The sequence below is a fragment of the Streptomyces sp. NPDC088817 genome (assembly GCF_044750345.1).
Lineage (GTDB): Bacteria > Actinomycetota > Actinomycetes > Streptomycetales > Streptomycetaceae > Streptomyces.
The window spans coordinates 341,019-397,942 of sequence record NZ_JBIVJN010000003.1 but is presented as its reverse complement, the minus strand read 5'-3'; the positions used below and the strand labels follow the sequence as shown (position 1 = coordinate 397,942).

The following is a 56,924-nucleotide window of genomic DNA, read 5'->3' as shown; positions in this document are numbered from 1 at the left end:
CGACCGGACGCCTCGACTTCTTGTCGGCCCTGGAGCACCTCGTTTTCGATCCCGTGGCCAAGGGACGGGTCAAGGAGCGCACGGAGCTGCACCGGATCCTGGAAAACGAGTGCTGGATCTTCGGTGAGGAGTATGGGCTGCACGTCAGCGACCGCAGTTTGAATGAGGTGCTGAGACAGCACTGTCGTCTTCTCGATCGGGACACACCTGCACCGGCTCCCGTTCTGAGGGAGGACGGGAGTCGGGGGATCGTCGACCTGATGCTGTCCCGTGCTGCCCGGCAGCGGAAAGTGGAGCGTCACCACCTCGTGATCGAACTCAAGAGGTCGAATGTCACACTCGGCATGTCCGAGTTCACGCAGATCAACAGCTATGCACAAGCGGTCATGAACGACGACAGGTTCCGGGACCCCAAGGTGACCTGGGACTTCTGGCTTGTGGGCAATGCCATGGACGACGGTCTTCGCCAACTCGCCCACCAGCAGGACCGGATGCCTGGATGTGCTGTCAACCAGCCCACGTACCGGATCTGGGTACGAACCTGGGGCGAGATCATCGAGGACGCCCAGGAGCGGCTCCGCTTCTACAGCGAGCAGCTTGAGTATCAGTCGTCGACCGAGCACGCCATGGACTATCTGATCAGGGAACACACTGACGCGGTTATGGATCTGGTGGGCGACGGTACCGTGCCCGCGGCCAGGGAGGGGGACAGCGGAACGATCGGAGCTGCCGCCACTTCGTGAGGCCCCATCCCTACGGCGGTGAAGGGCAACGGCGGAAGGGCATAGGTAGGGAGCAACGGCGTCAGAAACTGGAGGTGAGCCTCACCGACTCCTGACGAGTGGGCCGCATCCGCGGCCCCGAGGAAGGCAGCGGCAAGAGCAAGTACGCAAGTCGAGCCTCGTAAGTCGTCTACGTGAAGAACGGCCGATAGGCCGCTTCCTGGTTGGGCTTCTTCTCGGCTTCACGTACTTGCTCTTCGTCGCTGCACAGGCTTACGGCTTCGCCGCTGGACGCAATCGCGTACTTGCGTAAGTCGTCTTGCTCGTTCAACGGCTCCTTCGGGGAGCCGCTGCCTTTGCCTGGTGGGCTTCGAGGCCTCGGGCTTTCGTAGTCCCCCAGTGGCCTGCGTGCTGGTCGGCCACAGGCCGCCAGTGTCCAGAGATCCTGACGTACTTACGTAAGTAGAAGGAGGAGCGAGGCTTGCCGAGCGGAGCGAGGTAGCTGGTGGTGGTGACACTTCCTGTAAGGGGGCTGCATCACCACCACCACGGATCAGGCGGGCTCGGAGCGCCTCCGGGTCCAGCGCCCGTCGACGTACTCCAGGGCATCCCTGAGCTTGGGGCGAATGGTCTCCACGCTCTTGCCGACCGTCGGGGCGTACCGCTGGGCGAGCGGCCTGTAGTTCGTCTCCTCCGGCTGCTCCTCGATGATCCGCGCTGCGAGCACTTCGTCCCAGGGCTTCGCCTTCGGCATGTCGACGGCCTTGATCTGGGGCCTCGCCCGCTCCCAGACAGGGACCTCGCTGGTCGCGCTGGCCCGGTGCACGGTGACGTCGAGGTTGAGGTCTTCCCGGGCGCGATTCATCTTGACTTCGATGCGCCGCCCGCGCTTGCCGGAGTTCCTCAAGGTGATGATGCCGCGAGCGCCGGCCGCGATCGCCCGTCCGCCGATGGGCGAGGATGCGACGCTCATTCCCTCCGCCGTTCCCTTCGGGGTGTGTGTCACCACCAGCACGGGGATGCCCATGTCCGTGATCGGGCGCAAGCTGTGCCCGAACCGTTGCGCTGTCACCGGGGATGAGATGTCCTCACCCGGTGCGAGCGCGCCGAGCATGTTGTCCAGGACGAACAGGCCCGGCCTGATGTCCGCGAGGTCTTCGTAGATGCCCTTCCAGTAGCCGGAGTCCCCCGCGTCCCGGACGGGGAAGATGGTCACAGAGTCGTCCGGTACGGCACCGTCCAGCCGCTCCTTCAATTCCTCCGCCGCGCCATCGTCGGTCAGGCCGTAGACGATGTGGTCGATTCTTCGATGTACCGGCAGGCCGAGGAACGTCGGCTCGCCGTTGAGCAGGGCTATGCCCATGCCCGCGCTGAGCAGTGTCTTGCCCGCCTTGGGCTCGCCCGCCAGCAATGTTGTCCGGGTGGTGAGGAGGTCGCCGATCAGGAACGCGTCCTCGTACGGGACCCGCTCGATCTCGTGGAGCTGCCGCCCCTTATCCTTGATGGCTCCCACCGTGCGTGGCCGTCCTTCCTTTGAGCGGAGCGGCACAGGTGTGCGCCGCTGTCTCCCGCCGGGTGGCGGGATCATGTGACCTCCATTCGGTCGGGTACGGGTGAGAGGACCGCAGGTCAGGCCGAGGCCGGGCACTCCCGGTCGAGCCAGCGGTCGACCTCGGACATGCGGAAGCGCAGGCTGCCGCCGACCTTCCGGGACGGGAGGCCGAGTATCCGGTGGTTGTTGTAGATCCAGGCGGGCTTCTTGCCCAGGTACTCAGCCAGTTCGTCAACGGTCATCAGGCGGTTGTGATGCAAAGGCGGATCTCCTTCGGTTCGGCGTACCGGCATCATCCTGAGCAATGTGTCTGGTTCTGTCAAAGCCGGATGTGTCACATCTAGACTTGACTCGGGTTGAATGGGCTCGTACATTCATCGCATGGAGATCACACGTAGCCCTGACGGTCCGCCGTCGCGTGCGGGCATCGAGATTCACCGGCGTATCGGCTCATGGAAGGTGACGATGTGGCGCCCAGCCGACTCCGTGGGCGGTGGGCCGCAGGAGATTCGGATCGAGCCGCACGAAGACGGCGACCCGCAGGAGATCGCCCGCGGCCTGTCCAGCACGGTGCTCCGGCAGATCGACACCAGATCGTTCGTAGAGATGCTCGACGCAGCTCCGACCGGTATTGACCAGGTCGTGGAGGAGGAAGCAGGACTCCTGCGTGGGTGGCTCGCCGACGCGCCCAGAGGGGTCACCGATAGGTACCTGGCCATGCTCTCGGCGGTCTATGTGCGGGTCGTCGAGATCGGCGAGCGGGCCCCGATCCAGGCGCTTGAGGAGATTACGAACATCAAGCAGGCCACGCTCAAGGGGCACCTGCGCGCTGCACGGAAGCGCGGCTTCCTGACCAAGGTCGAGGGCAAGGCGGGCGGACAGCTGACGGAGAAGGCCGACGAGGTGCTCAGGGGGATGAAGAGTGGCGCAGGTACTGAAGAAGTGTGATTGCCAGAACAAGACCCGGTGCGCGCACCTGTGGACAGTTCGGTACCGCGAGCCCGGTGGGCGGACGGGGCGTCAGCGGGAGAAGTCGTTCCCCACGAAACGGGAGGCCGAGAGCTTCGGCGTCAAGGCGGAGAACGACAAGCGGGCCGGGGTCTACATCGACCACCAGCTCGGGCAGATCTCCATGCGCAAGTGGGCGGAAGAGTGGCTCGCGCAGCACCAGGTGAACGAGTCGACCCGACGGAACTACCGGGGCTTCATCTCGAACCACCTGGTTCCCGCGCTCGGTGCCCGCACCCTCGCCAGCGTCACCATCCCGGATGTGAAGAAGCTTCAGACGGCCATGGTGAACGGCGGATTGGCGGCATCGACAGTCAACGACCGCATGAACATCCTGCGCGCCATGATGGCGACGGCCGTCAAGGAACGGCGCATATACGAGAGCCCGTGCGACGGGGTGCCGCCGATCAAGACGGCAGGCGCCGCCGTCGACCCGGACGAGATACCGACGCTCGGGGAGGTGTACGCCATCGCCGCCGCCATGTCCGATCAGTACCGGCTCACGGTGTGGCTCCAGGCGGGTGCTGGGCTGCGTATTAGCGAGGCTCTCGGGCTGACCTCCGACTGCCAGCGAGACGGCTTCCTGCGGCTGCGCCGGCAGATCAGCGCCAAGGCGAATCAGGGTGACTGCGTGACCCGCTTCGTGCCGCTCAAGCACCGTACGGCGGACGAGTACCGGGATGTGCCCACGCCGACGTTCCTTGACCAGGAGATCGGCAACCACCTGAAGCGCTGGGGCACGGTCGAGGTCGACGGCGTAGAGGCGCTGTTCGCACCGCGTGAGCGGGGCAAGGGGAAGATGCCCACTGCGTCGACGTACGGCTACCACTGGCGGAAGGCGTGCGCGGCGGCGGGCGTGGTCACCCCGGACATGAAGCCGAAGTGCACCCCTCACTCGCTGCGCCACTTCTTCGCCTCGACGGCGCTCGCGAACGGCGTTCCGATCCACGAAGTGAGCCGCTGGCTCGGTCACCGGAACATCAAGACGACCGTCGACACGTACGGGCACCTGGTGCCGGAGGCGTGGGACCGGTGCCGGGACGTGATGCAGCAGGCGCTTCGGCCGTCGCCGGTACGCGCCGTCGCTGTGGCGGCGTGACGTGCTGACCCGACGACACGGTGCTGACTTGGTGCTGACCCTGCACCCCTCGAAGGGGCGGAAACCCTTGGGAACACTGGGAAGGAAGGAGTTCCATGAACGTTCCGCTTCAATGTCTAGCCGGTGACTAACACCACTTCGCTGATCTGGCAAACGTGCAGGTCAAACGGGGTTCGACTCTTCGGGGTCGGGCCCCTAGATTTTTACGGTGCTGGATGGGTGCTGGATTTTCTGACCTCTCGTCACCTGACATCACCCCTGCTCATCCCTACCGTGCTGGATTCGTGCTGGATGGGATGAGAGCGCCCGTGCTGGTATGTGTACTGGCCAGAGCCTGGCCTGCGGCCGTGAAGTGCCTCATGGCCCGCGTCCGTCTTCGTTCATGCGGCGGGGGTGATGGCGCTCCGTCTTGCGAGTGGCAAAGGTTTCGGCCGGGCGTCTGTCGGCCCTGGTGCTTGTGTCGGCCTGTTCCGGTGGCGCTCACTCCCGGGCGACTGCCACCCACGGGGCGACGTCGCATCCGGCGGAATCAACAACGGAGGCTGACGCGACCCCCTCTCCGGTGCAGACCCCGACGAGCCCGGCCCGCCTTCCAGATCCGGTCCAGTCTGCGCTCCCTGTCGGGTCGAAGACGGGGTACACGGGGTCGGGTCACGGTGCGGGCGGTGTCACGCTTCCCGCGTCAGCGGGGAAAGCCTCATCCATCACGGTGATGTGGACATGCGCCGGCCCCGACAAGTTCAACATCATCGCCGCCGGAAAGACCCTCGCCGGTTCCCAGCGCGGTGACGGGAGCGGCGTGTTCACCGCCGAGATACCGCACGTCAATATGCACGAACTGGAATGGAAGTTCTCGGCGGCCAATTCGGTGATCTGGCGGATGGTCGTCGCCCAACCGCCCGGGAAGTAGCCTCGATCCTTCGCGGCGGTCCGCCGACGGAGTCGGTGGAGCGCCTCCCCGGCTCGCCGAAGCCCGCCGCCTGCTGGCCCACATCGGCGAGCACGGCGGCGGCATCAACACACCAGCGATCTCGCGTCCTTGCCGTCGGAGGAGGGGCTGGCACTGGCGATCGCCAACCGGCTCCGCCGCGCCGCGGGGCCTCGGCCCACCGAGTGATCAACACCGACGCTGTGCCTTTACTGCTCCCGGAGACGGGGGTGGGGCGGATTCGTGGCGGATTCGGCTGAGCGCCCACCGTTCTGGCAGACCGGACACAGCTCGTGCCAGCCCCCGTCGGTGACGACCGTCCCCATCCCCGGCACACTTCGCAGTCCGAGGCCCGCGCCGGGTCGGCGCTGGGGACGGTGCTGGGCGCGCGGTCGGCTCCGTGAGCCATCGGAGGCACTTCCATGGATGTGCACGCGGGGAACCCGGTGGGTTCCTCATCCACGTATTCCTCGCTTCCTCGACCGAGCGGGTCCTGGAGTGGCCGCTGGCCAAGGACGGACGGCGGCACGTGTACAGTGCCATCGACCTGGCGGGCCTCCCGGTGAGCCACTCGACCCGGCGCCAGGGCCGCCCGTACACGCTTGTCCTGACCAAGACCGATGCACTGTTCACCCGCGAGCGGCAGGCTCGGCGCACTGCTGGCACGGTCCTGATCTGGCTGAAGGCGACCTGGGCGTAGGCCGGAAGACATAGGCGGGGAGGGCACGGGCACGCCAGCGTCTGCCGGCGGATCCGCCATGAACACCGGCCCTTTGACCGCCAAGACTGCGACGCCCCGGTCCGCGACATGCTCGCCGTGCCCGGCGCGGGAACTGCACACCCCTCCGGGCACGGTCTTCCGCAGCCGTCTCGCCGACGGCCTGTCGCGCGCGGCCCGCTGGGGACGACCTCGTGTGTTCAGCTGTGGCTGTGCTTATGTCGCGTGCCCACCGAACATCGTCACACCGTCGTGACCTGCACGCCTACAAGATCATCCCAACTTTGAAATCGCCCTTCGGGTGAGGACCTCTTGGCCGGAGACCGCTGTCGCCGCGCACATACCGTCGCCGGGTCGCCGAGCTGCTCATCAGCCTCGACACGGCCTCACGTTTCCAGGCCGGAGTACGAGCGGGGGAGCTGGGGCTGACCCGCAGGTGATCACCGCCACGCGCGACGCACGGAATGCCAACCTCAGACGTCCTTGATTTGCACGCGGTCGCCGCACAGTTTCGACCAGTCGTCGCGGTCCGAGGTCAGCACCAGTACGGGCGCTGGGACGCGAAGCGCCATCGCGGCCACGAGAGCATCGATGGCGTATTTGTGGCCGTGCAGGCCACCGGCCTCGCTCAGCAGATGCACCGCGGTGAGGCTGTCCGCGTGGGTGACGTCTTGGACCTGAAGGCGGGAGAGCACCCAGTGCAGACGGGCGGTATCCGTCTTTCCATAGACGGCTTCCACCACTGTCAGGGCGGACACGAGGACGGGCACGCCTACGCGCCGAGCGGCCTCGATCCGGGTGATCATCTGGCGGTCGTTGCGCAGGAGCAGCGACAGCGCCTGGGAGTCCAGAACCAGGGACCTGGCTGCGGGTGCCTTCATGCGACGCTGTCGCCTGACGCGTACGGCGCCGGAGCGTCACCGAACAGTTCGCGCTGCGCGGCCTGGACCTCGGCCTCGCTCAACGGTTCGTGCTCGCCTTCGTAGGCGGCCACGATCTCGGCGAGACCGTCCATCGCGAGTTGATGCCGGACCGCCGCGGTCACGTAGGCGGACACGCCGCGCTTGCCGGTGCGCGTGCGCAGAGCACCGAGGAGTTCCGAAGGCATCGAGACGGAGATGTTCTCCGTGCCGCCGGGGCGGGGTGATTTCATGAGGACAAGTCTAGTACACGAACTATTACAGCGTGTGGGTTGCTGTGAAGACTGCGTCCGAAGCGGACTGAGGCGTTGGGCGGGAGGCTGCCGTCGGCAGCGGCGGCCCGGGCGCGGGATCCGTACTCCTGCGCGTGGCGTTCGAGGCGGGCGATGGAACAGTTGGAGGGACGGTTCGGTGCGTTTTGAGGGCGGTGGTCGACTCAAGCCACGCGCGGGCGTTGATGTGTAGTCTCGGCGCCCCAGGGTCTTCTCGTACCATGTCGCGGCTCCCGTGCTGGACGGGTGCTGGGTGGCGACACGTTTTCGCAGGTCACAGCCTTGTGGGCGAGTTCCGCTTCAACGTTTGGTCGCCGCCATGGCGTACTTCGCCGCGCGCTGGCAAACGCACGGTCAGCGGGGTCGGTCCGGTTTCGGGTCGGCCCCGTTGGCGCACCCGGTGCTGGTTGGACGCCCGCCTGTTCATCCGTTCGAGCTGATCAGCCCTCGTCTCTGCGCGGCTGGAGCAGCCGACCTATACGTTTTTTGTTATGGTTGGTCGCTATGAGATCGAACTAGAGACTGAAGTGCGGCAGTGGCTGGAGTCGCTGGCAGCAGAGGACTATCTGCGTGTGATGAAGCTGGCTGACGTTCTGGCGGACAATGCGGAGGCGTCTTGGCGAACCGCCTGCGCGCCACCTGGGTGGCAAGCTGCGTGAGCTGCGGTTTCGCTCCGCCGTGATCAGCGGCGGATCACGTACTGGCTGGCACCGGGCCGCCGGGTCGTCTTGCTGACCGTATTCCGCAAGACGCGCATGCAGGAGACCGCAGAGGTGTGGCGGGCACGGCGGGCGCAGGAGGAATGCGAGGCCAGGCACCAGCCTGCTGAAGATCATGAGGTCTACGACAGGGCCGTCAAGGAGGAGGAGTTGTGAAGCACGCCACCTGGAAGACCCGTCGGGTCAAGGAGCTCTCCGGGGGGAGCGACGATCTCGGCTCGGAGGCGCAGAAGGTTTACGACGAGACCGGCCTGGCGATCGAGATCGGCCGTTCCGTTTACCGTCGACGTACCGAGCGAGGCTGGTCGCAGGCGGAGCTGGCGCGACGGGCGGGCATGTCACAGCCCGCCATCGCCCGGCTGGAGACCAGCCTCACCCTGCCGTCCACCCGCACGCTGCTCAGGGTCGCGGCCGCTTTGGGGCAGCCGCTCCACATCAGCATCGGTGACGCGGCCTGAACCGGTCGTCGGGCCGTCAGGTCGGGTCCAGGGATATGTCGGCCCAGATCGTCTTGCCCTGGGGAGTCTGGCGGGTTCCCCAGTCCTGGGTCAGTCGGGCTACGAGCATCAGTCCGCGACCGCCCTCGTCGTAGTCGCGGGCGCGGCGCGGGTGTGGGGAGGAGCTGCCGGCGTCGGAGACCTCGCAGATGAGGTTGCGGTCGTGGATGAGGCGCAGCTGGACGGGGGGCCGGCCGTAGCGAATGGCGTTGGTGACGAGTTCGCTGACGACCAGCTCCGAGGTGAAGACGGCCTCCAGCCCCAACCTGCCGTCGAAGAGCGAGGCGTACGACCTGTTCGACGCCATCACCAGCACCTTCCGCTTCGTGACGGACGACGGTGTCCAGGTCACGGTGGGCGGCGACGGAGGTGTCGCCGCCTGACCGGCGCCCACGACGGGACGAGGGAAGGGCGGCCGGGTGCTCCACCCGGCCGCCCTTCGCGGCCCACGGGCAGGAACCGCTGTTCCATGCCCGTGGGGGAAGGAGGTGCACCCGGTGTGGGGGGATCAGGGGCGCACCTCAGGTTTCACAGATCCGTTTCCGGGAGCGGCACCTGCACCGCCCGCAGGGTTCCGTCGCCCAGATGCAGGAGCCCGCGGCCCGGCTGCGGCGCCTGGCGCACGGGCCACCCGCTACGAGTACGGCGAGGACTGGTCCAAGGTTGTCAACCCGGCCGGAGCCTCCTCCTACCGGGTCTTCACCGACGCGCTCGGCCGCACCTCCCGGGTGGACACTTCAACCCCGCGGCTTTCGACAGGTTCACGTCGATGCGGTACACGTACGACGCGCACGGCCAGCTCGTGAAGGCGACCAACTAGGGATTGGCCTAGCGCACGCCGTCCCAGAGCAGGCGTTCCCGCCCGCGCGGGTCGTCCTCGCACGTGGGGGCTTCGGCGAAGACCATCGTCGTGCGGGTGGTCGTGTCGTAGGCGGGCCAGCCCGGGTTGCCTGTCTTGGCGAAGGCTAGCCAGGCCTCGTGCATCGCGTCCGCGAGGGGCTGGGGTGGGTGCGGGCCCGTCAGTGGGGTGTACGAGGGGTCGTCGAGGCGGTGGAAGACGAAGGGGAGTTCCAGGGCGTGGCAGGCGCCCAGGTGGCCTTCGAACTGGGGGGAGCGCCAGGCGAATTCGTAGACGTGGGAGCCTGGGACGGACTCGGCCAGGCGGAGGGCGGGGACGCGGTAGAACCAGTCCGTCGCCACCGCGGAGAGGAGTTCGCCCGGGGTGGCGGCGGGGCGGGCCGCCCGGTAGACCGGGAGGGACTCGGCCGGGTCGAGGCCGTATGCCGTCGCCGCGGTGTGGAGCGCCGTCTCGGAGATCCTGTCCAGAAGGCCCGTGGGGACCAGGAACAGGCGGTTCTCCTCGCGGTTGCTGCCGATCAGCAGGTCGACGCCGCAGTCGGGACCCGGCAGGGACAGTCCGGCCGTGACCGGTTCGAACGGCATCATGTTGAGCACCGCCTCGCCCCACAGTGCCGGGTCCGGGCGTGCGCTCACCTCGGCGCGGAGTTGCGCCTGGGCGGGGAGGAGGTCGGTCAGGGGGACCCCGGCGAAGGCCTCAACGGTCGGTTCGATGCCGAGCTTCGCGGCCAGCCGGGACGCGATCAGCGCGGCCGAGGCCGGACGCAGGAAGTGGTGGCAGGCGCCGCTCTGCAGGATCGCCCGGTGGAACAGCCCGCGGGCCAGGCCGGTGGACAGCAGGACGCCGATGCCCATCGCGCCCGCCGACTCGCCGAAGACCGTCACCCGGTCGGGGTCGCCGCCGAAGGAGGCGATGTTGGCCCGGATCCAGCGCAGGGCGGCCACCTGGTCCAGCAGCCCGCGGTTGTCCGGGACCCCGGGCAGGTGGAGGAAACCGTCCGAGCCCAGGCGGTAGTTGAGCGTGACGCAGACGACCCCGCCGCGGGCGAACGCGCTGCCGTCGTACCCCGACGCCGAGCCCGAGCCGTTGGAGAACGCCCCGCCGTGCAGCCACACCATCACCGGCAGGCCGGCCCCCGGCTCCGGGGCCGGCGTCCAGATGTTGAGGTTGAGACAGTCCTCGCCGGGGATCTCGTTCTCCGGGATGAGGACGTCGAAGGGCGGCGCATAGGGCGCGTGCGGCGCGGTCGGGCCGTAGGCCGTGGCGTCGCGCACGCCCTGCCAGGGCTCGGGCGGGCAGGGCGCGAGGAAGCGGCGCGGGCCGAAGGGCGGGGCCGCGTACGGGATGCCCAGGAAGGACGCCACGCCGTCCCCGGACGTGCTGCCGCGGACGGCGCCTTGCTCAGTGGTGCGGACCGTCATGCCGTGAGGATCCCCAGCAGGGCCGCGCCGAACTCCTCCGGGCGTTCCAGATGCACCGCGTGCCCGGCGTCGGGGACGGCGACCTCGCGGACCGTGCCGCCGTGCGCCGCGTAGCGGTCCAGGACGTGCCGGGTCTGCGTCACCATCGGCTGGGCGGGTGTCCCGTCCCAGCCGGGCACCGCGCCGATCGCGCCCAGGTGCGCCAGGTCGAACATCGAGGTGTCCGAGACGATCACGTCGTCCTCGCCGCGGATCCACAGCACCGGCGGCTTGGGTTCGGTCAGATGCAGCTCGTCCAGGCGGAAGTGCAGCGGGGAAAGACAGTTGAGGACGCCGCGGGTGCCGGGGGCCACGCCCGGCCAGGACGGGGACGGCACGCTGTCGCCCGGGTAGTGGTCGTCGCCGGTCCGGGTGGTGAGCATGGAGTCGACGTAGGCGTCCTCGTGCTCGGCCTCGGGGCGGAACGGCGGTTTCACGTAGCAGTTCGCCAGGACGGAGCGGGGCGCGACCGGGGAGTCCTCGCCGCGCTCGCCCTTGGCCAGCAGCGCGACGAACTCCGGGTTGGCCGTGCCGCCGCCCGAGCCCGCCCCGTCCTCGGAGTTGAGAGTTCCGTCCACCCCGTGCGTGCCGCCGAAGCCGTACGGGGAGACCGGGTTGACCAGGGTCAGGGAGCGCACCGCGGCCGGATGGTCCTTCAGGTACTGCATGATCACGCCGCCACCCATGGACCAGCCCACCAGGTGCGCCCGGTCGATCCCGAGGGCCGCCAGCAGCGCGGAGAGGTCGTCTGCGTGGTCGCGCAGGCCGCGCGTGGCGTCGATGGGCAGCGGGTCGGTGCCGCCGAAGCCGCGCAGGTCCGGCGCGATGGGGCGGTAGCGCTCCGGCAGCAGGGCCATGGTGCGGTGCCAGAAGGCGGAGGAGGAGACGTTGCCGTGGACGAAGACGACCGGTTCGCCCTCGTCCCGGAGGTCGCTGATCCGGACGGCGAGGCGGTCGGTGGGTACCCGGCGGGTGCGGATGCTGCTGGTCATCGTCATCTGTTCCTTCGGTCCTTTACGCGAGCCACGTGGCGATCCGGTCGGCGGCCGAGCTGTTCCAGCCCAGCTCCAGGTGGTTGGCCCCGGCGATGGTGGCGGTGCCGCCGACCGTGGGGACGCCCGTGGTGTCGAGCGCGCTGGCGGTGAAGACGACACCGTCGCTCGGCCCGCGGTTCTCGTTGAAGATGCCGACGACGGTGGGGGATCCGCCGGCCAGCAGGTAGGTGGTGACGGAGGCGGGCACCCCGGTGTCGTGCAGCGGCTTGATCAGCGAGCCGGCGTCGATGGCGGCCTGGATGCCGCTGCCGGCGGTGTAGAAGCCCTGGCCGCCGTAGTACGTCGTGTACCAGTCCTGCGCGGCGCCGTCGACTCCGTACTTCCCGTCCCAGCGGGCCAGCATCTGCCGCTGGCCGGGGTAGTTGTCGTAGCCGCCGGAGGGCGTCATCGAGAACTCGGGGTGCGCGGTGTAGAGGCCGTAGCAGGTCATCCGCGAGTGCGGGGAGGGCGCGTTGACCGTGCCGCCGCACTCGGGCCAGATGGAGAAGTCGTGCGCCCAGCCGTGCGCGTACGGGTAGTCGTAGCCGCCGTTCGGGCCGCCCACGGTGATCAGCCTGCGCACGTCACCGGCGTACGCCCGGCCCCAGCTCGGCTTCAGCGACGACACGTACGCGCGGGTCGACATCTCGCCCTTGCTCCAGCCGACGAGGTCGACCTTGGTGACGCCGAGCTTCGCCTTGATGGCGGCGACGGCGTCGCCGACGATCTGCGCCTGCATCAGGTTGTCGCCCTGCTTGTGCGCGAAGCCGACGGCGAAGACGCGGTGGCCGCGTGCGGACAGGTACTGCATCAGCCCGGTGGACGGGCAGGACAGGGCGCCGCAGCCGTAGCCCCCCGCCTCGCCCGGGTTGGCCCAGGCGCGGTCCGCGGTGTCGTTGGCGCCGTGCACGAGCAGGACCGGTGTAGTGCGGCTGCCGGTGTTCCAGCCGGGGGCCGAGTAGAGCAGGAAGCGGCCGGAGGACGGCCGGGAGACCCCGCCGAAGTACGTGACGCGCTTTCCGTCCTGGTCGCCGCGGCCGTCGGCCGGGTAGCCCTCGGTGCGGAATCCGGGGGTGGTGTCGAGGTAGCGCTCCACGCGCTCCCAGCCGTTGGTGACGGTGCCGGCCCCGTAGCTCGCCTCCAGGGTGAGGTACGAGGGCGGTTCGGCGGCCGACGCGGTGCCGGCGCCGGCCACCGGTCCGGCCGCCACGGCCATCAGCAGGGCGAGCAGTGTCCGCCACCGGCCCGCACGGTTTCGTCTCTTCGGCATGTTCCCGCCCTCTCCCTCGCGCATCCACGGCTCCGTCCCCCCGCGGCGGCCCACATTAGGCACGGGGGACGGAGAGAGGGCATGTGTGCGGAACCCATAAGGAGGGCGGTCTGTATGGGGCTTCAACCCGCGGATCGGGGGATGCGCGGTCTCCGGCCGGGGCGGGCCACCGGCCGGAGACCGCGGACTCAGGCGGCCCGCGCCACCCGCCGCCGGCCGCGGACCCGGTACCCGTACGCGGCCAGCACCACCGCCAGGCTGAGGAAGCTCAGCCCCACCTGGGGCCGGGTCTCCGGCATGACCACCATGACGGCGAGCACTCCGGCCATCCACGCGATGGTCACGTAGGACAGGTACGGGAAGAGCCACATCTTCAGCTTGATCGGCTCGCCGCCCTCGCGCTCGATCCGCCTGCGCTGCCGGATCTGGGCCGCCACCAGCACGATGTAGTAGATGAGCTGGATGGCGCCTGAGGAGTTGATGAGGAAGATGAAGACCTGCTCGGGGAAGAAGTAGTTGGCGACCACGGCGAGGTAGCCCATCGAGGTCCCGGCGAGGATCGCCCGGACCGGCACACCGCGGGAGTTGACCTTGGCGAGGAACTTCGGCGCCTCGCCCTGCTCGGCCAGGGTGAGCAGCATGCGCGAGGTGATGTACAGGCAGGAGTTGAGCGAGCTGAGCACCGCGGTCAGCACGACCACCTGCATCATGACCGAGGTGTAGGGGATGCCCGCGGCGTCCAGGGCGACCGCGAACGGACTCTTGATGATCTTGCCGGAGAAGGAGAAGTCCCACGGCACGATGCACACGATGAGCAGCACCGAGAGCACGTAGAAGGTGAAGACCCGGTACATCACCTGCTTCGTCGCCTTGGCGGCGTACTCGGCGGGCTTCTCGGACTCGGCGGCCGCGATCGTGGCGATCTCCGCGCCGCCCATGGAGAACAGCACCGTCACGCTGCCGATCACCGCGGCCGTGACACCCATCGGGAAGAAGCCGCCGGAGCCGAACAGATGGCTCAGCCCCGGACTGGGCCGGCCGGTGCCGCCGAACAGGAAGACCAGCGCGACGCAGGCGAAGAAGATGATCGCGGCGATCTTGACGGAGGCGAGCCAGAACTCCGACTCGCCGTACGCCTTCACCGACAGCAGGTTGATGGCGGTCATCACCAGCATCAGGCCCAGACACAGGGCCCAGGTGGGCACCGAGGGCAGATAGCCGCCCAGGATGCCGGCCCCGGCGACGGCCTCGATGGCCGCCACGACGACCCAGAAGTACCAGTAGAGCCAGCCGATGGTGAACCCGGCCCAGTTGCCGAGCCCGTGCCGGGCGAAGTTGGCCACCGAGCCCGCGGACGGCCGCAGCACGGCCATCTCGCCGATGGCTCGCATGACGAAGATCATCAGTACGCCGCTGACGGCGTAGCTCAGCACCGCCGCGGGACCGGTCTGGTTGATCACCGCACCGGAGCCGACGAACAGCCCGGCACCGATGATGCCGCCGAGCGCGATCATCGTCAGATGCCGGTTCTTCAGGGATCTCTTGAGTCCGCCGCCGGGAGCGGTGGCCTCTTCGTGGGGAACGGTCGAAACGGGTCGATCACTGGTCGTTGCCACGGTGGACCTCGTTCTTCTCGGAATACGACGAGGGGGAGGGGTAAGTCGGAGCCGTCCTTGGAGGTGCTCCGGTCGGGAGCACCACGCGTCGTACGCACCACGGGTCAGGAGCACCACGCGTGGGCGGTGGCCGCGTAGATCTCGACGATCTCGAGGTACTTGCTCGTCTCGACCCATTCGTTCGCCCAGTTGTAGGGGGGCGTGCCCGGGCCGATGTTGACCGCGTCGATACCGGCCTGCTTGAGGGGGACCATGTCGGTCCAGAACTGGATGCCGCGGAACTCCGGGTCCCCGCCGGCGGTGCGCACCGCGTCGGCGACGGTGCGGGCGATGGGCGCCTCGGTGGCGATCTCGTACGGCAGGCGCGGGCCGCTGAGCCAGTGGGGGCTGAACTCGACCGTCGCCCTGATCCGGGGGTCGTCGCCGCTCAGCTTGTCGATCATGGCGATGACCTGCTGCCGGACCGTGTACGGGTCCTGGGACGGCAGCAGCCGCAGGTCGAGCGAGACGGTGCACCGGTCGGGGACCTGGTTGTGCTTGGTGCCGCCCTGGATGGTGCCGATGTTGAGGATCGGACCGCCGGGGAGCTCCGGGTGGGGCTCGTAGGGCAGGGTGCCCTCCAGCTCGCGCAGGCCGGCCAGGATCGGCTCCATCGTCTCGATCGCGTTGAGCCCCAGGTGCTTGCCCGCGGTGTGGGCCTGCTTGCCGTAGGTCGTGATCTCCAGATAGGCCGCGCCGCGGTGCACCGCGCCGATGGTGTTGTCCGTGGGCTCGCCGCAGACGGCCGCGTCGGCGGTGAAGCCGGCGTCGATCAGGGAACGCGTGCCGACGCCGCCCTCGAAGTGGCAGGACACGCCCTGGAAGACGAGGTCGCCGCGCGGCCGCGTACCCGACTCCAGGACCCGGCGCATCACCGCGAGCGAGGCCGTGGTGGCGGCCTTCATGTCGGCGATCCCCGAACCGTAGATCCTTCCGTCGGCGACGTAGGGGGCGAACGGGTCGGTGTCCCAGTCCCCGGAGACCTCGTAGGTGTCCAGGTGGCCGTTGAGGATCAGCGACCTGCCGCCGCCCGTTCCCTTGATCCGGGCCCCAACGCTGGGGCGGCCCGGCATCGACTCCACGAGGCGCACCTCGTCCGCGCCCCACTGCCGGAGCTGGTCGGCGATGAACTCTGCGAGTTCCCGCTCCCGGCCCCAGGTGGAATCGATGGCCAGTGTCTGCAGGAGAAGGTCGAGATCGCGGTTCGGCATGGACTTGCGTCTCCGTCCGGCTGAGTGGTTGAGCTGGAGTGCAGGTCATTCAGCCAGCAAACGCGAAGTTAGAACAAACAGAATTATTTGAAATCAACCATCGAAGGAATCGATGGTTCCGCCCAGGGTCTCGGCGCATTGCGCGGCGAACGCGACGGCACGGCGACTGGGGGCGAGATCGGCGAGGCGCACGATGCCGACGTTCAGTCCGGGCGGCCGGGGGGCCAGCGGCCGGGTGACGATCTCCAGGCCGTCGTAGCTGATCGGGATGCCAGGGCGCTGGGTCAGCACCGCGTAGCCGAGGCCGTGGGCGACCAGCGAGCGGACCATCTCGAAGTTGGTCGCCCGGTAGCGCACGTTCGGTGTCAGGCCCTCGTCCTTGAACAGGGACAGGAAGTAGGTGGCGCCGGGCGGGAGGTCGAACAGGATCATCGGTTCGGCGGCCAGCTCCGCCACGCCGATCTCGTCCTGGGCCGCCAGGGGATGGCGGGCCGGCAGCAGGACGTAGGGCTCGGCGGCGTACAGCGCCGTCATCCGCAGGTCCTTGGCCAGTCTGAACTCGTCCGCCTCGTACATCAGGGCGATGTCGCAGCTCACAGCGCGGAGCCGGCTCACGAGGTGCTGGTCGGAGCCCTCGATGAAGCTGAGGTCCACGTCCGGGTACTTCGCGACGAAGTCGGCGATGACCCGGGGCAGCAGCACCGCCGCCAGTGTGCTGTAGCAGCCCACGACCAGGCTGCCCGACAGGGACGAGGTCACCGAGCGCGCCGAGTCGCGCAGCTCGTCGACGCCGGACAGCAGCCGCCGCGCGTCCGCCAGCGCCTGCCGTCCCGGGGCGGTCAGCTTCAGGCCGCGGGCGTGCCGCAGGAACAGCTGCACGCCGAGGTTCTCCTCCAGCTCGGCCAGCGAGGTGGAGACCGCCGACTGGGTCAGGTGCACCTTCGCGGCGGCGGCCGTGACGCTGCCCGTCTCGGCGGCGGCGACGAAGTACTCGAGCTGTCGAAAACTGATCTCGTGCATGGCCACGCGGTCCTCTCTGCCGCCCGAAACGTATAAGCGAAATCGAAGGCTGTCCACAAAAAGTTCTGTTGGTCCTATGGCAGAAGCCGCTCACATACTTCTCGGCAAGTCAGCACGGCCCTTTCCCCGAAGGAGGCGACGTCGTGCCAAGCCCCGAGACAGATGTGCAGACGGCCACGATCACGTCGGTCCCGGCGGCCCGGTTCCGGGCCGCCATGGGCGCCGCGGCCACCGGAGTCACCGTGGTCGCCACGGACGGCCCAATGGGCCGGTTCGCGCAGACGGTGAGCGCGATGTGCTCGGTGTCCGAGGATCCCCCGAGTCTCCTGGTCTGCGTCAACCAGCGGAGCCCGATGAACGAGGCGATCCAGACGCACGGGTCGTTCGCGGTCAGCGTCCTCGGCACCCAGCACGACCACGTGGCGGACACCTTCGCCGGCCGTCCCTGGCCGGGCAAGGACAAGTGGGACTTCACCTGCGGCGAGTGGGTGCGCACGCTGTCCGGCGCGCCGCGGATCGCGGACGCCGTCGCCTCGTTCGACTGCGGGCTGCACACCGTGCTCACCGTCGGCACCCACCACGTCTACGTCGGTGTGATCCGCGACGTCACGGTCGACGGCGGCACCCCGCTCGTCTACAGCGACCGGCGCTACGCGCAGCCCGAGACCTTCCCGCCGTCGACGTTCCCCGACTTCCCCGGCTCCGGTCCGGTCCACCACCAGCAGCGAAGGACGACACGATGATCCGTACAGGCGACGAGTACCGCGAGTCCATCAGGGACGGCCGGCAGATCTGGGTGGACGGCGAGAAGGTCGACGACGTCACCCGGCACCCGATGTTCAAGCCGATCGTCGACGTCCGGGCCCGGATATACGACCTGGCGCACGAGGAGGCGACCCAGGCCCGGATGACCTACCAGGACGCCGGGACGGGCGAGCTCAACGCCGTCGCGAACAAGCTGCCCCGCACCCGGCAGGACTGGCACGACAAGCGGGCCGCGGTCGACCTGGTGCAGCGGGCCGCTGGCGGGGTCGCCACCCGCGTCGGCGACGAGACCATCGGCGAGATGTGGTCCCTCTACGACGGCCAGGACGTGCTCAACGAGGTCGACCCGCGCTTCTCCGAGAACATCCGGCGGCACATCGCCCGGGCCGTCACCGCGGACCCGTTCCACGTCTCGGCGAACACCGACCCCAAGGGCGACCGGTCCAAGGCGCCCAGGGACCAGGACCCGGACATGCTCCTGCACGTGGTGCGGGAGACCGACAACGGGATCGTGGTGCGCGGCGCCAAGTACGAGACCGCCGCGGCCTACGCCAACCAGGCCTTCACCAAGCCGACCATCGCCAACTGGGGCAACGACGCGATGTCCGACTACGCGGTCGGATTCGTGCTGGACATGGGGGCGCCGGGCCTCAAGTTCGTCTGCCGCAACGGATTCGCCGGCCGCGCCCCGGCGAGCGACTACCCGCTGGCCAACCGGGTCGACGAGGTCGAGTCGCTGGTGATCTTCGACGACGTGGAGATCCCGTGGGAGGACGTGCTGTTCTACCAGCACACCCGCGCCGCCTCCTTCATCCGCGCCACTCTGCACCGCTACAGCGCCTTCCCGTTCGTGCAGCGCACCCTGCACCTGGCGGACCTGATGATCGGTGCCGCCCTGTGGAACGTGAAGCAGACCGGCCTCGAGAAGCAGCCCGCCGTGCAGGAGAAGCTGGCCCAGCTCGCCTGTTACCGGGAGAGCGTCAACGCGCATCTGACGGCCGCGATCGCGATGGCCGAGCCGAGCCCGGGCGGCCTGCTGATGCCGAACCAGTCGCTCCTCTACACCGGCCGCGTGGTCGCGCTGTCCCAGCTTCCGGTCATGATGCACACCGCCCGTGAGCTGTGCGGCGGCCAGATCTGCATCACCCCGGACACGGCGACGTTCGGTGACCCCGAGGTCGGCCCGTGGCTGGAGAAGTACTACACGGTCAACGAGAACTGGGTGGCCGAGGACCGGCGCCGGCTGCTGGCCTTCGCCCGCGACCTGCTCAACAGCGACTACGCCGGGCACCGGTTGACGTTCCAGCTGTTCGCGCAGTCCCCGCCGTTCGCGCAACTCGGCGCCGTGTACCGCAACTTCGACTTCGACGGCCCGCTGGACCTGGTCAAGGCCGCGGCCGAGCTGTCCGACAAGGTCGACGCGTCGCGCTGACCGCGCCGCGCGCCCGCACAGTGAGGATCATCCATGACGTTTTCCCTCATCGCCCGTGACGGGACCACCGGCGCGTTCGGTGTCGTCGTCACCTCTTCGAGCCCCGCGGTGGCCGCGCGGTGCGCCCATGTCCGCAGCGGCGTCGGAGCCGCCGCCTCGCAGAACGTCACCAATCCGGCGCTCGGGCCGCGGCTGCTGGGGCTGCTGGCGGAGGGCGTGGACCCGCGGCACGCGCTCGCGGCCGCCGTCGCGTCGGACGAGTACAGCGGCTACCGGCAGTTGGCGGTGGTGGACGCGAAGGGGCGGACCGCCGCGTTCTCCGGCGAGGGCACGCTGGGCACCCACCGGGCCGTCGAGGGCGACGGTGTCGTCGCGGCCGGCAACCTGCTCTCGGACCCCGGCGTGGTGGACGCCATGCTGGCCGCCTACGAGAAGGCCGAGGGCGCCGGGTTCGAGGAGCGGCTGCTGGCCGGACTGCTCGCCGGCCGGGACGCCGGCGGGGAGGAGGGGCCGGAGCACTCGGCCGGGCTCGTCGTCGTGCACCGGGTGAGCTGGCCGGTCACCGACCTGCGGGTGGACTGGGCGGACGACGACCCGATGGGCGAGCTCGAACAGCTCTGGCGGCGGTGGGCGAAGGAGAAGCGGGACTACCTGTCCCGTGCGCTGAACCCCGCCGAGGCGCCGAGCTACGGCGTGCCGGGCGACCTGTGAGCACGCTCAAGGACCGGGCGGCGGCGCGGCTGCCCGGTCTGTCGGACCGGCTCGTGCGCCTGTCCCACCGCCTGCACGCGCATCCGGAGGTCGCCTGGGAGGAGGAGCGGGCGGCGCGATGGGTCGCGGAGGAGCTGGACGGCCTCGGCTACACCGTCGAGCCGGGGTTCTGCGGGCTGCCGACCGCGTTCCGGGCGCGGATCGGCAGCGGCCCGCTCAACGTCGCGATCTGCGCCGAGTACGACGCCCTGCCCGGCCTCGGACACGCCTGCGGGCACAACGTCATCGCCGCCGCGGCGGTGGGCGCCGCCGGGGTGCTCGCCGACCTCGCCGACGACGCCGGGCTGACCGTCACCGTGCTCGGCACCCCGGCCGAGGAGGGCGGCGGCGGGAAGATCCTGATGCTCGACCGGGGCGGGTTCGACGGCGTGCACGCCGCCATGATGATCCACCCCGGACCGCTGGACGTGGCGAGGGCCGAGCCGTTCGCCGTCGCGCACAACAGGGTCCGCTACCACGGGCGGGCCTCCCACGCGGCGGCCTACCCGGAGTACGGGCGCAACGCCGCGGACGCGTTCACCGTCGCCCAGACGGCGATCGGGCTGCTGCGCCAGCACCTCGGTGCGGGAACACGGGTGCACGGCATCGTCACCCGCGGCGGGGAGGCCCCCAACGCGATTCCCGAGCTGACCGAGGGCCGCTGGTACGTCCGCGCGGAGAACCTGGCCGACCTCGCGGAACTCGAGACACGGGTGAACCGGTGCTTCGAGGCCGGCGCCCTCGCGACGGACTGCCGCCTTGAGATCGAGCCGGAGAGCCCGCCCTACGCCGACTTCGCCACCGACGAGGACCTGCTCGCGCTCTACGTCGGCAACGCCACCGCGCTGGGCCGCACGTTCCCCGAGCCGAGCGCGGCCTCCCGGATGAACCGGGCGTCCACGGACATGGGCAACGTCTCGCAGCGGGTGCCGGCCATCCATCCGTATCTGGGCATCGACTCGCTTCCGGCGGTCAACCACCAGAAGGAGTTCGCCGCGCACTGCGCCGGTCCGGCCGCCGACCGCGCGGTCCTCGACGGCGCCCTCGCCATGGCCTGGACCTGTCTCGACCTGGCCACTCTCGACGACCTGCGGGCACGGCTGCTCGACGGCGGGCGGGCCGCCCGATGACCGAACAGAAAGGCGGGGCGGCATGACGACCTCGTTTCGCACCGAGCGGGACCTGATCGGTCGCCTCGACGTGCCCGACGGTGTGCGCTGGGGCATCCACACCGCCCGCGCCCTGGAGAACTTCCCGGTGTCGGGCACACCGATCTCGTCGTACCCGCACCTGGTGAGCGCGCTCGCCACGGTCAAGCAGGCGGCCGCGCTCGCCAACCGGGACCTCGGTCTCCTCGACGAGTACCGCGCATGGGCCATCGGCGAGGCCTGCGAGCAGATCAGGAAGGGGGAGCTGCACGAGGAGTTCGTGGTCGACGTCGTGCAGGGCGGGGCCGGCACCTCGACCAACATGAACGCCAACGAGGTGATCGCCAACCGGGCCCTGGAGATCCTGGGCCGCCCCCGCGGCGACTACGCGCACCTGGACCCGCACGGTCACGTCAACCTCGGTCAGAGCACCAACGACGCCTATCCCTCGGCGCTGCGGGTGGGGCTCTGCGAGGCGGCCGACGACCTGCTCGCCGCGCTGGCGCTGCTCGAAGGTGCGTTCCGGGCCAAGGCGGCGGAGTTCGCCGGTTTCCTCAAGATGGGCCGGACCCAGTTGCAGGACGCGGTGCCGATGACCCTGGGCCAGGAGTTCGGCGCGTACGCCGTCATGGCCGCCGAGGACCAGCGGCGTCTGCGCGAGGCCCGGGACCTGCTCCTTGAGGTCAACCTGGGCGGCACGGCGATCGGCACCGGGCTGAACGCCCCCGCCGAGTACGCCGGGCTCGCCACCCGGCACCTGGCGGACCTCACCGGCCGGCCGTTCGTCTCCGCCGCGGACCTGGTGGAGGCGACACAGGACGTGGGCGCGCTGGTGCAGTTCTCGGGGGTGCTCAAACATACGGCGGTGAGGCTGTCCAAGGTGGCAAGCGATCTGCGGCTGCTGTCCTCGGGTCCGCGGGCCGGTCTGGCCGAGATCCGGCTGCCCGCGGTGCAGGCGGGGTCGAGCATCATGCCGGGCAAGGTGAACCCGGTGATCGCGGAGATGGTGAACCAGGTCGCGTTCTGCGTGGTGGGCAACGACGTCACGGTGTCGATGGCCGCCGAGGCGGGGCAGCTCCAGCTCAACGCCTTCGAACCGGTCGTCGCCCGCTGCCTCTTCCAGGGGGTGGCCGAACTGACCGCCGCCTGCCGTCTGCTGGCGACCCGGTGCGTGCACGGCATCACCGCCGACCGGGACCTGCTGCGGGCGGGGGTCGAGCGCTCGATCGGCCTGGTGACCGCGCTGGTACCGCAGTTGGGGTATCACCGCGCGACCGAGGTGGCCCAGGCGGCGCTTGCCAACGGAACCAGCGTGGTCGAGGAGATCCGCGCCCAGAACCTGCTCGACGACACGACCCTGCTCGCCCTGCTCGGCGACCCCGAACGGCTCGTGGGCCCGCGGCCCGGGCGGCGGTCCGACGGCTGAAGCGGTACGTCGGCTGAAGCGGTGCGTCGGCTGAAGCGGTGCGTCGGCTGAAGCGGTGCGTCGGTGAGGGCGGGCCCGGGTGGGCCCGCCCTCACCATGAGCCGTCAGGAGACCGCCGGCAGCGGATCCGCCTCCGCGGCGGCCGGCCGAGCGGCCTCCCGTCGCACGCGGGCGACGTGCAGTCGCGTCGTGCACCAGATGCCGATCGCGGAGATGACCATCAGCAGGACGGCCGGGGGCCAGTAGTGGCCGCCCGCCAGCGCGGCCAGGGACACACAGGCCACCGGCGCGAAGCCCCCGAAGATCAGGTTGCAGACCTGGTACGACAGGGAGATCCCGGTATAGCGGACGTGCGGTTCGAAGCCCTCGGCGAGGATCGCGGCGATCGGTCCGTACAGGGCAGACATCACGAACCGCATCGCGAGCATCATCAGGTAGATCAGGGCGACGCTGCCCGTGCCCATCACCATGAACTGCGGCGCGGCCAGGACCACGACTCCGGCGAGCCCGGCGATGACGACCTTGTGCGCGCCGACGCGGTCGCCGATCCAGGACAGGCCCGGAGTCACGAGCAGTTCGAGGAAGGCCGCCAGCGTCAGGCCGTTGAGCAGCATCGACTCGGACAGGTGCAGGTGCCCCGTGCCGTAGGACAGCAGGTAGCTGGTCACCACGTAGTAGCCGCCGGTGGCCGTGGCCAGGGCGAACACGCCGACCAGCACGGTGCGCCAGGCCTTCTGGAGCACTTCCGCCACCGGCGGCTTGGCCTCCCCGCTCTCCTCGCGCTCCTCGCGCACCTCGGACATCACCGGGGAGTCCTCGAGCTTGACGCGGATGACCAGTCCGATGCCGACGAGTACGGCGGAGGCGAGGAAGGGCACGCGCCAGCCCCAGCTGAGGAACGCGTCGTGGCCGAAGAGGTTCATCAGGCTGAAGGCGCCGGTGGACAGCAGGGCGCCGACGGACGAACCGAGTTGGGCGAACGAGCCGAAGAAGGTCCTCCTGTTCTTCGGGGCGTTCTCCACCGCGATCAGCACCGCGCCGCCCCACTCGCCGCCGATCGCGATGCCCTGGACCAGGCGCAGGACGATGAGCAGCACCGGAGCCAGGGCGCCGACCTGGGCGTAGGTCGGCAGCAGTCCGATGGCGAAGGACGCGACGCCCATCATCAGCAGGGTGATGACGAGGGTCTTCTTGCGGCCCACCCGGTCGCCGATGTGCCCGAACACCACGCCGCCCAGCGGGCGCAGCAGGAAGCCGACGGCGAACGTGCCGAAGGCGGACAGGGTCTTGAGCAGCGAGGGCATGTCCGCGGGGAAGAAGACGTCGTTGAAGACGATGGCCGCGGCGGTGGCGAAGGCGTAGAAGTCGTACCACTCGATCGAGGTGCCGGCCAGGGCGGCCAGCGCGGCTCTGCGCGCGTTTCTCGGATCGGGCTGGTGGGTGCGGTCCGGCATGCGGGACCTCCGGGCTGAGGGTGGGGACGGGGGAGCGGGGGCGGGAGCCTCAGCGGCCGGGGGCCGCCCAGGCGCGGGTGCCGCCGATCCAGGTCTCGCGCACGCCGATGCCGGCGAGTTCGCCGGCCGGGGTGTGCAGCGGGTCGGCGTCGAGGACGACGAAGTCGGCGAGCATGCCCGGCGCCAGCGCGCCCACCGCGTGCTCGCGGTGCAGGGCGCGGGCGGCCGCGGCGGTGTGCGCGTGCAGGCCGTCGGCGACCGGCAGCCGCAGGCTCTCGTCGCCGAGCACGGTGCCCAGGACCGTGCGCCGGGTGGCGGCCGCGGAGACCGCCTCCAGCGGGGCGGGCGGGGCGACCGGCGCGTCGGAGCTGAAGACGACCGGAACGCCGGCCGTGCGGCACCGGCCCGCGGGGTTGTAGCGGTGGCCGAGCTCCCCGACGGCGGTGAGCGTGCCGTCGCCGGTCCGCAGGTGGTGCTGCGGCTGCATCACCGGGACGACCCCCAGCGCGCCCATGCGGTCGATCTGCTCGTCGGTGGGCAGGCCGCTGTGCTCGATACGGTGCCGCATGTCCGGCCGGGGCCGGTCAGCCTGCGCCTTCTCGACCGCGTCGAGGACCATGCCGATGGCGTACGGGGACTGGGCGTGCGTCGCGGTCTGCAGACCCGCCCGGTGGGCTCGCGCGACGATCTCCGCGTACTCGTCGACCGAGTGGTACAGCTGCCCGTGGTGGCAGCAGTCGGCGGCGTAGCCCTCGGGGAAGTAGGCGGTCCAGCCGCCCAGTGTGCCGTCCGCGTAGAACTTCACGCCCTGCACTCGGAACAGGTCGCCGCCGAAGCCGTGGACGACGCCGAGTTCGAGCGCGGTGTCCAGCAGCGCGGAGGTGAGGTACGCCGACACCCGCATGCGCAGGGAGCCGGACTCCTGCGCCCGCAGGTAGGTCTCCATCTCGCGGCGCGAGGCCTGCGCGTCGCCGACCGTGGTGACACCGGCGGCCAGGAAGACCTCCTGGGCGCGCGCCAGATGGTCGGCCATGACGGCGTCCGGCTCGGTGAGGTGGAAGTTCGGGCCGTGGTTGCCGATCTTCACCCCGCCCGGCCCGGTGAGCAGGTCGCACGCGGCGTCCCACAGCTGCCCGTCGGGCTCGCCGGAGGCGGTACGGCCGATGCTGCCGCCCTCGGGATCCGGGGTGCCGGCCGTGATGCCGCAGGTCCGCAGCGTGTGGGAGTTGACGACGCCGCCGTGACCGGAGGCGTTCATGACGTAGACCTCGCGGTCGTCGGCGACGCGGTCGAGGTCGTGGCGGGTGGGGTGGCGGCGTTCGGCGAGGCGGCGGTGCTCGTAGCCGAATCCGCGGACCGGGACTCCGGCGGGCAGGCCGCGGGCGGCCTCGCGCAGCACGTCGACCAGGGTGTCGATGTCGGGTACGCGCTCGGGCCGGCAGTCCACCCAGGCCAGGGCCTGGCCGTACATCACCGGGTGGCAGTGCGCGTCGACGAAACCGGGGTGGACCAGACCGCCGTCGAGCTTCAGCTCGCGGTCCACGCGGCCGAGCGCGGCGCGGGCGTCGTCGGCGGTGCCGACGTGCACGATCCGGTCGCCGCGCACGGCCAGGGCCTGTGCGCGGGTCGTGGTGCCGGCGGCGGCGATCGCGGCGCCGGTCACCAGCAGGGTGTGGTCGGGGTCGTCGAGGGGGTGGTGCATGGGGCCTGCTTTCGACCAGGGGACGCCGAAGATGTGCGGACGCGACACGTCGGCTGATTCGTTCGCCTGGACGATAGATAACGAACGGCAGATTTGCTAGAGGTGCTTCACAGAAAAATTTCGGAAGGTGTTGAGGGTCTTGGGTTACGGATCGTTCGTCAGAGGGGGTGGGTGTCCGCGGTTCCCGTTCCGGTGTCCGGCGCGGGGGCCGGCGCCGGGGCTCCCGGGTCGTAGCGCTCTTTGACCAGTTCCATGTGCAGCCAGCTCTCCACGCCGCTCACCCCCTCGCACGCCCGCATGCGCTCCAGGGTGGCGAGGAGCGCGGGCAGCGACTCGGCCGTGATGGTGCCGACCAGATCGGCCCGGCCGATGCAGGCGGACAGGAACGACACGCGGTCCCAGGAGATGAGTCGCTCGGCCACCGGATCGGCGGGACCGTCCAGGCGCACCGCGAAGCCGCAGAGGTGGCCCATGCCCAGCAGTTCGGGCCGTACCAGGGCGAGCACCTTCGCGACGCCGCCGTCGAGCAGCCGCAGCGTGCGGGACCGGGTGGCGCCCGCCGACAGCCCCACCCGGTCGGCGAGTTCGGCGAAGGGCAGCCGGCCGTCGCGCTCCAGCTCGTCCAGGATCCGCCGGTCCAGCTCGTCGAGCTCGGCGGCGGCCGGAGGGTCGGACAGCAGGTAGGGGTCCTTCAGCTGGCGGGTGGTGATCAGCGGATCGACGGTCCGTACTCCCGGCAGGGTGCGTACCCGCTCGATCGCCCGGTCCAGCTCGGCGAACCCCGCGGTGCGCAGCTCGGTCATGATGGCCCGCTGTCCCGCCGTGAGGGTGACGAACGGCGCCTGGGGCATCGCGGCGATGGCCCGCGCCACCGGTCCGGCCGCTCCGTGGGTGTCGATCGACAGGTGCGCCGAGGCGGTCAGGCCGCGCACGGCCGGGTGCACGATGGCCACCACACGCACCGCGCCGGAGTCCAGCATCCGCTGGACCCGGGCCCGGGTGGCGGGCCGTGACAGGCCCACGCGCTGAGCCAGTGTCTCGTAGGTGAGGCGGCCGTCCGTCTGCAGCTCGTGCACGACGGCGAGGTCGGTGTGGTCCAGATCCACCTGGGCTGTTCCCCTCGGTTCCTTCGGTGTGTCGGCCCGTGGTGCGGCGGCGCCCGGGTCCGGTGTCATTCTCGGGCATCGCCGGCAGGGGCCACCGGTGAGTGATGCGCATCACCGTACGGCCGAGTCGATCGCTCATGGACATCGGATCAGTCGAAACGTAAGTTGATGGCGTTCTGAACGATCGAATCAGTTGAGGAGGCTGTCGTGGGGCACCCCGTGGTCGTCTACACGGACCTGGGCGAGCTGGATCCGGAGCCGGGCGTCCGGCTGCTCACCGACGCCGGGTTCGCCGTGCGGATCGCCGACAGCCGCGACCCCGACGTCATCGCGGCCGCGGCCCATGACGCGGTGGCGCTGATCGTCGGCTACGCGTGCGTGGACGAGGCCCTTCTCGACCGCCTGCCGCGGCTGCGCGTCGTCGCCACCATGTCGGCCGGGTACGACATGATCGACGCCGCCGCGGCCCGCCGCCGCGGCCTGTGGGTGACCAACCTGCCCGGCACCGCCACCGAGGACGTCGCCGTCCACGCCCTCGCCTCGGCGCTCTCCCTCGTACGCCGGCTGCCGCAGGCAGACGCCGTCGTGCGCGGGGGAGGCTGGGCCACCGACTTCGCCAGGGCCGAACTGCCGCGCCGGGCCAGTGGGTTGACGCTGGGTCTGGTCGGGATGGGCCGCATCGCCCGGGAACTCGTCCGGATCGCGACTCCGGTCTTCGGCCGCATCGCCGCGTACGATCCGCAGGCCGACCCCGCCGGATGGCCGGCCGGTGTCGACCGGCTAGGGCTCGACGAACTGGTGGGCGCGGCGGACGTGTTGTCCCTGCACGTCCCGCTCACCGACCGGACCCGGGGCATGGTCGACGACGGACTGCTCGCCCGCATGCGGCCGGGCGGTTTGCTGGTGAACGTCTCCCGCGGCGAACTCGTCGACCCCGCGGCCCTGCTCCGGGCCCTCGACAGCGGCCGGCTCGCCGGAGCCGCCCTCGACGTCCTCCCCGTGGAGCCCCCGCCCGCCGACGACCCGCTGCGCGGCCACCCGCGCATCCAACTGTCCCCGCACAGCGCCTTCCTGTCCGACGCCTCGCACCGCGCGTACGTGTGCGAGCCCGCCGAGAACGTCATCGCCTGGCAGCGCACCGGCCGTCCCCTCACCCCCGTCGTCGACCCCCAGGCCTGAACCGTCCCGAAGGAGCCCCCGTGACCGACCTGCTGAGCACCCCCGCCTCCCCGTCCCCGGCCGCCGCGCCGGCCCTCGATCCGGCCGCCGAGGAGCTGCGGCTGCGCCGCGAACTGGCCGCCGTCTACCGGCTCGTGGCGCACTTCCGGATGACCGACCTGATCTTCACGCACATCTCGCTGCGGCTGCCGGGCCCGGACCACCACTTCCTGATCAACCCCTACGGCCTGCTGTTCGAGGAGATCACCGCCTCGAACCTGGTGAAGATCGACCTGTCGGGCAACCCGGTCGAGCCGACCCCGTACCCCGTCAACCCGGCCGGTTTCGTCATCCACAGCGCCATCCACGCCGCCCGCGAGGACGCGCAGTGCGTGCTGCACACCCACACCAAGGCCGGCTGCGCCGTCGCCGCCCAGCGTGACGGGCTGCTGCCCCTCAACCAGATGTCGATGGAGTTCCACAAGCGCGTCGGCTACCACGACTACGAGGGCGTCGCCCTCAACCTCGACGAACAGCGGCGCCTCGTCACCGACATCGGCGACCACCCCGCCCTGATCCTGCGCAACCACGGGCTGCTGACGGTCGGCGAGAGCGCGGCCCAGGCCTTCCTGCGCATGTACTACCTGGAGAAGGCCTGCGAGATCCAGGTGACCGCGCAGGCGGGCGGCGGGCCCCTCGTCGTCCCGGCGGCCGAGATCTGCGAGTACACCGCGCGGCAGCTCACGGGCGAGGCGACCTCGGACTTCGAGGACGCCGACGCGTACGAACTCGCCTGGGCGGCGCTGCTGCGCCTGCTCGACCGGACCTGCCCCGACTACAAGGACTGACCGTACGCCCGCCCGGCCCACCGGCCCACCGGCCCACCGGGCCGGGCCGCCCGGATCCGCTGTCCGGGCGGCGTGCCACGATGGACGCGCACCGCACGGCGGGGAGGCGCGTGCGGCACGGACGGACGGGGGCGGCGTGGAGGGGGAGGTTCCGGCGCGGGCCGGGCGCGGGGTCCGCGAGCTGTGCGAGCAGGGCGCCGGGCTGCACGAGGCGGCGCGGAACGTACGCACGGACCATGCCGCCGCCGTGGCCGCCGTCCGCGCGGCCTTCGAGCCCCTGCAGGCCGAACTCGTCGCCCTGGAACTCGAGTCCATCCCCGTGGCCCGGCTCAGGGACGTCACCGAGGGACGGCTGCGCCTCGGCGCCGTGGAGGCGGCGGGCCTGCGCACGGTGCGCGCGGTGCACGAGGCGAGCCGGTACGAGCTGCGGCAGATGCCCGGCGTGGGCGAGCAGACCGCCGACCGGGCGCTGGCCGCCGCCCGGCAGATCGCGCGGGCCGTGGCCGACACCGTCACCGTCCGCGTCGACGTCGACCACCCCGAACCCCGCACCACCGCCCTGGTGATCGCCCTGCACCGGCTCGTCGAGGCCGGCCCCGAACTGCGCCGCGCCCTGGACACGGCCGAGCGGCTGGACACCCGGCTGGCCGAGCTGCTGCCCGCGGCCCGCCCCGCCGGCGGACGGCTGCGGCTGGCGCTGGCCCGCCGCGAGCGCCGCGAACGCGCCCTGGCCGCGGCCGCCGAACTCGGCGCACTGCTCACCGACGCCGCCGCCACCGACGTACGCCTGCTGCTCGCCCAGGCATCCACCGACCTGCTGCGCCCGGCCGCCTCCGACGTCGAGGCCTGGGTCGACTTCGAACTGCGCCCCGCGGAGTACTACGGCCGGCTCGCCGAGGTCTCCGAACAGCGTCCGGACTCCGCCGCGAGCGAGGGCTTCGTGCCGTCGGAGGTGGCCGAACGGGTCCACGCCCAGCGGCTCGACGACTCCCACCGCCGGGTCTCCCTGCGCGGCTACCAGGAGTTCGGCGCCCGGTTCGCCCTCGCCCAGCGCCGGGTGGTCCTCGGCGACGAGATGGGCCTGGGCAAGACCGTGCAGGCCATCGCGGCGCTGGCCCACCTCGCGGCCGAGGGGCACAGCCACTTCCTGGTGGTCTGCCCGGCCGGCGTCCTCATCAACTGGACCCGCGAGATCCGCGCCCGCAGCACCCTGCGCGTCCTCGCCGTGCACGGCCCGGACCGGCGCGACGCCCACGCCGAGTGGTGCGAGCGCGGCGGAGTCGCCGTCACCACCTTCGACGTCCTGCACACCCTGCCCGCGCCCGACGGCACACCGCCGGGCATGCTCGTCGTCGACGAGGCCCACTACGTCAAGAACCCGGACACCCGCAGGGCCCGATCGGTCGCCGTGTGGACCGGACGCTGCGAGCGCGTGCTGTTCCTGACCGGTACGCCGATGGAGAACCGGGTCGAGGAGTTCCGCGCCCTGCTGCGCCACCTCCGGCCCGACCTCGTGCCCGCGGTCGGCGACCTCGAGGCGGCCGCCGGACCGCACGCCTTCCGCCGCTCGGTGGCCCCCGCCTACCTGCGCCGCAACCAGGAGGACGTGCTCACCGAACTGCCCGCGCTGGTGCACACCGACGAGTGGGTGGAACTCGGCCCCGCCGACCGGGCCGCCTACCACGAGGCCGTCGCCGAGGGGAACTTCATGGCGATGCGGCGGGCCGCCTACGCGGATCCCGAGACGTCCGCGAAGCTGCGGCGGCTGCGGGAGATCGTCGCGGAGGCCGCGGCGAACGGCCTGAAGACGGTGGTGTTCTCCTACTTCCGGGACGTGCTCGACGCCGTCCGCGCGGACCTGGGCGACAGCGCGTTCGGGCCGATCGCCGGAAGCGTCCCCGCGGCCCGCAGACAGCGGCTCGTCGACGACTTCACCGGGGCGTCCGGACCCGCCGTGCTGCTCTCCCAGATCGAGGCGGGCGGTGTCGGCCTCAATCTCCAGGCCGCCTCCGTGGTGATCCTGTGCGAACCGCAGGTCAAACCAACCCTGGAGCACCAGGCCGTGGCCCGGGCCCACCGCATGGGCCAGATCCGCGCCGTCCGGGTCCACCGGCTGCTGGCCACGGACAGCGTCGACGACCGGCTGCTGCGCATCCTGACACGCAAGGAAAGGCTGTTCGACGCCTTCGCCCGGCGCAGCGACATGGCCGACGCCACCCCCGAGGCCGTCGACATCTCCGACGCCGGACTCGCCCGCCGCATCGTCGAGGAGGAACAACAACGCCTGTCCGAACCCACGAAGACAGTCACAGCCTGACCCCCCGAACACCCACGCCGCGCCCGGCGCGGCTCGGTGCGGTTCGGGCGTTACGGCTGGGCCAGACCCGATTTCAGGCCTGCGCCGCACAGGGGCACGACCGCCGACTTTCCGGCGAGGGCGCCCTCGCGGACGGCCGCCCAGCAGGCCGCGGCCGTCGACTCGACGTACAGGCCGCGGGAGGCCAGGTCCAGCTGGGCGTGGCGGATGCCGTCCTCCGTCACGGTCAGGAAGGTGCCGCCCGAGTCCCGTACCGCACGCAGGATCTGGCGGGCCCGGGGCGGGCGGGGGATCGCGATGCCCTCGGCGTGGGTGGGGGCCATGGGGGTCGTGCCGGTGAGTTCCTCCGCGCCCTCCGCCCAGGCGTGCGCGAGCGGGGCGACCGCCGCCGCCTGCACCGCCCACAGCGCCGGGCGCCGGTCCAGCAGACCGGCACCGAACAGCTCGGCGATCGCCAGCGCGGCGCCCAGCAGCAGCGTGCCGTTGCCCACCGGCAGGACCAGGACCTCCGGCAGGCGCCCGCCGAGGTCCTCCCACAGCTCGTGCACGTAGGTCTTGGTGCCGTGCAGGAAGTACGGGTTGTAGACGTGGGAGGCGTAGAAGGTGTCCGGCTCGTCCGCGGCGCGCTGCGCGGCCCCGCCCGCCGCCTCGCGGTTGCCGTCGACCACTTCGACGCGGGCCCCGTGCGCCTCGATCTGCTCCAGCTTCTTCGCGGACGTGCCGAGCGGCACGTACACCGTGCACGGCAGCCGCGCGCGGGCGCAGTACGCGGCGATCGACGTACCCGCGTTGCCGCTGCTGTCGGCGACCACCCGGCGCGGGCCGGAGAGCAGCGCCAGCTCGGCCAGCAGCACCGCGCCCCGGTCCTTGAACGACAGCGTCGGCATCAGGAAGTCCAGCTTCGCCGAGACCTCGTCCGTCAGCGGCACGAGAGGGGTGCGGCCCTCCCCGAGGGACAGCGTGGGCGCCGGCATCGGCAGCGTCTCCGCGTACCGCCACAGGGAATTGACCCGTCCGGTGAGGGACTTCAGGGACGCCGGAGTGGGGGAGAAGTCGAGGTCGAGCGGGCCGTGGCAGGTCGGGCAGCGCCAGGCGAGGGAGTCGCCGGGGACGCGGACGCCGTCGGTGGGGCAGTAGCGGTCCGGCAGAGGTGTCATGGACGCAGGGTAAGGGGCGGCGTTCGCCGACGCCCCGTCATCTCTCCCGCACGGCACGTCCGTACGGCACGTACGCCCCTCCCAGCCCGGCCTCGCACCCCCGTCGCCTCCGCTTTCCAGCCTGCGCAGGTGTGACGGCGGCCGCAGAGGGCAGAAAGCGCCTGGGCATGCCTTCGCGCTCAGCAACTCATCACTTCGAGTGATTCTCTGGCCCTTGGTTGCAAGTACAACCCGCGGTTGCCACGCTGTTGCTGTCTGTACAACTCGATGGGAGCGGCCAGTGACTTTCGGTGAGCAGCCGGCGTACCTGCGCGTCGCGGATGATCTCCGCAAGAAGATCGTCGACGGTCTGCTGCCCCCGCACACCCGGCTCCCCTCACAGGCCAGAATCCGCGAGGAGTACGGCGTCTCGGACACGGTCGCGCTGGAGGCCCGCAAGGTGCTGATGGCCGAGGGCCTGGTCGAGGGCCGCTCCGGCTCGGGGACGTACGTGCGCGAGCGGCCCGTGCCGCGCCGGGTCGCCCGTTCCGGCTTCCGCCTGGCCGGCGGCGCCACGCCGTTCCGGCAGGAGCAGGCCGACGCCGAGGCGCGCGGCACCTGGGAGTCCGGCAGCACGCAGGCCGAGGCGAGCGGCGCCACCGCCGAACGGCTCGGCATCAAGCCCGGCGACCGCGTGATGCGCACCAAGTACGTGTTCCGGGACGCGGGCGAGGCGATGATGCTCTCCACCTCCTGGGAGCCCCTCGCGCTCACCGGCCGCACCCCGGTCATGCTGCCCGAGGAGGGCCCGCTCGGCGGCATGGGCGTGGTCGAGCGCATGCGCGCCATCGACGTCATCGTCGACAACGTCACGGAGGAGGTCGGCGCCCGCCCCGGCCTCGCCGAGGAACTGCACGCCCTCGGCGGTGTCCCCGGCCATGTCGTGGTCGTCGTCCAGCGCACCTTCTACGCCTCCGGCCGCCCCGTCGAGACGGCGGACATCGTGATCCCCGCCGACCGGTACCGGGTGGCGTATCACCTGCCGGTGAAGTAGGAGCCGCGGCGCGAGGGGCGGGGGCCGGGGGGCCATTGCGGGGCGGACGCCGGTCCGGAAGCGGTGACTCCGGGGGGTGTGCGCCCCCTCGGCGCCCGGCCCGTCCACCCGTCCGCCGCGCCGTCCCGCCCGGGCGCCGCATTCCGGCCGTTCTCGCAGGTCGCCTTCGCGCCTGCCGCATGCCCGCGAGCGGATGTCCAGGGCTGCTCGCACGGCGCGTTCGCCTTCGTGCGCCCCGGGCGGCCGATTCCCGTACTGGCCGGTTGCCTACCTCTTTGTGAAAAGCCGTATTCGCTGCGTGAAGGTTGGGCGTAGGCTCAGGCATATGCGGAGTGCGGTTTCCTCAACGGGCGGGACGCGGCGGGGGCCGGGAGCCGGACGCACCGGGGCGGGAAGGAGCAGTGGGGGCTCGATGAACGACGGCACGATCACCCTTCCCTGGCTCGTCGTCCGGCAGGACGACAACGGCAATCGGTACAGCGTGGGCAGGTACGCCACCCGCGCCGAGGCCCAGAAGATCGCGGAAAGCCTCGACGGTCCGGACACCCAGCTGTACTGGGTCGAGCGGATCGGGCAGAGCGCCGGCGGCGAGGGCTGACGACTTCGCCGTACGCCGGCCCGCTCCCGTAGGCTCCGGCGCATGAGCGAACGGATCGTGGTGGTCGGTGCCGCCCTGCTCGACGACGGCCGCCTGCTCGCCGCGCGCCGCAGCGCGCCGCCCGAGCTGGCCGGCCGCTGGGAGCTGCCCGGCGGCAAGGTCGAACCCGGTGAGCGCCCCGAGGCCGCCCTCGTGCGCGAGTTGCGCGAGGAACTCGGCGTCGAGACCGAGGCCGTCGAGCGCGTGCCGGGCAGCTGGCCGCTGCGACCGCCGTACGAACTCCAGGTGTGGACCGCGCGGCTGCGCCCCGGCTCCGCCGACCCCAAGCCCCTCCAGGACCACGACGACCTGCGCTGGCTCGCTCCGGCGGAGATCTGGAGCGTCCCCTGGCTGGACCAGGACGTGCCCGCCGTGCGCGAGATCCTCGCCCGTCTCGGCGCCGGCCCGGCGGACGGCGCCCCGGCGGAGTGAGCGTCACCGTGTGCTCCGTCGGATCCCGGGGCGCGCGAGACACGGAACGCGCTCCGGGTACGCCGTTCGTGCCACACGGAGCCGTCGTACGCGCTACAGCCCCGCGGATCGCGGTACTGCCGGTGCATAACCGGGTATGCCTCCTTTAGTCCCATGAAACCGGACATGGGCAGGCTTGCCGGCTTGCGAAGCGATCGGCGTGCCCGGGAAGTGAACGGCGTGATCGACACCGATGGCGACATCGCCGAGTGGACCTTTCCCGCGGATCCCGGCGCGGTGCGCACGGCCCGCGCCGCCGTCCGCGGCAAGCTGCGCAACTGGGACCTCGACGCGCTCGGCGACACCGCGGCCCTGCTGGTGAGCGAACTGGTCACCAACGCCCTGCGGTACGCGACCGGTCCCATCGGCGTTCGGCTGCGACGCCTCGCGGACGTGCCCGAGGTGCTCCTGGTCGAGGTCTCCGACCCGCTGCCCGAGCCGCCCCACGAACGCCCGGCCCGCCCGGACGACGAATCCGGCCGCGGTCTGCAACTGGTCGCCTCCACCTCCCGCCGCTGGGGCACCCGCCCGGACGACGCCGGCAAGACGGTCTGGTTCGAACTGGCCGTGCCGGGGTGAGCGGAGCGGGGTTCGACCTGGTCCTGCCTGGTTAGAAGACTGTTGGTGTTGTCGCAGGCCGGACCGGAAAACATCGGGATGGTCCTGTGATCGTGAACACCGTGTCGTGCGGCGCCGTAGTGCTGGATACTGCGGGCAGCCGCCCCCGGTGACCGGTGCCGGGCGCGGTGAGCTGGAGGGGACGGTTCGCGTGAGCGAGATACCAGCGAAGGCCACGGAGTCCGAGGACCCGTCGGACGGCGCGAGGGCGGGAACGGCGGGCGGCGGTGCCGCCGACGGGGCACCGTCCGCCGACGCGATGTGGCAGAGCAGCCCGCCCGGCTCGATGTACGACTACATCAAGGTGGCCTCCTTCTCCATCGGCTCCGACGGCCACGTCGACCAGTGGAGCCTGCGCGCCGAGCGCCTCTTCGGCATCTCCGCCGAACGCGCCGTCGGGATGGACCCCATCGAGGCGTTCGTCGACCCCGACCTGCGCGAGCACGGCCAGCGCAAGATGGCCGAGATCCTCGACGGGCGGGAGTGGACCGGCGTGGTCCCCTTCCGGATCCCGGACGACGAGGACGGCCGGCGCGGTGAGGAGGGACTCGCCGAGGTCTACGTGATGCCGACGACCACGGTGGAGGGCGACAGGGCCGCCGTGTGCACCGTCGCCGACGTCCGCACCCTGCGGCGGATCGAGACCGATCTCGCCGCCTCGCAGGCGATTTTCGGTCAATCCCCGTTCGGTTTCCTGCTGATCGACACCGACCTCAAGGTCCGCCGCGCCAACGAGCGGTTCGCCTCCGTCTTCGGCGGCACACCGGACGACCACCGCGGCAAGGGGGTGCGCGACTACCTGCCGCGCGGCGAGGCCGAGCGGGTCACCGCCACCCTGCGCCGGGTGCTGGAGGACGGCCAGTCCATCACGGACATGCACGTCTCCGGCTTCGTGCCGGGAACCGACGAGCGCCGTCACTGGTCCATCAACCTCTACCGCGTGCACAGCGGCAGCGGCCGGCCCATCGGCATCGCCTGGCTCGGAACCGACATCACCGGCCGCCGCGACGCCGCCCGCGAGGCCGCCGCCGCACGCCGCAACCTCGCCCTCCTCAACGAGGCGGGCGCCCGCATCGGCAACTCCCTCGACCTGGAGACCACCGCGCGCGAACTCCTCGACGTCGTGGTCCCCGGCTTCTGCGACCTGGCGACCGTCGACCTCTACCAGGGTCTGCTGGCCGGCGACGAGACCCCGCCCGGACTCGCCGACGGCAGCGCCGAACTGCGCCGCGTCGCGTTCGCCAGCGCGGTCTCCGGCGCCCCGTTCGGCGGCACCGTCGCACACGTCGAACTCGGCGCCGTCCACCACTACCCGTTCAACTCGCCCCGCGCGGACGCCCTGCGCACCGCCCGCCCGGCGACCGTGCCCGGCGAGGACGGCGGCCTCGTGCAGACCACGCTGGCCGTGCCGATGGTCGCCCACGACACGGTGGTCGGACTCGCGCAGTTCGCCCGCACCAAGGGCAGCGAGCCGTTCGGCCAGCGCGACCGGGAACTCGCCGTCGAACTCGCCGCGCGCGCCGCCGTGTGCATCGACAACGCCCGCCTGTACCGGCGCGAGCACGAACGCGCCCTGATACTGCAGCGGTCCCTGCTGCCGCCCGGCGACCCGGAGGCCTCCGGCCTCGACATCGCCTGCCGCTACCTGCCCGGCAGCGCCGCCACCGGCCGGCCGAGCGAGGTCGGCGGCGACTGGTTCGACGTCATCGAACTCCCCGGCCACCGCACGGCGCTGGTCGTCGGCGACGTGATGGGCCGCGGTCTGCGCGCCGCCGTCGCCATGGGCGAACTGCGCACGGCCGTCCGCACGCTCGCCCTCCTCGACCTGGAACCGGCCGAGGTGCTAGCCCAGTTGGACGAGATCGCCCGCGGGCTCGGCGCGCCCGGCGGTGTCCAGCAGGCCACCCGGGCCGCCCGCCGCCCCCGCGAGGCCGACCTCTCCGAGGTGTACCTGGCGACCTGCATCTACGCCGTCTACGACGCGGTCACCCGAAGGTGCACCTTCGCCAACGCGGGCCACCTGCCGCCGGTTCTCGTCGAACCCGGCGAGTCCGCGCTGATGCTGGACGTGCCGCCCGGCATGCCGCTCGGCGTGGGCGGCGAGCCCTTCGAGGAGGTGGAGGTCGAACTCCCCGAGGGCGCGCTGCTGGCGCTCTACACGGACGGACTGGTCGAATCGCGCGACCACCCCCTGGACGAGGGCCTCCAGGCCTTCGTCGGCGCCCTCACGGACCCCTCCCGCCCCCTGGAGGACGTCTGCGACCACATCCTCAACACGCTGGGCTCCCACCACGGCGAGGACGACATCGCGCTGCTGATGGCCCGCGTCCAGGGCCTGCCCGCCGAGTCCGTCGGCGACTGGGCCCTGCCACGCGAACCCCGCAGCGTCGGGCGGGCCCGTGAGCACGCCCGCGCCCAGCTGACCGCCTGGGACCTCGAACCGCTGATCGACACCACCGAACTCCTCGTCAGCGAACTGGTCACCAACGCGCTGCGCTACGGCGAGGGCGAGATCAGGCTCCGTCTGCTCCTGGACCGCACCCTGGTCTGCGAGGTGTGGGACTCCGGCCTCGTCCAGCCGCGCCGCCGCCGCGCCCGCGACACCGACGAGGGCGGCCGCGGCCTCCAGCTCGTGGGGCTGCTCAGCGCCGCCTGGGGCTCGCGCCGCACCCCGCGCGGCAAGACGGTCTGGTTCGAACTCCCGCTGCCCGACGGGGAGAACGTCCTGACCGACCCGGCGGAGGCACTGCTCAGCCTGTTCTGACCGCCCGCCCGGCCAGGCCTACGCCGGTTTCGGGCGACGGCGGGCCCGGGTGCCCGGGCCGCCGTAGCAGGCGGGCGGGCCGCCGTCGGGGTCCTCGGCCAGGAGGATGCCGCCGAGCACCGCCGCGGTGGCGCCGGCGGACGGGTCGATGGTGGCGGCGCTCGGGTTGCCGTGCAGGCGCACGTCCTGCTCGGCGAGGCCGCGGGCCTGGCGGGCCAGGAGGTCGGCGGTCTGCGGGTCGGTCGGCAGGAGGCGCCAGGCCTCCGCCAGCCGGATGCGGGCGGTGGCGCCGACCGCGCCCCGGTGCGTGCCGACGAAGTCGTCGGCGGCGGCGAGGGCGCTGCGCGCGACGAGTTCCTCGGCGGCCGACAGGACCCCGGAGCGCCGGGTGCCGGCCGGCGCGGTCGCCCGTACGATCCGCCGCAGCGCCTCCAGCGGGTCGTACGGACCCGCGGCCGGCTCGGCGTGTACGCGGACGTGGGCCAGTTCCAGGTCGGCGTGGGTGACGCGGGCGCGCAGCTCACCGGCGGCGACGTCGACGGGGACGGCGACCGAGGACGCGCCGGGCACGGGGGCGGGCGTCGCGCCGGAGGCACCGGCCGTGTCCGCACCCGCGCCGGGCGAGGGGCGCGACGGCGCCCCGCCGGGGCCCGGGGTGCCCGGGGAACCGGCGGTCAGTCGCGCGGCGGCGGACTCGGCCGCGTGCCGGAGCGCCTCCACGTCCGCCTCCGCGCCGCTGAGCGCCGCGGGTACGAGGCGCTCGGCGGTCGACAGTTCCTCGGCCAGCCGCTCGACGCCGTGCACGAACACCCCGATCTGGTCGACCGCGCCCTCGGCCACGCGCAGATGACGGGCGGCCGCCGCGGGGTCCTGGGCGTCGGCCGACTGGTGGGCCCGGTTCAGCCGGGAGGTGGCCAGCAGCAGCCGGTCCTTGGCCAGCTCCACGTGTCCCGTGACGGATGCGACGGCCGCCGGGCCGTACCGTTCGCGCAGTCCGGCGACGGTCGAAGCGGCAATTCCCGTGCGCCCCGCCAGCTCACGGAACCGTGCCTCCGCGACCTCCAGCGCGTCACCCACCCCCCTTTCCAGGCCGCGCAGTTCGTCGAAGGAGGGGGCCTCCGCGTCCAGCAGCCGCCCCGCCTCCTCGCAGCGCCCGACCACGCCGGCCAGCGCCTGCGTCCGGGCCGCCGCGTCCTCGGGCACGCCGTGGTCGTAGCGCTCCCGCATCCGGCAGGCGGCGGCGAGCTCCGCCTCCGCCTCCCGTATCGCCCGTGTGAACGGCTCGACGGCCGCCGCGCCGAACCGTGCCTCGGCGAAACCGAGTTCCTCCCGGCTGGTGCGCACCCAGTCGTCCGCGAGGGTGATCAACTCCGTTGAGCGCCGGTTGAGTTCGCCGGACGGCGGCGGCGACCGCCACGGCGCGGACGGCGGCGCGGGGCCGCCGCCGGGGGTCGTACGGGTCCTGGCCCGCCGGGTCCGCCGGACGTACGCGTACCCGGCGAGCACACCCGCCGTGCCCACCGCCACGAGCGGCAGGGCGAGATAGCCGGGCGACGTCTCGTCGTGCCGCGGTGCGGCGGTGGCGGTGACCGGACGGGTCTCGGGGAGCGCAACCGCGGTGCCGCTGTTGATCGTCATCCCCGGGAGCACCAGCCACACGAGGCCCGCCGCCCCAGCCAGCACGATGTGCGCCACCCGCCCCGACAGCCGGCGGACCGCGCACCGCGGCCGGGCCGCCCGGAACACCGATGCCGTCACATTCGGGAGCGTATGACCCCCCGAGCCACCACGCGACCGGGCCGAGGCACTGGTGGGTCGAACGGGACACGACAACACAGGAGAGAACCCCGCCATGAAGAACACCAACGGCGACCAGAGGGACACCGACGCAACACCCACACCCGACGCGCCTGCCCCGGCCGACGACCGGGAGACCCCGGATGCCGTGAGCGTGGCCGGTGCGGCCGTCGCGCAAGAGCCCGCCGACGCGCAACGTGACGCCGACGGGGCGTCCGTCGATCCCGGGCAGGGCCGGGCGAGTCCGGTTCGGCGGGCGCGGCGGGGGCTGCGCTGGGTTCGGCGGGTTGTCCTCGGGATCGTGCTGTTGCTGGTGCTGTCGTTGGTCGGGGCCGAGGGTGCCCTTCGCGTGAACTACATGGGTGACCTCGCCGACAGGACGTACACCAGGGGGCAGGACGCGATCTGGCTCGGGCACGCCTGGGTGGACGGGCGGAAGAAGGACGCCGACGTCGCCGCCCTCGCCCGCCGGCTGCGCGGAACCGGCATCCGCGACCTGTATGTGCACGCGGGTCCGCTCGAACACGACGGCACGCTTCCGAAGTCGGCGTACTCCGGGGCCGGTTGGCTGATACCCGCCGTGCACCGCGCGCTCCCCGGCGTCCGTGTGCAGGCCTGGCTCGGGGACGAGCTGGCCACCGAGAGCCCGGACGGGATGCGGCTGGAGCGGGCCGCGACGCGCGCGGCCGTGGTCACCTCCACCCGCGAGATCCTGGCGGCCGGTTTCGACGGCGCCCACTTCGACCTGGAGCCGCTGCACTCCGGCGACCGCGACTACCTCGGCCTGCTCGACGACCTGCGGGCCGTCACCCGCGCCCACGGCGTGCCCCTGTCCGTCGCCGCCCACCAGATCGACCCGCTGCCCGCCTTCCACACCCTGTGGGGCACGCTCACCAACCACCCCAAGTGGTGGTCGCAGGCGTACTTCGCCCAGGTCGCCCGCCGCGTCGACCAGATCGCCGTGATGTCGTACGACACCATGCAGCCGCTGCCGAGCCTGTACGGCGGGTACGTCGCCCAGCAGACCTCCCTCGCCCTGGAGGTCACCCCGCCCACGACCGACCTGCTGATGGGCCTGCCGTTCTTCCACGACAACCGCTTCGGCCATCGCGCCTCCGCCGAGACCGTCCCCGCCGCCGTCCGCGGTGTCCGCCTCGGCCTCTCCCGCACGGACGCCGGCCGCGAGCGCTTCGGTGTCGCGCTGTACGTCGACTTCGCCGCCACGGAGGCCGACTGGACCGCCTACCGGGAGGGCTGGACCCGCCCGTCCTGATCATGGCGTCGGCGGAGGCCCCGGTGCGGGACCTACGACGATCGGCGCCCGATCTTCGACCCCAGCCACACCAGCGGGTCGTACTTGCGGTCGACGGCCCGTTCCTTCAGCGGGATCAGCGCGTTGTCGGTGATCTTGATGCCCTCGGGGCAGACCTCCGTGCAGCACTTGGTGATGTTGCAGTAGCCGAGCCCGTGCTCGTCCTGGGCCGCGCGCTTGCGGTCCAGGCCGGTCTCCGCGGCGGCGTCCAGCGGGTGCATGTCGAGTTCGGCGACGCGCATCAGGAAACGCGGGCCCGCGTACGCCCGCTTGTTGTCCTCGTGGTCGCGCACGACATGGCACACGTCCTGGCACAGGAAGCACTCGATGCACTTGCGGAACTCCTGCGACCGGTCCACGTCCTCCTGGAACATGCGGTACTCGCCCGGACCGAGACCGGCCGGCGGGACGAACGCCGGAACCTCGCGCGCCTTGGCGTAGTTGTAGCCGACGTCCGTCACCAGGTCGCGCACGACCGGGAAGGCACGCAGCGGGGAGACGGTGATCGTCTCCTCGGGGTCGAAGACCGACATACGGGTCATGCACATCAGCCGGGGCCGCCCGTTGATCTCCGCGGAGCACGAACCGCACTTGCCCGCCTTGCAGTTCCAGCGCACGGCGAGGTCCGGCGCCTGGGTCGCCTGGATCCGGTGGATGATGTCGAGGACCACCTCGCCGTCGTTGACCTCGACCGCGAAGTCCTCCAGGCCCCCGCTCCGGGCGTCGCCCCGCCACACCTTGAAGCGGGCCTCGTAGCTGCTCATTCGTACAGCTCCTCTTCGGCGAGGTACTTGACCAGCTCCTCCTTCTCGAAGAGGGCGAGCAGGTCGGAGCGGATGGGTTCGGTGGTCTCGCGGGAGAGGGTGATCTGGCCGCGCACGGGGTCCGTCGCCGCCAGCCCGCCCGTCGGGTCGGTCAGCCGGCACAGCAGGTTGATCCGGCGCCAGTCGCGGTCCATCGACGGGCAGTCCTCGCGGGTGTGCCCGCCGCGCGACTCCGTGCGCTCCAGCGCGGCCCGCGCCACGCACTCGCTGACCAGCAGCATGTTCCGCAGGTCCAGCGCGAGGTGCCAGCCGGGGTTGAACTGCCGGTGCCCCTCGACCCCGGCCCGCCGTGCCCGTACCCGCAGCTCGGCGAGTTTCTTCAGCGCCTGCTCCATCTCGCCCTCGCGGCGGATGATGCCGACCAGGTCGTTCATGGTCTGCTGGAGTTCCTGGTGCAGGGTGTACGGGTTCTCCGGCGGTCCGTCCGCGGGCTCCCCGCCCTGCTCGCCCTCCGCCGAGAACGGCCGCAGCGCCTCCGCGGCCGCCGCGTCGACCTGCGTCTCGTCCACGCTCGGACGTGCGGGCGCGGCCCCCAGCGCGTACTCGGCCGCGTGCCACCCGGCCCGGCGCCCGAACACCAGCAGGTCGGACAGCGAGTTGCCGCCGAGCCGGTTGGAGCCGTGCATGCCGCCCGCGACCTCCCCGGCCGCGAACAGCCCCGGCACCCCGCGGGCCGCCGCCGTGTCCGAGTCGACCGCGATGCCGCCCATCACGTAGTGGCAGGTCGGCCCGACCTCCATCGGCTCCGCCGTGATGTCGACGTCGGCCAGCTCCTTGAACTGGTGGTACATCGAGGGCAGCCGGCGCCGCACGACCTCGGCCGGCATCCGCGTCGACACGTCCAGGAACACCCCGCCGTGCGGTGAGCCGCGGCCCTCTTTGACCTCGGAGTTGATGGCGCGGGCCACCTCGTCACGGGGCAGCAGTTCCGGTGGGCGCCGGTTGTTGTCCGGGTCCTCGTACCAGCGGTCCGCCTCCTCCTCCGACTCGGCGTACTTCTCCTTGAAGACGTCGGGGATGTAGTCGAACATGAACCGCTTGTCCTCGGAGTTGCGCAGCACCCCGCCGTCGCCGCGCACCGACTCGGTGACGAGGATGCCCTTCACCGACGGCGGCCAGACCATGCCCGTCGGATGGAACTGCACGAACTCCATGTTCAGCAGCGGCGCCCCGGCGAGCAGCGCGAGCGCGTGCCCGTCGCCGGTGTACTCCCACGAGTTGGACGTCACCTTGAACGACTTGCCGATGCCACCGGTCGCGACGACGACCGAGGGCGCCTCCAGCACGAAGAAGCGGCCGGACTCGCGCTCGTAGGCGAAGACCCCCGAGACGCGGCCGCCCACGGGGGAGCCGCCGTCGGGCGCGGTCTTGAGGACCCTGGTCACCGTGCACTCCTGGAAGACCTTCAGCCGGGACTCGTAGTCCCCGGTCTCCCGGTGGTCCTCCTGCTGCAACGAGACGATCTTCTGCTGGAGCGTGCGGATCAGTTCGAGGCCCGTGCGGTCGCCGACGTGCGCCAGGCGCGGGTACTCGTGCCCGCCGAAGTTGCGCTGCGAGATCCGGCCGTCCTTCGTACGGTCGAACAGCGCGCCCCAGGTCTCCAGCTCCCACACCCGCTGCGGGGCCTCCTGCGCGTGCAGCTCGGCCATCCGCCACTGGTTGAGGAACTTCCCGCCGCGCAGGGTGTCGCGGAAGTGGACCTGCCAGTTGTCGTGCTCGTTGGCGTTGGCCATGGCCGCCGCGATGCCGCCCTCGGCCATCACGGTGTGCGCCTTGCCGAACAGCGACTTGCAGATCACCGCGGTGCGCGCTCCGCGCTCGCGGGCCTCGATCGCGGCGCGCAGCCCGGCGCCGCCCGCGCCGACCACGACGACGTCCCATTCCTGCCGGTCCACCACGGACATCACAAGGCCCCAGTCGTCGTACTCATCAGAAGAACCGCGGATCGTCGAAGGCGCCGGAGGCGACCAGGTACACGTAGAAGTCGGCGAGCGCCACGCTGAGCAGGGAGGCCCAGGCGAGCTGCATGTGGCGGGCGTTCAGCCGGCTCACGAACTGCCAGAGGCGGTAGCGCACCGGATGCTTCGAGAAGTGCTTGATCTTGCCGCCCACGATGTGCCGACAGGAGTGGCAGGAGATGGTGTACGCCCAGATCAGCGCGATGTTGACCAGGAAGACGAGGGTGCCGAGCCCCATGTGGCCCCAGCGGTAGTGCTGGTCGCGGAAGGCCAGCACGGTGTCGTAGGTCAGCACGCCGGCCACCAGGATCGCCGCGTAGAAGAAGTACCGGTGGATGTTCTGCAGGATCAGCGGGAAGCGGGTCTCGCCGGTGTACGTGCGGTGCGGCTCGGCGACCGCGCAGGCCGGCGGGGACGCCCAGAAGCCCCGGTAGTAGGCCTTGCGGTAGTAGTAGCAGGTCAGCCGGAAGCCCAGCGGGAAGATCAGGATGATGATCGCCGGAGAGATCGCCCACCAGCTGCCGAACAGGTCGGCGTTGGGGCCCGCATGCATGGTCCGGCAGTTCTGCGCCAGGCACGGCGAGTAGAACGGCGAGACGTACGGCGCCGCGTAGTAGTGCGCGTTGGCGAAGGCCCGCCAGGTCGAGTACACGACGAACGCGAGCAGTCCGGCCGCGGTGGCGGCGGGCGCCAGCCACCACCGGTCGGTCCGCAGATGCCGGGCGGCGATCCGGGCCCGTCCGGGGGAGCGGACACCGCCGCCGAGCGCATGGGGTTGTGTGCCGGGGGGTTCGGTACCTGTGGCCAATGCGGGACGCACCTTTCTGTCAGGCTCGTCTCCGGGACACTGGAGCCGGTGTCGAGCCCCTTCGGGTCACTCGCGGTCGGTTCAGGGGGCGTGGCGGTCGCGGGCGCCGAGGCCCTCGTCGTCCGAGTCCGTCCACAGGGAGATGTCGTAGGGCGCGTCGGAGATGGTGACGAGCGCGGGCTGCTGCGGCGCGGCCCGGTCCTGGGACGCCTCGCGCAGCAGGGCGACACTCTCGCGCAGATGGTCGGCGTCGGTGCGCACGCGGCGTATCTCCAGCCCGCCCGCGAGCTGGTGCTCCAGTCGGCCCACCGACCGCAGCAGATCGTCGAGAGCGCGCTGGACCGACGTCAGGTCGTCGTGCACGGACATGACGTGACCTCACTTCCACGGGCGCGGGGCCCTAGGCGGCGACGTTCATGCGCCTGCGAGTGTTGCGCGTCACACCTGTCGGTGGGAAGGGATGTGCATCGATTGGCGGAATGCACACCCCACGCGCACGCCCGCACGCGCTCCGGGTGCGCCGGAGGCTGCCTGCGCCGAACGGGTGACCTTGCAAGCCCGCTCCGCCGTGTCGCCTCCGGCTGACGAACCCTTTCCTCTTCAGTGGGCCGTAGATCTGATGAACACCAAAATACCGCCAAATGCGATCAAACCCTACCCGTGCCACCGGCGGGAGCGGCTCCACGGAGGTAGCACAGATGTCCTACGACGGTGTCGGTCCGGGCGCGGTCATGCGCTCGGTCGCCTTCCTGACCGCGGGCGCCCTCGCGGTGCCCCTGCTCGCAGGCTGCGGCTCGGACGACGAGGGCAGCAAGCCGCTGGCCGCCCAGGACATCGCGCCCGCCGCCCGCAACCAGATCGCCGACGGCGGCAGACTGCGCTGGGCCGTGGACGCGATGCCGCAGACGCTGAACACCTTCCAGGCCGACGCCGACGCCGGCACCACCCGCATCGCCCAGGCGGTGCTGCCCGCCATGTTCCGGCTCGACGCGAACGGCCGTCCGCAGCGCGACGCCGACTACCTGGAGTCCGCCCGGGTGGTCGAGACCGAGCCCAAGCAGGTCGTCGTCTACCGGCTCAACCAGCAGGCCGTCTGGAGCGACGGCCGCGAGATCGGCGCCGCCGACTTCGCCGCCCAGTGGCGCGCCCTGTCCGGCAAGGACTCGGCGTACTGGACCGCCCGCAACGCCGGGTACGACCGCATCGAGAAGATCGAGCGCGGCGCCAGTGACCTGGAGGTCCGGGTCACCTTCGCCCGCCCCTACGCCGACTGGCGGTCGCTGTTCTCGCCGCTGTACCCCAAGGACGTCATGGGCACCGCGAACGCCTTCAACGACGGCGCCCGCAGAAAGCTCGCGGTCAGCGCCGGACCGTTCGCCGTGCGGAAGATCGACACCAAGTCCAAGGACGTCGTCCTCGGGCGCAACCCGCGCTGGTGGGGTCACCCGGCCAAGCTGTCCGAGATCGTGCTGCACGAGGTGCCCGGCGACAAGCGGGCCGCCGCCCTCGCCGAGGGCTCCGTGGACGTGGCCGACATCGAACCCGGCGATGTCCAGCGGATCACGGCCGCCGCCCAGGGCGGCAGCCCCTTCCGGGGCCCGGCCGGCGGCCGCACCGCCGCCAAGGCACTGCGCTCCTGGGCGGTGCTGCACGGCTCCGACGACAAGGCCGCCGACCACGAGCGCCGCGCCCTGGCGGCGGAGCGCACGTCGCTCACCGCCTATCTGCGCCAGCAGGAGTCACTGCGCGACTTCCAGGTGCGCAAGTCGCTGGAGCCCGCCTACACCCAGCTCGCCCTCAACGGCTCCGAGGGCCCCCTGGCCGACGAGCGGGTCCGCCAGGCGGTCGCGCACGCGCTGGACCGCAAGGAGCTCGCCGAGATCGTCCTGAAGCCGCTCGGCCTGCCCGCGGTCCCGGTCGGCAGCCACCTCGCCCTGTCCGGCCAGAACGCCTACGCCGACAGCAGCGACGCCCTCGGCGGCGAGGACTCCGCCCAGGCGCGGGACCTGCTCGCGGACGCCGGCTGGGTGCCCGGCCCGATCAAGGAGCAGAAGGACGCCAAGAAGGCCGAGAAGGGGGACAAGGCGGCCGGCGGCGAGGGCCACGGCTCCCCGAACTCCGCCGGTGACGGGACGTACATCGTCGGCCAGAACGACGACGTGGAGGACGGCAAGGGACCCGGCCGGAGCGAGCAGGACCGCGACCACCGGGACCAGGAGCAGAGCCGGCCGGGCGACGGCGGCCCCAAGCAGCTCGCCCAGGACGGCAGGCAGCAGTACACCGGCGACCACCTCAAGCAGGGCGGCGCTCCCGGTGCCTACGCCCCCAAGGGCACCGCCGCTCCGGGGCCCGCCGCCGCGGGGCCGCTGGCCAAGGACGGCAAGCCGCTCACCTTGCGCTTCGTGGTTCCCTCGGGCCCCGGCTCGGACTCGCTGCGCAAGGTCGCCGACCGGGTGACCGTCATGCTCAAGAAGGTCGGCATCGGCACGGAGATCACCAAGGTGCCCGACGAGAGCTACTTCCGGGACCACATCGCCTCCGGGCAGTTCGACCTCGCGCTGTACTCCTGGCCCGCCTCCGCCTGGCCGGCCACCGACGCCCGGCCCATCTACGCCAAGCCGGTGCCGGCCGCCGACGGCTCCCTGAACGTCCAGCAGAACTACACGCGCGTCGGCACCGACCAGGTCGACCAGCTCTTCGACCAGGCCCTCACCACCCTGGACGAGGGCGAGCAGGCGGGCCTGCTGCGCAAGGCCGACGCCCGCATCTGGGCGGCGGCCGGGTCGATCCCCCTCTATCAGCGGCCCCAGCTCACGGCCGTCCGCAGGAACCTCGCGAACGTCGGGGCCTTCGGCTTCCAGACCCCCGTCTACGAGGACATGGGCTTCCTGAAGAAGGGGGCGCAGCCGTCGGGCGGCGCCTCAACGAAGGGCTGACACGCCCGGAAACGCCGGCAGGCGCCGCTCCGGAGAGCGGCGCCTGCCGGTTGGTGTGCCCGAGGGTCAGGAGTGCTTGGCGCGGCTGGCGGCGCGGGCGCGGTCGCGCTGGTCGAGGACGACCTTGCGGATGCGGACCGCCTCCGGGGTGACCTCGACGCACTCGTCGTCGCGGCAGAACTCCAGCGACTGCTCCAAAGAGAGCTTGCGCGGCGGGACGATCGCCTCGAACGAGTCGGCCGACGACGACCGCATGTTGGTGAGCTTCTTCTCCTTGGTGATGTTGACGTCCATGTCGTCGGAGCGGGAGTTCTCACCGACGATCATGCCCTCGTACACCTCGGTGCCCGGGTCCGTGAACAGCACGCCGCGCTCCTGGAGGTTCGTCATCGCGAAGGCGGTGACGGAGCCGGAGCGGTCGGCGACCAGGGAGCCGTTGTTACGGGTCTGCAGCGTGCCGAACCAGGGCTCGAAGCCCTCGTGGATGGAGTGGCCGATGCCCGTGCCGCGGGTCTGGGTCAGGAACTCGGTGCGGAAGCCGATCAGGCCCCGGGACGGGACGACGAACTCCATGCGGACCCAGCCGGAGCCGTGGTTGGACATGTTGTCCATCCGGCCCTTGCGCACGCCCATGAGCTGCGTGACGGCGCCCATGTGCTCCTCGGGCACGTCGATCGTCATGCGCTCGACCGGCTCGTGGACCTTGCCGTCGACCTCCTTGGTGACCACCTGCGGCTTGCCGATGGTCAGCTCGAAGCCCTCGCGGCGCATCTGCTCGACCAGGATGGCCAGCGCCAGCTCGCCGCGGCCCTGCACCTCCCAGGCGTCCGGGCGCTCGGTGTCCAGGACACGCAGCGAGACGTTGCCGATCAGCTCGCGGTCGAGGCGGTCCTTGACCTGGCGGGCTGTGACCTTGCGGTCCTTGACGGCCGCCTTCGCGTCGGCGCCCTTGCCGGTGCCGCCGCGGCCGACCAGCGGGGAGGTGTTGGTGCCGATGGTCATGGAGATCGCCGGCTCGTCGACCGTGATCAGCGGCAGCGCGATCGGGTTCTCGGTGTCCGCGAGGGTCTCGCCGATCATGATGTCCGGGATACCGGCGACGGCGCAGATGTCACCGGGGCCGGCCTTCTCGGCGGGCTTGCGGGTGAGCGCCTCGGTCATCATCAGCTCGGAGATCCGCACGTTGTGCACGGAGCCGTCGCGCTTGATCCAGGCGACCGTCTGGCCCTTGCGCAGCTCGCCCTGCTCCACGCGCAGCAGCGCGATACGGCCGAGGAAGTTGTCCGCGTCCAGGTTGGTGACGTGCGCCTGGAGCGGGGCGGCCTCGTCGTAGGTGGGGGCCGGGATGTGCTGGAGGATCGTGGAGAAGAACGGCTCCAGGTTGGTGGAGTCGCCGGGGACCGTGCCGTCCTCGGGCTTGGTCAGCGAGGCGATGCCGTCCCGGCCGCAGGCGTAGACGATCGGGAACTCGATCTGGTCCTCGTCGGCGTCCAGGTCCAGGAACAGGTCGTAGGCCTCGTTGACGACCTCGTCGATCCGGGCGTCGGGCCGGTCCGTCTTGTTGATGCAGAGGATGACGGGCAGCCGGGCCTGGAGGGCCTTGCGCAGCACGAAGCGGGTCTGCGGCAGCGGGCCCTCGGAGGCGTCGACGAGCAGGACGACGCCGTCGACCATCGACAGGCCGCGCTCGACCTCACCGCCGAAGTCGGCGTGGCCGGGGGTGTCGATGATGTTGATCGTGATGGGCTCCCCGCCGTCCTTGGGGTGGTACTTCACCGCCGTGTTCTTGGCGAGGATCGTGATGCCCTTCTCACGTTCCAGATCGTTCGAGTCCATCATGCGCTCGTCGACCTGGTCGAGCTGATGCGCGGCGAAGGCGCCGGCCTGCTTCAGCATGGCGTCGACGATGGTGGTCTTGCCGTGGTCGACGTGGGCGACGATGGCGACGTTGCGGATGTCGTGGCGCGTGGCCATAGTGAGGCGTACTCCCGAAGTGTGCGGACGACCTGCGCGTACGTCGGTGTTACGCGGGCCCTGCCGGGCGGGGACCCGCCACGGCCTCACCCCATCGTACGGGGTGCTGTCACCCTGCTGTCGCCGCCGACCGGCGCGAAGGCCGCAACCGACCGCAAGCTCACGTTTCCCTCAAGTCGCTCGTATCCCTTTGGATCACGACTGTCTACTTTGACCTGACCTCGTCATTCGGCGAGGCCGGGAACCCGGCCGGTACCAGGCCGGGCCAGTGGAAACGGGGAGAAGGCAGTGACCATGTGAGCCGGGATACAAGTCCGCGACCTACCGCAGGACCGTCACCTCCGGCCGGGAGGTCACCGCCGGGGCCAGCTACTCGGCCGGCTGGGTCATCTCCGGCATGGACGCCCATGTCTCCGGGACCCTGACCAAGGCGGGGGAGAAGGCGAAGGAGACGAGCGAGTCGGTCACCCACAACTTCAACAAGCCGGGGACCTACGTGGTCTTCAGTGGCGTCAAGAAGGCCTCCGGCTATGACAAGCCCAAGACCTGCAACAGCAGCGGCACGGGCTGGTCCAAGGAGGGCCACGGCAAGGCGCACAGCTGGGGTCGGGAGCCCCGGCCCCGCTCCGTTCGCAGGTGGGATCGGTCGATCGAGGGTTTTCCCTAGGGGAACGGCCCGGGGCCGCTCAGGGATCGCGCCGGCGACTCCGCGACGCTAAGGTGGCGCAAATGTGCGTACCCCTCGGTGGGTGTGTCCCGGTTCCTCCCGCTTGCGGCGTCGAGAGCATGACTCCGCCGACGAGCGCAACTGATTTCCCGTCAGATTGTCCGATATCCGGACGTGCGATTCCGATAGTTGTGTAACAAGTCCGTTTCGCAGGGATCTTTCGCGAAACGGTTTGTCCGGATTTTGGAAGATGTAGCCATCAGGTGTGATCGAACCGAGACCGAATGGCAGTGGTCCGACCGGTGAGCGATGGCAGATAGTTAGGCGCGTAGAGCTCGGGTCGACGGGTCATGCGCTGCAGGAGGCGCCGACTCACGAGCGTTGCGGGTGCACGTGTACCTTCCCCGTTCTTCATGACCGTGGGATGTCGTGTGCTCCGCCTTGCGGTGAACACAGGACTCAGAGGAGGAACCCATGCGTGGTGCCAGGAGCGCCAAGTGGGTCGCTGGTGCAATCGTCATAGCCCTGGCTGCGACCGCCTGCGGAGGCGGCGACGACAGCAGCAGCGGTAGCAAGGGCTCCGGCAAGGACGGTGGCTCCTTCCGGATGGGTATCACCGAACCGGTGGCCATTGACCCGTACAACGCGCAGGAGTCCGAGGGCATCCTCGTCACGACCAACCTGTTCACCGGTCTGTACCTGCCGACCGCCGACGGTCAGGTCCTTCCGGCGCTGGCCACCTCCAAGAAGGTCAGCAAGGACGGCAAGACCTGGACCTTCGGCATCAAGAAGGGCACCAAGTTCACCAACGGTGAAGCGGTGGACGCCGAGTCCTTCATCCGCGGCTGGAACCGCGTGGCGCAGAAGTCGGCCGCGTCCGACGTCGCCTACCACATGGCCGGCGTCGAGGGCTTCGGCGACGTGCAGTCGGGCAAGGCCAAGACCCTGTCCGGTCTGAGCGCCCCGGACCCGTACACCCTCCAGGTGAAGCTGTCCGAGCCGGACTTCGAGTTCTACATCAAGCTCACCCACACGGTCTTCAGCCCCGTCCCGAAGGTCGCGGGCGACGCCAAGAACAAGGCGTACAATGACGCCCCCATCGGCAACGGCCCCTTCAAGATGTCGGGCAAGTGGGAGCACAACAAGTCGATCACGCTCGTCCGCAACGACGACTACGGCCTGACCAAGGCGCACCTGGACAAGGTGCAGATCGACATCCTGAACTCCAACAACGGCGTGACGCTGGAGTACCAGGGCTTCGAGTCGGGCCAGTACGACTGGGCCCGTATGCCCACCCCGCAGCTGCCGGCCGCCAAGGCCAAGTACGACTCGCAGGGTGAGTGGCTCGAGCAGGACACCAACGGTATGAACTACCTCCTGCCGATCACCGACAACGGTCCGCTGAAGAACGCGAAGGCCCGCGAGGCCGTCTCCTACGCGATCGACCGGGACGCCATCATCAAGGGCGTCTTCCAGAACATGCAGAGCAAGTCGACGACGATCCTGCCGCCGGCGTTCAAGGACGTGTACCAGAAGGACCTGTGCACCTCCTGCGTCGCGCAGGACAAGGCCAAGGCCAAGCAGCTCGCCAAGGAAGGCGGCCTGAAGCCGGGCACCACCATCGAGCTCGGCTACAACACCGGCGCGGGCCACGAGGAGTGGATCCAGGCCGTCAAGCAGCAGCTCGAGGAGGTCCTCGGCGTCAAGGTGAAGGCGACCGGCAAGCCGTTCGCCGAGCTCCTCGGCGACCAGCAGAAGCCGAACGCGACCGGCCTGTACCGCTTCGCCTGGGGTGCGGACTACCCGACGCCGGACAACTTCCTGTACCCGCTGCTGGACACCGCGTCGATCAACAAGGACGCCTCCGGCAAGGTCACCGGTGACAACCGCGGCCGCTACAGCAACAAGAAGTTCGACGACCTGCTCGCCAAGGCCCGCGCCACCGAGGACCAGGCCGGCCGCAACGAGATCTACAAGGAGGCGGAGAAGGTCGCCATGGACGACATGGCCCTGATCCCGCTCTGGAACCGTCACCAGCTGCGTCTCGCCAACACCAAGAAGTTCGACAACATGGCGATGGACTTCCACGAGGACCCGAACCTCGCTGAGATCAAGCTGAAGTAACGGGTCGCCGCGCACGGCGCGGAATCCGGAAACCGGGGGTCGTGGGGTTCGAGCTGGGGCTCGGACACCACGACCCCCGCCGACCGTCGGGAGAGGTGTGATCCACCTCTCCCGCCCCCACCCCACCCCCCCACATTCCGGGGCGCGAGGGAGCTGCTGAGGAAGTGGCAGCGAGGTAGAGAGGCAGTTATGGGAAGGTACGTGGTCCGCAGGCTGGGCCAGCTCGTCGTGGTCGTGCTCGGCGCGACGATGATTCTGTTCGCCTGCCTGTTCGTGATCCCCGGTGACCCGGTGGGTCAGATCGCCGGCAGCGACAAGGCGCGGGACCCGGCCGTCATCGCGGAGATGCACAAGCAGTACGGACTCGACAAGCCGCTGGTCGTCCAGTACGGGACGTACGTCGGCAAGCTTGTCACCGGGGACCTCGGCACGGACTACACGCAGGACCGCCCGGTCACCGAGATCCTGGCCCCGAAGCTGGGGAACACTGCGAAGCTGGCGGTCGCGGCCATCGTGATCGACGTCATCATCGGCATCTCGGTCGGCGTGCTCGCCGCCATGCGCAGATACTCCATCTGGGACGTGTCGGCGACCTTCCTCACGACCCTGGCCATCGGCGTGCCGTCCATCGTGCTCGGCATGATCATGCAGAGCATCTTCGTCATCAAGCTGGGCTGGTTCCCGCTGATCGCCGGCGACAGCTTCGAGGGCATCGTGCTCCCCGCCATCACCCTCGCCATCATCGACGCGGCCCTCGTGGCCCAGCTCGCGCGCAGCACGATGCTGGAGGTACTGCGCGCCGACTACGTCAAGACGGCCATCGCCAAGGGCCTGCCCCGCCGGACGGTCCTCGCCCGGCACATCATGCGCAACTCGGTCATCCCGGTGATCACCTACCTGGGTATCTCCTTCGGCTCGCTGCTCGGCGGCGCCATCATCACGGAGACGATCTTCAACTGGAACGGCATCGGCCTCGCGCTGATCCAGGCGATCGGGCAGAACAACAACCCCATCATCGTGGGGGTCGTGACGATCGGTGTGGCGGTCTTCGTCGTGCTGAACCTGATCGTCGACCTGCTCTACGCCGCTCTCGACCCGCGCATCCGCCTTGCCTGACCCGCAGGGTCGTTTTCCTCTAGGAGTCACACAATGACCGAACTCGTCTCGGGCACGGGAGAGCCGACGGCGGCCGGCCCCGCCCCGGCGCGCCCGGACGCCGAACCCAGCGTCGCCAGGGTCAGCCAGTGGTCCGACATCCGGCACCGCTTCTTCGCCAACAAGCTGGCCGTGGTGGGTCTGGCGATCATCGTCGTCCTCATCCTCGTCGCGATCTTCGCCCCGCTGCTCGCGCCGTACGACCCGCTCAAGCAGAACCTGATGAACACGCTGCAGGCCCCGGGCGGCGATCACCTGCTGGGCACCGACGCCCTCGGGCGCGACCAGCTCTCGCGGCTCATCTACGGCAGCCGCATCGCCATCGTCGTGGGTCTCGCCTCGATCCTCGTGGCCCTCACCATCGGCATCCTGCTGGGCTCCCTGGCCGGTTACTACGGCCGCTGGGTCGACACGGTCATCATGCGCGTCGCCGACATCTTCTTCGCCTTCCCGCTGCTGATCGGCGCCATCGTCATCATCCTGGTGATGGGCCGCGGCGTGCTGCCCGTCGTGCTCTCGCTCGGCATCTTCACCTGGGCGACCTTCGCCCGCCTGCTGCGCAGCCAGATCCTCTCGGTGCGCGAGATGGACTACGTGCACGCGGCCAAGGCGCTGGGCGCGAGCCAGGGGCGGATCATCCGCAAGCACATCCTGCCCAACTCGCTGACGTCGGTGCTGGTGTACGGCACCAGCAACGTCGGCATCGCGATCGTGGCGGAGGCGTCGCTGTCGTACCTCGGCGTCGGCGTCGACCCCGAGGTCGCCGAGTGGGGCAACATGATCTCCGCCGGCCGCGGCTTCATGGGCGTCAAGGACTTCATGTGGACGTACCCGAGCCTCGCCATCGTCATCACCGCGCTGGGCTTCATCCTGCTGGGCAACGGCCTGCGCGACGCGCTCGACCCGAAGCTGCGGTGAGGCACCGCCATGAGTCGAACCCCTGTGACCAAGCACGATGAAGGTGACGGCATGACCAGCCTGGAGATGGCACCCGGCAACACTGGGGCGGACGGGACCGCGCCGCTTCTCGAAGTCCGCGACCTGCACGTGGAGTTCAAGGTCCGTGACACCGTGACCAAGGCGGTCAACGGCGTCAACTACAGCGTCAGGGCGGGCGAGACGCTCGCCGTGCTCGGTGAGTCGGGCTCCGGCAAGTCCGTCACCGCGCAGGCGATCATGGGCATTCTGGACAGCCCGCCCGGACGGATCGCCAAGGGCGAGATCTTCTTCCAGGGCCAGGACATCCTGCGCCTGCCGGAGAACGAGCGGCGCAAGCTGCGCGGCGCCAAGATGGCGATGATCTTCCAGGACGCGCTGTCCTCGCTCAACCCGGTGCTGTCGGTGGGCTACCAGCTCGGCGAGATGTTCCGGGCCCACCAGGGCATGTCCAAGAAGGACGCCAAGGCCAAGGCCATCGAGCTGATGGACCGCGTGCGCATCCCCGCCGCCGCCCAGCGCGTCGGCGACTACCCGCACCAGTTCTCCGGCGGTATGCGCCAGCGCATCATGATCGCCATGGCGCTCGCCCTGGAGCCGGACCTGATCATCGCCGACGAGCCGACCACGGCTCTCGACGTGACCGTCCAGGCCCAGGTGATGGACCTGCTCGCGGAGCTTCAGCGCGAGTACAACATGGGCCTGATCCTGATCACCCACGACCTGGGTGTGGTCGCGGACGTCGCCGACAAGATCGCGGTGATGTACGCGGGGCGGATCGTCGAGACCGCGCCGGTGCACGAGCTGTACAAGCGCCCCGCGCACCCGTACACCAAGGGCCTGCTGGACTCGATCCCGCGCCTGGACCACAAGGGCCAGGAGCTGTACGCCATCAAGGGCCTGCCGCCCAACCTCCAGGCGATCCCGCCGGGCTGCGCGTTCAACCCGCGCTGCAGCATGGCGCAGGACGTCTGCCGCACCGACGCACCGCCGCTGGTGCCGGTGACCGAGCGCGACGGCACGGAGCTGCCGGGCCGCCGCTCCGCATGCCACTTCTGGAAGGAGACGATCCATGGCTGAGCCCACGAAGCTCGCGAAGGACAACGAGCCGCAGGACGACGCCACGCCGAACGTCTCCGAGGTGGACACCGTCGACGCGGCCTCCGAGGAGGAGGCGGTCGCGGCGATCGACGCGCCCGTCGAGCGCGGCGAGCCGATCCTGCAGGTCCGCAACCTGGTCAAGCACTTCCCGCTGACCCAGGGCATCCTGTTCAAGAAGCAGATCGGCGCGGTCAAGGCCGTCGACGGCATCTCCTTCGACCTGTACCAGGGCGAGACCCTGGGCATCGTGGGCGAGTCCGGCTGCGGCAAGTCCACCGTCGCCAAGCTCCTGATGAACCTGGAGCAGGCGACCGCGGGCGAGATCTTCTACAAGGGCCAGGACATCACCCGGCTGTCGGGGCGCGCGCTGAAGGCGGTGCGCCGCAACATCCAGATGGTGTTCCAGGACCCGTACACGTCGCTCAACCCCCGTATGACGGTGGGCGACATCATCGGCGAGCCCTTCGAGATCCACCCCGAGGCGGCCCCCAAGGGCGACCGGCGCCGCAAGGTGCAGGAGCTGCTGGACGTCGTCGGCCTCAACCCGGAGTACATCAACCGGTACCCGCACCAGTTCTCCGGCGGTCAGCGCCAGCGCATCGGCATCGCCCGCGGCCTCGCGCTCAACCCCGAGGTCATCATCTGCGACGAGCCGGTCTCGGCCCTGGACGTGTCCGTCCAGGCGCAGGTCATCAACCTGATGGAGCGTCTGCAGAACGAGTTCAACCTCTCCTACGTCTTCATCGCGCACGACCTGTCGATCGTCCGGCACATCTCGGACCGCGTGGGTGTGATGTACCTCGGCAAGATGGCCGAGATCGGCAGCGACGAGCAGATCTACGACCACCCGACGCACCCCTACACCCAGGCGCTGCTGTCGGCGGTTCCGGTGCCGGATCCGGAGGCCCGCGAGCACCGGGAGCGGATCATCCTGGCCGGCGACGTGCCGTCCCCGGCCAACCCGCCCTCGGGCTGCCGCTTCCGCACCCGCTGCTGGAAGGCGCAGGACAAGTGCGCCGAGGAGGTCCCGCTGCTCGCCGTGCCCGAGCGCTTCAAGGGCTCGGACTCCCCGGCGGCCCACGAGTCGGCCTGCCACTTCGCCGAGGAGAAGGACGTCGTCGGCGCGGCGTGACCCGCTGAGCGGCGCAGACCGATCCCCGACCGGTTCCCGGTACCGCACGACGGTGCCGGGAACCGGCCGTATCGGCCGGTCGTTTTCCGGTCGGCGGGCGAGATCACGGGGTGGAGGGGAGCGGCCGGGTGACACTGCATCACGTGGAGCTGTGGGTGGCGGACCTGGAGCGCGCCCGCGCCTGCTGGGGCTGGCTCCTCGGACGGCTCGGCTGGTCGCCGTACCAGGACTGGCCGGCGGGAGTGAGCTGGCGGTCCGGTGACACCTACCTCGTGATCGAGCGGTCCCCGGCCCTGCGCGGCGACCGGCACGACCGGCTCCGCCCAGGCCTGAACCACCTGGCGTTCCACGTGCCCACCCGGCAAGGGCTCGACGCCCTGGTCGCCGAGGCGCCCGGGCACGGCTGGACGCTGATGTTCGCCGACCGCCACCCGTACGCGGGCGGCCCCGGCCACTACGCCGCCTACCTG

Annotated in this window: 49 protein-coding genes and 4 pseudogenes (2 of these 53 cut by a window edge); 31 read left to right on the top strand and 22 right to left on the bottom strand. The window is 70.8% G+C overall.

Annotated elements, in window-relative coordinates:
- Positions 1-743 carry the 3' portion of an ATP-binding protein gene (locus ACIP4X_RS07990; RefSeq protein WP_401347257.1) on the top strand. 1,252 nt of this gene lie to the left of the window's left edge, so 743 of the gene's 1,995 nt are visible here — the last part of the coding sequence; its start codon lies beyond the left edge, outside the window; it ends in the stop codon at positions 741-743.
- A 169-nt stretch (positions 744-912) separates the two neighbouring features.
- Here the strand turns inward: ACIP4X_RS07990 and ACIP4X_RS07985 are convergent, their stop codons facing one another.
- The 3 genes from ACIP4X_RS07985 to ACIP4X_RS07975 form a co-directional block, all read right to left on the bottom strand.
- Positions 913-1,053, bottom strand: coding sequence for a hypothetical protein (locus ACIP4X_RS07985; RefSeq protein ID WP_401347254.1), 141 nt, complete (start codon positions 1,051-1,053; stop codon positions 913-915).
- Between the two features lie 222 nt (positions 1,054-1,275).
- Positions 1,276-2,235, bottom strand: a complete 960-nt coding sequence (locus ACIP4X_RS07980; RefSeq protein WP_401347251.1) for an AAA family ATPase — start codon at positions 2,233-2,235, stop codon at positions 1,276-1,278.
- Between the two features lie 116 nt (positions 2,236-2,351).
- The gene (locus ACIP4X_RS07975) at positions 2,352-2,516 is read right to left on the bottom strand and encodes a helix-turn-helix domain-containing protein (RefSeq protein ID WP_159024987.1); all 165 of its coding nucleotides are present in this window, start codon (positions 2,514-2,516) and stop codon (positions 2,352-2,354) included.
- A 139-nt stretch (positions 2,517-2,655) separates the two neighbouring features.
- Between ACIP4X_RS07975 and ACIP4X_RS07970 the strand changes: the two genes are divergently transcribed.
- The 5 genes and pseudogenes from ACIP4X_RS07970 to ACIP4X_RS07950 form a co-directional block, all read left to right on the top strand.
- The gene (locus tag ACIP4X_RS07970) at positions 2,656-3,222 is read left to right on the top strand and encodes a hypothetical protein (protein WP_401347248.1); all 567 of its coding nucleotides are present in this window, start codon (positions 2,656-2,658) and stop codon (positions 3,220-3,222) included.
- Positions 3,197-4,381: a tyrosine-type recombinase/integrase gene (locus tag ACIP4X_RS07965; RefSeq protein WP_401347245.1), complete on the top strand. Its 1,185-nt coding sequence runs from the start codon at positions 3,197-3,199 to the stop codon at positions 4,379-4,381. Before ACIP4X_RS07970 ends, ACIP4X_RS07965 begins: the two co-directional genes overlap by 26 nt.
- 712 nt (positions 4,382-5,093) lie before the next feature.
- Entirely contained in the window at positions 5,094-5,291 is a 198-nt protein-coding gene (locus tag ACIP4X_RS07960; RefSeq protein WP_401347243.1) for a hypothetical protein, read from the top strand.
- 547 nt (positions 5,292-5,838) lie between these two features.
- Positions 5,839-6,009 carry a hypothetical protein gene (locus tag ACIP4X_RS07955; protein WP_358728841.1) on the top strand — a complete coding sequence of 57 codons (171 nt, stop codon included), beginning with the start codon at positions 5,839-5,841 and terminating at the stop codon, positions 6,007-6,009.
- Positions 6,010-6,353: 344 nt separating this feature from the next.
- Positions 6,354-6,467, top strand: a pseudogene (locus tag ACIP4X_RS07950) (DNA-binding response regulator); the annotation flags it as partial.
- Positions 6,468-6,500: 33 nt separating this feature from the next.
- Here the strand turns inward: ACIP4X_RS07950 and ACIP4X_RS07945 are convergent.
- Together ACIP4X_RS07945 and ACIP4X_RS07940 are read right to left on the bottom strand one after the other, a co-directional pair.
- Positions 6,501-6,908, bottom strand: coding sequence for a PIN domain-containing protein (locus ACIP4X_RS07945; RefSeq protein ID WP_358728843.1), 408 nt, complete (start codon positions 6,906-6,908; stop codon positions 6,501-6,503).
- Entirely contained in the window at positions 6,905-7,180 is a 276-nt protein-coding gene (locus tag ACIP4X_RS07940) for a hypothetical protein (RefSeq protein ID WP_401347239.1), read from the bottom strand. Before ACIP4X_RS07940 ends, ACIP4X_RS07945 begins: the two co-directional genes overlap by 4 nt.
- Before the next feature lie 530 nt (positions 7,181-7,710).
- Here ACIP4X_RS07940 and ACIP4X_RS07935 point away from each other — a divergent pair.
- A pseudogene (locus ACIP4X_RS07935) lies at positions 7,711-8,094 on the top strand (type II toxin-antitoxin system RelE/ParE family toxin).
- Positions 8,091-8,396: a helix-turn-helix domain-containing protein gene (locus tag ACIP4X_RS07930; RefSeq protein ID WP_391459630.1), complete on the top strand. Its 306-nt coding sequence runs from the start codon at positions 8,091-8,093 to the stop codon at positions 8,394-8,396. Before ACIP4X_RS07935 ends, ACIP4X_RS07930 begins: the two are co-directional and overlap by 4 nt.
- A gap of 16 nt (positions 8,397-8,412) precedes the next feature.
- Here the strand turns inward: ACIP4X_RS07930 and ACIP4X_RS07925 are convergent.
- Positions 8,413-8,691 (bottom strand): annotated as a pseudogene (locus ACIP4X_RS07925) (ATP-binding protein); the annotation flags it as partial.
- Positions 8,692-9,058: 367 nt separating this feature from the next.
- On the opposite strand from ACIP4X_RS07925, the pseudogene ACIP4X_RS07920 reads away from it, so the two are divergent.
- Positions 9,059-9,252: pseudogene (locus ACIP4X_RS07920) on the top strand (hypothetical protein); the annotation flags it as partial.
- 11 nt (positions 9,253-9,263) lie between these two features.
- Here ACIP4X_RS07920 and ACIP4X_RS07915 read toward each other — a convergent pair.
- The 6 genes from ACIP4X_RS07915 to ACIP4X_RS07890 form a co-directional block, all read right to left on the bottom strand.
- On the bottom strand, positions 9,264-10,715 hold the full coding sequence (locus tag ACIP4X_RS07915) for a carboxylesterase/lipase family protein (RefSeq protein ID WP_401347236.1): 1,452 nt from the start codon (positions 10,713-10,715) through the stop codon (positions 9,264-9,266).
- The gene (locus tag ACIP4X_RS07910; RefSeq protein ID WP_401347234.1) at positions 10,712-11,746 is read right to left on the bottom strand and encodes an alpha/beta fold hydrolase; all 1,035 of its coding nucleotides are present in this window, start codon (positions 11,744-11,746) and stop codon (positions 10,712-10,714) included. Before ACIP4X_RS07910 ends, ACIP4X_RS07915 begins: the two co-directional genes overlap by 4 nt.
- A 22-nt stretch (positions 11,747-11,768) precedes the next feature.
- Positions 11,769-13,058, bottom strand: a complete 1,290-nt coding sequence (locus tag ACIP4X_RS07905) for an esterase/lipase family protein (protein ID WP_401347231.1) — start codon at positions 13,056-13,058, stop codon at positions 11,769-11,771.
- 188 nt (positions 13,059-13,246) lie between these two features.
- Positions 13,247-14,674 (bottom strand): amino acid permease, encoded by a 1,428-nt coding sequence (locus ACIP4X_RS07900; protein WP_358728855.1) that lies wholly within the window; start codon positions 14,672-14,674, stop codon positions 13,247-13,249.
- Positions 14,675-14,778: 104 nt separating this feature from the next.
- On the bottom strand, positions 14,779-15,924 hold the full coding sequence (locus ACIP4X_RS07895; RefSeq protein ID WP_358728857.1) for a M20/M25/M40 family metallo-hydrolase: 1,146 nt from the start codon (positions 15,922-15,924) through the stop codon (positions 14,779-14,781).
- A 93-nt stretch (positions 15,925-16,017) separates the two neighbouring features.
- Positions 16,018-16,944 carry a LysR family transcriptional regulator gene (locus ACIP4X_RS07890; RefSeq protein ID WP_401347397.1) on the bottom strand — a complete coding sequence of 309 codons (927 nt, stop codon included), beginning with the start codon at positions 16,942-16,944 and terminating at the stop codon, positions 16,018-16,020.
- Between the two features lie 143 nt (positions 16,945-17,087).
- Between ACIP4X_RS07890 and ACIP4X_RS07885 the strand changes: the two genes are divergently transcribed.
- The 5 genes from ACIP4X_RS07885 to ACIP4X_RS07865 are packed head-to-tail and all read left to right on the top strand — an operon-like array spanning position 17,088 to position 22,465.
- The gene (locus tag ACIP4X_RS07885) at positions 17,088-17,687 is read left to right on the top strand and encodes a flavin reductase family protein (RefSeq protein WP_358728859.1); all 600 of its coding nucleotides are present in this window, start codon (positions 17,088-17,090) and stop codon (positions 17,685-17,687) included.
- On the top strand, positions 17,684-19,141 hold the full coding sequence (locus ACIP4X_RS07880; RefSeq protein WP_358728861.1) for a 4-hydroxyphenylacetate 3-hydroxylase family protein: 1,458 nt from the start codon (positions 17,684-17,686) through the stop codon (positions 19,139-19,141). Before ACIP4X_RS07885 ends, ACIP4X_RS07880 begins: the two co-directional genes overlap by 4 nt.
- A gap of 33 nt (positions 19,142-19,174) precedes the next feature.
- Positions 19,175-19,852: a DUF1028 domain-containing protein gene (locus tag ACIP4X_RS07875; RefSeq protein WP_358728862.1), complete on the top strand. Its 678-nt coding sequence runs from the start codon at positions 19,175-19,177 to the stop codon at positions 19,850-19,852.
- Positions 19,849-21,021: a M20 family metallopeptidase gene (locus ACIP4X_RS07870; RefSeq protein WP_358728863.1), complete on the top strand. Its 1,173-nt coding sequence runs from the start codon at positions 19,849-19,851 to the stop codon at positions 21,019-21,021. Before ACIP4X_RS07875 ends, ACIP4X_RS07870 begins: the two co-directional genes overlap by 4 nt.
- Before the next feature lie 22 nt (positions 21,022-21,043).
- The gene (locus ACIP4X_RS07865; protein WP_401347226.1) at positions 21,044-22,465 is read left to right on the top strand and encodes an aspartate ammonia-lyase; all 1,422 of its coding nucleotides are present in this window, start codon (positions 21,044-21,046) and stop codon (positions 22,463-22,465) included.
- Positions 22,466-22,569: 104 nt separating this feature from the next.
- Here the strand turns inward: ACIP4X_RS07865 and ACIP4X_RS07860 are convergent, their stop codons facing one another.
- The 3 genes from ACIP4X_RS07860 to ACIP4X_RS07850 form a co-directional block, all read right to left on the bottom strand.
- On the bottom strand, positions 22,570-23,919 hold the full coding sequence (locus tag ACIP4X_RS07860; protein ID WP_358728867.1) for an MFS transporter: 1,350 nt from the start codon (positions 23,917-23,919) through the stop codon (positions 22,570-22,572).
- Between the two features lie 49 nt (positions 23,920-23,968).
- A complete protein-coding gene (locus ACIP4X_RS07855; RefSeq protein WP_358728869.1) occupies positions 23,969-25,621 on the bottom strand; it encodes an amidohydrolase in 1,653 nt (550 codons plus the stop codon).
- Between the two features lie 158 nt (positions 25,622-25,779).
- A complete protein-coding gene (locus tag ACIP4X_RS07850; protein ID WP_401347223.1) occupies positions 25,780-26,727 on the bottom strand; it encodes an Lrp/AsnC family transcriptional regulator in 948 nt (315 codons plus the stop codon).
- Positions 26,728-26,934: 207 nt separating this feature from the next.
- Here ACIP4X_RS07850 and ACIP4X_RS07845 point away from each other — a divergent pair, with 207 nt between their 5' ends.
- From ACIP4X_RS07845 to ACIP4X_RS07835, 3 genes are all read left to right on the top strand, one after another.
- Positions 26,935-27,906 (top strand): C-terminal binding protein, encoded by a 972-nt coding sequence (locus tag ACIP4X_RS07845; RefSeq protein WP_358728872.1) that lies wholly within the window; start codon positions 26,935-26,937, stop codon positions 27,904-27,906.
- Between the two features lie 29 nt (positions 27,907-27,935).
- Positions 27,936-28,733 carry a class II aldolase/adducin family protein gene (locus ACIP4X_RS07840; protein ID WP_401347394.1) on the top strand — a complete coding sequence of 266 codons (798 nt, stop codon included), beginning with the start codon at positions 27,936-27,938 and terminating at the stop codon, positions 28,731-28,733.
- Positions 28,734-28,869: 136 nt separating this feature from the next.
- Positions 28,870-31,050 carry an SNF2-related protein gene (locus ACIP4X_RS07835; RefSeq protein ID WP_358728874.1) on the top strand — a complete coding sequence of 727 codons (2,181 nt, stop codon included), beginning with the start codon at positions 28,870-28,872 and terminating at the stop codon, positions 31,048-31,050.
- A gap of 50 nt (positions 31,051-31,100) precedes the next feature.
- Here the strand turns inward: ACIP4X_RS07835 and ACIP4X_RS07830 are convergent, their stop codons facing one another.
- Positions 31,101-32,207, bottom strand: coding sequence for a pyridoxal-phosphate dependent enzyme (locus ACIP4X_RS07830; protein ID WP_358728875.1), 1,107 nt, complete (start codon positions 32,205-32,207; stop codon positions 31,101-31,103).
- A gap of 280 nt (positions 32,208-32,487) precedes the next feature.
- On the opposite strand from ACIP4X_RS07830, the gene ACIP4X_RS07825 reads away from it, so the two are divergent.
- The 5 genes from ACIP4X_RS07825 to ACIP4X_RS07805 all read left to right on the top strand — a co-directional run bounded on the left by ACIP4X_RS07825 (position 32,488) and on the right by ACIP4X_RS07805 (position 37,730).
- Positions 32,488-33,240 (top strand): GntR family transcriptional regulator, encoded by a 753-nt coding sequence (locus ACIP4X_RS07825; protein WP_358728877.1) that lies wholly within the window; start codon positions 32,488-32,490, stop codon positions 33,238-33,240.
- A gap of 412 nt (positions 33,241-33,652) precedes the next feature.
- Positions 33,653-33,838 (top strand): SPOR domain-containing protein, encoded by a 186-nt coding sequence (locus ACIP4X_RS07820; RefSeq protein WP_358728879.1) that lies wholly within the window; start codon positions 33,653-33,655, stop codon positions 33,836-33,838.
- Between the two features lie 42 nt (positions 33,839-33,880).
- Positions 33,881-34,309, top strand: coding sequence for a (deoxy)nucleoside triphosphate pyrophosphohydrolase (locus tag ACIP4X_RS07815; protein ID WP_358728881.1), 429 nt, complete (start codon positions 33,881-33,883; stop codon positions 34,307-34,309).
- A 153-nt stretch (positions 34,310-34,462) separates the two neighbouring features.
- Positions 34,463-34,927, top strand: a complete 465-nt coding sequence (locus ACIP4X_RS07810; protein ID WP_401347217.1) for an ATP-binding protein — start codon at positions 34,463-34,465, stop codon at positions 34,925-34,927.
- 190 nt (positions 34,928-35,117) lie between these two features.
- A complete protein-coding gene (locus ACIP4X_RS07805) occupies positions 35,118-37,730 on the top strand; it encodes a SpoIIE family protein phosphatase (protein WP_358728884.1) in 2,613 nt (870 codons plus the stop codon).
- Positions 37,731-37,748: 18 nt separating this feature from the next.
- Here ACIP4X_RS07805 and ACIP4X_RS07800 read toward each other — a convergent pair whose 3' ends face one another.
- Positions 37,749-39,488, bottom strand: coding sequence for a hypothetical protein (locus ACIP4X_RS07800; protein WP_401347213.1), 1,740 nt, complete (start codon positions 39,486-39,488; stop codon positions 37,749-37,751).
- Between the two features lie 94 nt (positions 39,489-39,582).
- Here ACIP4X_RS07800 and ACIP4X_RS07795 point away from each other — a divergent pair, with 94 nt between their 5' ends.
- On the top strand, positions 39,583-40,800 hold the full coding sequence (locus ACIP4X_RS07795; RefSeq protein WP_391459604.1) for a hypothetical protein: 1,218 nt from the start codon (positions 39,583-39,585) through the stop codon (positions 40,798-40,800).
- 32 nt (positions 40,801-40,832) lie between these two features.
- Here the strand turns inward: ACIP4X_RS07795 and ACIP4X_RS07790 are convergent, their stop codons facing one another.
- From ACIP4X_RS07790 to ACIP4X_RS07775, 4 genes are all read right to left on the bottom strand, one after another.
- The gene (locus ACIP4X_RS07790; RefSeq protein ID WP_401347210.1) at positions 40,833-41,603 is read right to left on the bottom strand and encodes a succinate dehydrogenase/fumarate reductase iron-sulfur subunit; all 771 of its coding nucleotides are present in this window, start codon (positions 41,601-41,603) and stop codon (positions 40,833-40,835) included.
- Complete coding sequence (locus ACIP4X_RS07785; RefSeq protein WP_391459600.1) at positions 41,600-43,567, bottom strand: fumarate reductase/succinate dehydrogenase flavoprotein subunit; 1,968 nt, start codon at positions 43,565-43,567, stop codon at positions 41,600-41,602. Before ACIP4X_RS07785 ends, ACIP4X_RS07790 begins: the two co-directional genes overlap by 4 nt.
- A gap of 25 nt (positions 43,568-43,592) precedes the next feature.
- The gene (locus tag ACIP4X_RS07780; protein WP_358728893.1) at positions 43,593-44,429 is read right to left on the bottom strand and encodes a hypothetical protein; all 837 of its coding nucleotides are present in this window, start codon (positions 44,427-44,429) and stop codon (positions 43,593-43,595) included.
- Positions 44,430-44,510: 81 nt separating this feature from the next.
- Positions 44,511-44,798 carry a hypothetical protein gene (locus ACIP4X_RS07775; protein WP_358728895.1) on the bottom strand — a complete coding sequence of 96 codons (288 nt, stop codon included), beginning with the start codon at positions 44,796-44,798 and terminating at the stop codon, positions 44,511-44,513.
- Between the two features lie 329 nt (positions 44,799-45,127).
- Between ACIP4X_RS07775 and ACIP4X_RS07770 the strand changes: the two genes are divergently transcribed.
- Positions 45,128-47,365 (top strand): ABC transporter substrate-binding protein, encoded by a 2,238-nt coding sequence (locus tag ACIP4X_RS07770; protein ID WP_391459596.1) that lies wholly within the window; start codon positions 45,128-45,130, stop codon positions 47,363-47,365.
- A gap of 66 nt (positions 47,366-47,431) precedes the next feature.
- On the opposite strand, the gene typA is transcribed toward ACIP4X_RS07770, so the two are convergent.
- Complete coding sequence (typA, locus tag ACIP4X_RS07765) at positions 47,432-49,339, bottom strand: translational GTPase TypA (protein WP_358728899.1); 1,908 nt, start codon at positions 49,337-49,339, stop codon at positions 47,432-47,434.
- Between the two features lie 397 nt (positions 49,340-49,736).
- On the opposite strand from typA, the gene ACIP4X_RS07760 reads away from it, so the two are divergent.
- From ACIP4X_RS07760 to ACIP4X_RS07730, 7 genes are all read left to right on the top strand, one after another.
- Entirely contained in the window at positions 49,737-50,006 is a 270-nt protein-coding gene (locus ACIP4X_RS07760) for a hypothetical protein (RefSeq protein ID WP_401347205.1), read from the top strand.
- 474 nt (positions 50,007-50,480) lie between these two features.
- A complete protein-coding gene (locus ACIP4X_RS07755) occupies positions 50,481-52,130 on the top strand; it encodes an ABC transporter substrate-binding protein (protein WP_358728903.1) in 1,650 nt (549 codons plus the stop codon).
- A 189-nt stretch (positions 52,131-52,319) separates the two neighbouring features.
- Entirely contained in the window at positions 52,320-53,246 is a 927-nt protein-coding gene (locus ACIP4X_RS07750) for an ABC transporter permease (RefSeq protein WP_358728905.1), read from the top strand.
- A 33-nt stretch (positions 53,247-53,279) separates the two neighbouring features.
- Positions 53,280-54,203, top strand: coding sequence for an ABC transporter permease (locus ACIP4X_RS07745; protein WP_358728907.1), 924 nt, complete (start codon positions 53,280-53,282; stop codon positions 54,201-54,203).
- 51 nt (positions 54,204-54,254) lie between these two features.
- The gene (locus tag ACIP4X_RS07740) at positions 54,255-55,301 is read left to right on the top strand and encodes an ABC transporter ATP-binding protein (protein ID WP_358728909.1); all 1,047 of its coding nucleotides are present in this window, start codon (positions 54,255-54,257) and stop codon (positions 55,299-55,301) included.
- Entirely contained in the window at positions 55,294-56,454 is a 1,161-nt protein-coding gene (locus ACIP4X_RS07735) for a dipeptide ABC transporter ATP-binding protein (protein WP_358728911.1), read from the top strand. The genes ACIP4X_RS07740 and ACIP4X_RS07735 overlap by 8 nt, the downstream gene beginning before the upstream one ends.
- A 128-nt stretch (positions 56,455-56,582) precedes the next feature.
- Positions 56,583-56,924 carry the 5' portion of a VOC family protein gene (locus ACIP4X_RS07730; protein WP_401347200.1) on the top strand. 90 nt of this gene lie beyond the right edge of the window, so only the first 342 of its 432 coding nucleotides appear in the window; its start codon is at positions 56,583-56,585; its stop codon lies beyond the right edge, outside the window.

Excerpts from the sequence above, each read along its gene's own strand:
- ACIP4X_RS07975 (WP_159024987.1), bottom strand. The coding sequence starts at position 2,516 with ATGACCGTTGACGAACTGGCTGAGTACCTGGGCAAGAAGCCCGCCTGG.
- ACIP4X_RS07970 (WP_401347248.1), top strand. The coding sequence starts at position 2,656 with ATGGAGATCACACGTAGCCCTGACGGTCCGCCGTCGCGTGCGGGCATC.
- ACIP4X_RS07960 (WP_401347243.1), top strand. The coding sequence starts at position 5,094 with ATGTGGACATGCGCCGGCCCCGACAAGTTCAACATCATCGCCGCCGGA.
- ACIP4X_RS07945 (WP_358728843.1), bottom strand. The coding sequence starts at position 6,908 with ATGAAGGCACCCGCAGCCAGGTCCCTGGTTCTGGACTCCCAGGCGCTG.
- ACIP4X_RS07940 (WP_401347239.1), bottom strand. The coding sequence starts at position 7,180 with ATGAAATCACCCCGCCCCGGCGGCACGGAGAACATCTCCGTCTCGATG.
- ACIP4X_RS07915 (WP_401347236.1), bottom strand. The coding sequence starts at position 10,715 with ATGACGGTCCGCACCACTGAGCAAGGCGCCGTCCGCGGCAGCACGTCC.
- ACIP4X_RS07910 (WP_401347234.1), bottom strand. The coding sequence starts at position 11,746 with ATGACCAGCAGCATCCGCACCCGCCGGGTACCCACCGACCGCCTCGCC.
- ACIP4X_RS07905 (WP_401347231.1), bottom strand. The coding sequence starts at position 13,058 with ATGCCGAAGAGACGAAACCGTGCGGGCCGGTGGCGGACACTGCTCGCC.
- ACIP4X_RS07895 (WP_358728857.1), bottom strand. The coding sequence starts at position 15,924 with ATGCCGAACCGCGATCTCGACCTTCTCCTGCAGACACTGGCCATCGAT.
- ACIP4X_RS07890 (WP_401347397.1), bottom strand. The coding sequence starts at position 16,944 with ATGCACGAGATCAGTTTTCGACAGCTCGAGTACTTCGTCGCCGCCGCC.
- ACIP4X_RS07880 (WP_358728861.1), top strand. The coding sequence starts at position 17,684 with ATGATCCGTACAGGCGACGAGTACCGCGAGTCCATCAGGGACGGCCGG.
- ACIP4X_RS07875 (WP_358728862.1), top strand. The coding sequence starts at position 19,175 with ATGACGTTTTCCCTCATCGCCCGTGACGGGACCACCGGCGCGTTCGGT.
- ACIP4X_RS07865 (WP_401347226.1), top strand. The coding sequence starts at position 21,044 with ATGACGACCTCGTTTCGCACCGAGCGGGACCTGATCGGTCGCCTCGAC.
- ACIP4X_RS07860 (WP_358728867.1), bottom strand. The coding sequence starts at position 23,919 with ATGCCGGACCGCACCCACCAGCCCGATCCGAGAAACGCGCGCAGAGCC.
- ACIP4X_RS07855 (WP_358728869.1), bottom strand. The coding sequence starts at position 25,621 with ATGCACCACCCCCTCGACGACCCCGACCACACCCTGCTGGTGACCGGC.
- ACIP4X_RS07830 (WP_358728875.1), bottom strand. The coding sequence starts at position 32,207 with ATGACACCTCTGCCGGACCGCTACTGCCCCACCGACGGCGTCCGCGTC.
- ACIP4X_RS07820 (WP_358728879.1), top strand. The coding sequence starts at position 33,653 with ATGAACGACGGCACGATCACCCTTCCCTGGCTCGTCGTCCGGCAGGAC.
- ACIP4X_RS07815 (WP_358728881.1), top strand. The coding sequence starts at position 33,881 with ATGAGCGAACGGATCGTGGTGGTCGGTGCCGCCCTGCTCGACGACGGC.
- ACIP4X_RS07810 (WP_401347217.1), top strand. The coding sequence starts at position 34,463 with ATGAAACCGGACATGGGCAGGCTTGCCGGCTTGCGAAGCGATCGGCGT.
- ACIP4X_RS07795 (WP_391459604.1), top strand. The coding sequence starts at position 39,583 with ATGAAGAACACCAACGGCGACCAGAGGGACACCGACGCAACACCCACA.
- ACIP4X_RS07790 (WP_401347210.1), bottom strand. The coding sequence starts at position 41,603 with ATGAGCAGCTACGAGGCCCGCTTCAAGGTGTGGCGGGGCGACGCCCGG.
- ACIP4X_RS07785 (WP_391459600.1), bottom strand. The coding sequence starts at position 43,567 with ATGTCCGTGGTGGACCGGCAGGAATGGGACGTCGTCGTGGTCGGCGCG.
- ACIP4X_RS07775 (WP_358728895.1), bottom strand. The coding sequence starts at position 44,798 with ATGTCCGTGCACGACGACCTGACGTCGGTCCAGCGCGCTCTCGACGAT.
- ACIP4X_RS07770 (WP_391459596.1), top strand. The coding sequence starts at position 45,128 with ATGTCCTACGACGGTGTCGGTCCGGGCGCGGTCATGCGCTCGGTCGCC.
- typA (WP_358728899.1), bottom strand. The coding sequence starts at position 49,339 with ATGGCCACGCGCCACGACATCCGCAACGTCGCCATCGTCGCCCACGTC.
- ACIP4X_RS07760 (WP_401347205.1), top strand. The coding sequence starts at position 49,737 with ATGGACGCCCATGTCTCCGGGACCCTGACCAAGGCGGGGGAGAAGGCG.
- ACIP4X_RS07755 (WP_358728903.1), top strand. The coding sequence starts at position 50,481 with ATGCGTGGTGCCAGGAGCGCCAAGTGGGTCGCTGGTGCAATCGTCATA.
- ACIP4X_RS07750 (WP_358728905.1), top strand. The coding sequence starts at position 52,320 with ATGGGAAGGTACGTGGTCCGCAGGCTGGGCCAGCTCGTCGTGGTCGTG.
- ACIP4X_RS07745 (WP_358728907.1), top strand. The coding sequence starts at position 53,280 with ATGACCGAACTCGTCTCGGGCACGGGAGAGCCGACGGCGGCCGGCCCC.
- ACIP4X_RS07740 (WP_358728909.1), top strand. The coding sequence starts at position 54,255 with ATGACCAGCCTGGAGATGGCACCCGGCAACACTGGGGCGGACGGGACC.
- ACIP4X_RS07735 (WP_358728911.1), top strand. The coding sequence starts at position 55,294 with ATGGCTGAGCCCACGAAGCTCGCGAAGGACAACGAGCCGCAGGACGAC.